Here is a 56,083-nt window from a genome sequence, read left to right as displayed (position 1 = left end):
CCGTCGAGAAACGCACATAGACCGGCGTCTCGGTGGCCGGGTCCTGCAGAAACGCGGCCTTGGTGTACTCGCGCATCGATTCGTAGACCTTGAAGACGCCATGCGCGGCCGAACCGCGCGCGTGCACGATCCGCTCGGGTATGCGCTCGTGATCGAAATGCGTGATCTTCTCACGCATGATGAAGTCTTCGAGCAGCGACGGGCCGCGTGGCCCCGCGCGCAACGTGTTCTGGTTGTCGGCGATCTTGACGCCCTGATTGGTTCTCAGCGCCTCGCCTTGCGGCTTCACGCGATTGCGTTCGAGATCGTCCGATTTCGCGTCGTTCGACTGCGCCGCCCCGTTTTCGTGAACCGCGGGCTTCTGGGTATTCGCTTTACCTGCCATGGGAATCGACTCCTTGTGTTCGGGCGCGCGGCGACGAAGGCGTCGCGGCGCGCGATTACGGAGTCAGCAAGGGCTATACCTACGAAGTCGCGGCGCAAGGGCTGCGCGGCGCGCTACGTCAGAAGCGGTAGTTGATCGACACGTCGGCGACACCGGTCGCGCGGCTGCGCGTGATCGGACTGTTGCCCGCGCTGCCGACGAGCTGCTCGAACGCGCCGTCGGCGGTCGCGAACCAGTGCTTGCTGAACAGCCAGATGGCGCTGACACCGAAACCCACCGACTTGAAGCCCGCGCTCGCGTGATACTGCGAATACTGCGAGTGAGCGGCCTGCTCCTGATTGACGCCGAACCAACTGTTCATGTACTTGGAGTCCGCGAGCACCACGTTCGGGCCGGCGAACCAGAAGAACTGCCTGGTGCTGCCGGGCATCGGCATATAGGCGCCGAGATCGCCGATCCAGCCGTTCGATCCGCCGAAATAGCGGCGGATATCGGCGCGCAGCACGAGCGGAAAATCCTTCGAAATGACGTACTCGCCCGAAAGCTTCAGACCGACCGCCGGGTTGATGTTGCCGAGCCCGTTGAGTTCCTGCGGATCGTCCTGGGCGCGTCGGCCGAGATCGTAGACCGCGGCGAGACTCATGCGCCAGTTCTCGCCCTGCGCGAAGTTCACGCCGAAGCCTTCGCCGCTCGACAGAAAGAACAGATCCTTGTAACGCACGTCGATGCTCGGACCGGCCACCAGGTGATAGCGGTCCGATCCCTCGAAGCGCGGCTGGAACGACGTGGCCACGCCGAAGCGCAATTGCCAGTCAGGAATGTTCGGCTGCCACATCTTCTGCAGCGGAACGCCCACCGAGTATTGCCATTCGCCGAGCGGCGACGGCGTCTGCGCGAAGACCACACCCGGCACGCAGGCCATCGCACTCAAGGTCGCGGCGACGAAGGAACTCGCCGCGATGCCGGTTTGTTTATGGCGGGGCGTGGCGCCCCGCTTCTTTCTACGGCTGTTGAACACCGGAAGCCTCCGATCCCGCTCGTCGCGAGGAGGTTAGGTTCTCGCCCGGGGTCCAGCGCGGACCCAAAAGCACGGACGACCGCCGCACTGCTACTTACGGCGTGTAATTTTTCCAATCGATGTCGCGGGCGGCGCGATGCGCACGAGGCGCGGCGAGCCCGCGCGACCCACGCGGTCATGTGGCCACTGCGCATGATGCTTGCGCGCCGCGGTGGCGCGGACAACGGCCCACGGAGCATCGCTTCGCAAGATATGCGCCAAGTCTGTGGAAGATTGATGACGAGCGCGACGCAACCGTTCGGCCGGGTCATTGCCCTGCTTCGACGAGCACCGGCTTGTCGCGATACAGGCTGGGGAACAGGCGCTTCAGGTTGGCGATTTTCGGCATGTCATTGAACACGATATAGGCCGAATCGGGATGCAAGGTCAGATAGTTCTGGTGATACGACTCGGCCGGATAGAAGCCCCTGTACGGCTCCGTCTTCGTGACGATCGGGGCGGGGAACACGTGCGACTTGTCGAGCTGCGCGATGTAGCTTTGCGCGACGCGCCGTTGCGCGTCGTTCAGCGGAAAGATCGCGGAGCGGTACTGCGTGCCGCTGTCGGGCCCCTGACGATTCAGCTCGGTCGGGTCCTGAACCACCGAGAAATACACCTGCAGCAACTGACCGTAGGTGACCTTGCCGGGATCGAAGGTGACCTGCACCGATTCCGCGTGCCCCGTGTCGCCGCCGCTGACGGTCTCGTACTGCGCAGTGTCGCGTGAGCCGCCCGAGTAGCCGGACACCGCCCGCGTCACACCACGCACATGCTGGAACACGCCCTGGACGCCCCAGAAGCAGCCACCCGCGAGCACTGCGGTTTCCTCGTGCGCGGTGCTGGCCGGGAGCGGTTCGTCGAGCGCGGGCGGTGCGATGACGACGGCGTTCTCCGCCGGGAACGCGACGCGCTGCGCGAGCGGCGACGCGAAGGCGGCGGCGCCTAGCAGCAACGACAGTGCGGCCGCACGCGAGCGTTTCGAGTTGCCGCCGGGCGATGTAAGGGATTGCGGTCTGTTGCCAGTCATGATGGTCGCTCCGAAAAAGTGCCGACGCGCGCCCCCGCTTTGCAACCGTGCAGTCACGCCGCACGCGGGTGCGCCGAAGCTTGGTCGCGCGGGCGCGGCGTTTATGACAGCATGCGCGTTTTTGCGGCCGGCTGCGCGGCCGGGTGGCCGAGCGCCTTACAGCGGAAATTTCGTGGTCGACAGGATTTCCTTCAGCACCATGAACGAGCGGATCTGCCGCACGCCCGGCAGATACAGCAACTGCTCCGCGTGGAGGCGATTGAAGCTGTCGCTGTCGCGCGTGCGGATCACCATGAAATAGTCGAACTCGCCGGTCACCACGTGGCACTCCATGCAGCCGGCCACCTTCTGCGCGGCCTTTTCGAATTCGGCGAACGACTCGGGCGTCGAGCGATCGAGCACCACGCCGATCATCACCAGCATGCCCGCGCCCGCCGCCTTCGGGTCGAGTAGCGCGACCACGCCGCGAATCAGCCCCGATTCCTTCAAGCGTTCGACGCGTCGCAAACACGCCGGCGCGCTCAGCTTCACTTTCGCGGCGAGCGCCACGTTCGAAATGGACGCGTCGATTTGCAGCTGCCGCAGGATCGCCCGATCGATGCGATCGAGCGCGCGGTGGGGATCGGATGGTTTCGACCCAGTACGAACTTTTGTTGCGCTGATGGCCATGTATACGAACTTTTATGGTGAAGAAGACATTCGCTAATTTTTAAAAGTACGTGCGCGCGATTTTTTTCGCAAGCTCATTTCCGATGGTTTTTTCTAACATGAACCCACGGAAATCACCACCACGGAGCCGCGATGAACCTGCAACGTTTCCCCCGCTACTCGCTCACCTTCGGGCCGACGCCGATCCAGCCGCTCAACCGTCTGAGCGAGCATCTCGGCGGCAAGGTCAAGCTTTATGCCAAGCGCGAGGACTGCAACAGCGGCCTCGCGTTCGGCGGCAACAAGACCCGCAAGCTCGAATATCTGATCCCCGACGCGCTCGCGCAGGGCTGCGACACGCTCGTGTCGATCGGCGGCATCCAGTCGAACCAGACGCGCCAGGTCGCGGCGGTTGCCGCGCATCTGGGCCTGAAATGCGTGCTGGTGCAGGAGAACTGGGTCAATTACTCGGATGCGGTGTACGACCGCGTCGGCAACATCCAGATGTCGCGCATGATGGGCGCCGACGTGCGGCTCGTGCCGGACGGCTTCGACATCGGCTTTCGCAAGAGTTGGGAGGACGCGCTCGACAGCGTGCGCGCGGCCGGCGGCAAGCCGTACGCGATTCCGGCCGGCTGCTCGGATCATCCGCTGGGCGGGCTCGGCTTCGTCGGCTTCGCCGAAGAGGTGCGCCAGCAAGAAGCCGAACTGGGCTTCAGGTTCGACTACATCGTCGTGTGCTCGGTGACGGGCAGCACCCAGGCAGGCATGGTGGTCGGTTTCGCCGCCGACGGCCGCGCCGATCGGGTGATCGGCATCGACGCCTCAGCGAAACCGGCGCAGACGCGCGAGCAGATCACCCGCATCGCGAAGCGGACCGCCGAGAGCGTCGAGCTGGGCCGCGACATCACCGCGAAGGACATCGTGCTCGACGAACGCTACGGCGGCCCGGAATACGGTCTGCCCAACGACGGCACGCTCGAGGCGATCCGTTTGTGCGCGCGGCTCGAAGGCATGCTGACCGATCCGGTGTACGAGGGAAAATCGATGCACGGCATGATCGACAAGGTCCGTAACGGCGAATTTCCGGCCGGCTCGCGTGTGCTGTATGCGCACCTGGGCGGCGTGCCGGCGTTGAGCGCGTACAGCTTCATCTTCCGCGACGGTTGATGGGGTTTAGAAGATTTAGCCGACGGGCGTCCGCGGTTCGGCCGCGAGCTTTTTCCTCAAATGCTTGCGCAGAAACTCGACGAATGCCCGGATCGTGACCGAGCTTTGCCGATGCTGCGGATACACGGCATAGACGCCCGTCGCCGACGGCAGGAACGCTTCGAGCACGGGCACGAGCTGTCCGCTGGCGAGCGCATCGGCGATGATGAAATCGGGCAGCCGGACGATTCCCAGTCCCGCGACGGCCGAATCACGAATCAGCTCGCCGTTATTGGCTCGCAACGGCCCGCGCACCTCGACGCTCCTGACCGCGCCGTCGACCCGAAAATCCCAGCTCACCGCGCCGCCGTGGCCGTACAGCAGGCAATCGTGATTCGCGAGATCGGCCGGCACGGCCGGGCTGCCACGCCGCCGCAGATAACCGGGGCTGCAGCACGCGATCATCCTCACATCGATCAGCTTTTGCGCGATCAGCGACGAATCCGCCAGCGTGCCGATACGGATCGCCATGTCGAAGCCCTCGCCGACCACATCGACGGCGCGATCGCTCAGTTCCATATCGAAGCGCACGTCGCGATGCTCGCGCAGAAACGCCGCGACGAGCGGCGACAGATGCGTCATGCCGAACGACATCGGCGCGCTCACGCGTAGCAGCCCGCGCGGCGCGGCACGGCGCAACGACATCGCCTGCTCGGCGTCCTCGACCTCGCCGAGGATGCGCCTCGCCCGCTCGTAGAACTCCTGGCCCAGATCGGTCACCGCCAGCTTGCGCGTATTGCGAATCAGCAGTTGCACGCCGAGCGCTTCCTCGAGCGCCATCACACGGCGGCTCACGAACTGTTTCGACAGCGACAGCCGGTTTGCCGCGGCGGTGAAATTGTGGGCGTCGACGGTCGCGACGAAGATCCGCATGTCATCGAGTTGCATTGTATTGTCCACTTAATTGCGACAGTGTTTCCGGTTTGACCATGATTATAACGATCTGGATTGACCTACACTGTCATTCATCGATCGCAGCCAATCATCTGGCCCGGATCACACGACAAAACTCAAGGAGAAAACAGCATGCTCGAAATCAGACACGCCAACCAACGTGGCCGCGCGGAACACGGCTGGCTCAGCTCGCGCCATACGTTTTCGTTCGCGCACTATCATGATCCGAAGCAGAACGGCTTCTCCGACCTGCTCGTGATCAACGACGACCGTGTGGCGCCGGCGCAAGGCTTCGGCAAGCATCCGCATCGCGACATGGAGATCTTTTCGTACGTGCTCGAAGGCGCGCTCGAACACAAGGACACGATGGGCACGGGCTCGGTGATCGTGCCGGGCGACATCCAGTTGATGAGCGCGGGCACCGGCGTGGCGCACAGCGAATACAACCATTCGAAGAGCGAGCCGGTGCATTTCCTGCAAATCTGGATCGCGCCGTCGCAGCAAGGCACGAAGCCGCGCTATCAGCAAAAGCACTTCGGCGCGGCCGACAAGCGCGGCGTGCTGCGGCTGGTGCTGTCGCCGGACGGTGCGAACGGTTCGCTGCAATTGCAACAGGACGCACGTGTGTATGCGGGTCTTTTCAACGGCGACGAAACCGCGCGGCTCGAACTCGCGAAGGACCGTTATGCGTATGTTCATGTGGCGCGCGGCAGCGTCACGGTGAATGGCGTCGAGCTTGGCGAGGGCGACGGGGCGCGGGTGCGTGGCGAAGAAGCGCTGACGTTCACGCAGGGCCGCGACGCGGAAGTGCTCGTGTTCGACCTGCGCAACATCGAGACCTCGGCACTGTGGGCATAAGCGCTCCGCTTGCGCCGTTAATGACTCAATCTTGAACGTGGCTCGCTGGACGACGATGTTCAGCGAGCTTCAACTCTCTACCCTAACGGGAAAAATCATGCGCTATACGGTGTTTGAAAACCAGAAAGACGCTGTGGTTCTCGTCGCTCGAATCCTGCTGATGGTGCTGTTCGTGATGTTCGGCTGGTCGAAGCTGACCGGCTTTTCCGGCACCGTCGCTTATATGACGTCGACCGGCGCGCCCGTGCCGGAGTTGTCCGCTGTTATCGCGGTGGTGATGGAACTGGTGGTGGGCGTCGCGCTGCTAGTGGGTTTCTTCACGCGACCGCTGGCGCTGCTGCTTGCGCTGTATACGCTCGGCACCGCGATCATCGGCCACCACTACTGGAATATGACGGGCGCGATGCAATACGACAACATGATTCATTTCTACAAGAACATCGGCATCATCGGTGGCTTGCTGTTGTTATGCGTGACCGGCCCTGGCAAGTATTCGTTCGACCGGCGTTGATATCGATTTCCGCGCTTTAACGAAAAAGGCCCGCTGCAGCGGGTCTTTTTTCGTGCGCAAACTGAAACGGCGGCCCGCGGGCCGCCGTTTGCGTCTCTCATCTGCCGGATCAAACCGCTGCTTCGGCTTCCGCTTCGCTGACTGCCGCGACTTCTTCGCTGGTGCGGATCAGGTGATCGAACGCGGACAGCGATGCCTTCGCGCCGTCGCCCACCGCGATCACGATCTGCTTGAACGGCACCGTGGTCACGTCGCCGGCGGCGAACACGCCCGGCACCGACGTCGCGCCGCGCGCATCGACGACGATCTCGCCATGCTTCGACAGCTCGACCGTGCCCTTCAGCCATTCGGTGTTCGGCACGAGACCGATCTGCACGAACACGCCTTCGAGTTCGACCTGCTTCACTTCGCCCGAAGCGAGGTTCTTATAGACCAGACCGTTGACCTTCTTGCCCTCGCCGGTGATTTCCGTGGTCTGAGCCTGCGTGACGATCGTCACGTTCGGCAGGCTGCGCAGCTTGCGTTGCAGCACTTCGTCAGCGCGCAGCGTCGCGCCGAATTCGAGCAGCGTTACTTCGCGCACGAGACCCGCGAGGTCGATCGCCGCTTCGACGCCCGAGTTGCCGCCGCCGATCACCGCGACGCGCTTGCCCTTGAACAGCGGGCCATCGCAGTGCGGGCAGTAGGCGACGCCGTGATTGCGGTATTCGCGCTCGCCCGGCACGTTGATTTCGCGCCAGCGTGCACCGGTCGCGAGGATGATCGTCTTCGCCTTCAGCACCGCGCCGTTTGCCAGACGCACTTCGTTGATGCGCCCCGGAATCAGCGCTTCGGCGCGCTGCACGTCCATGATGTCGACGTCATAGGCCTTCACGTGCTGTTCGAGCGCGGTCGCGAACTTCGGCCCTTCGGTTTCGGTCACCGACACGAAGTTTTCGATCGCCAGCGTATCGAGCACCTGGCCGCCGAAACGCTCGGCCACGACGCCAGTCGCGATGCCCTTGCGCGCCGAGTAGATCGCCGCCGCAGCGCCCGCCGGGCCGCCGCCGACGATCAGCGTATCGAACACCGGCTTCTTTTCCAGTTCCTTCGCGGCGCGCGCACCGGCGTTGGTGTCGAGCTTCGCGAGGATTTCCTTCACGCCGCTGCGGCCCTGGCCGAAGGTCTCGCCGTTCAGGAACATCGTCGGTACCGCCATGATCTGGCGCGCTTCGACTTCGTTCTGGAACAGCGCGCCGTCAATCGCGACGTGACGGATGCGCGGATTGATCAACGCCATCACGTTCAGCGCCTGCACGACTTCCGGGCAGTTCTGGCACGACAGCGAGAAATACGTTTCGAATTGATAGTCGCCGTCCAGGCTGCGGATCTGTTCGATCACCGCATCGTCGAGTTTGACCGGATGGCCGCCGACCTGCAGCAGTGCGAGGACGAGCGACGTGAATTCATGACCCATCGGAATGCCGGCGAAACGAATGCCCGCTTCCTTGCCCGCTTCGCCGATCGAAAACGACGGCTTGCGCTCGTCGTCACCGCGACGCTCGATCACCGTAACGCGCTCCGACAGAGTCGCGATGTCGTTCAGCAGGGCCAGCAGTTCCTGCGATTTCGCGCTGCCGTCAAGCGATGCGACGAGCTCGATAGGCCTGCTAACTTTTTCGAGGTACGACTTCAGTTGAGTCTTGAGATTGGCGTCAAGCATGGCGTTGCGATTCCGTGACGAGGGGTGTTGGTGTCCCGGCGCCGCGCACGTCCGGATAGGACATGCTGGGCCCGGGGAACGCGCGAAACGCCGTAGCAGGCGATTCGCGCGGTGATGCGCCGGGATGACCCCGGCAGATGCAGACTGCGAGTGCAGCGTGAGCTGCGCGGACCTTAGATCTTGCCGATCAGGTCGAGCGACGGGGTCAGCGTTTCTGCGCCCGGCGTCCACTTGGCGGGGCACACTTGACCCGGGTGAGCCGCGATGTATTGCGCAGCCTGAACCTTGCGCAGCAGTTCGCCAGCGTCACGGCCGATGCCGTTGTCGTGGATTTCGCACAGCTTGATCTCGCCTTCCGGGTTGATCACGAACGTACCGCGCAGCGCGAGGCCTTCTTCTTCGATCAGCACGTCGAAGTTGCGCGAGATAGCGAGCGTCGGGTCAGCCAGCATCGGGTACTTGATCTTCTGGATCGTGTCCGACGTGTCGTGCCATGCCTTGTGCGTGAAATGCGTATCGGTCGACACGCTGTAGATCTCAACGCCAATCTTCTTGAACTCTTCGTAACGATCGGCCAGGTCGCCCAGTTCGGTCGGGCACACGAAGGTGAAGTCCGCCGGGTAGAACACGAAAACCGACCACTTGCCCTTCAGGTCTTCTTCAGTGACGGTCGTGAAATCGCCGTTGTGGTAAGCCTGTGCTTTGAACGGTTTGACTTGACTGTTGATGATCGGCATTTGCTGAATCCTCTTTGGAGGGTGGTTGGAAAGTAGAGTCAGTATCTCAGACTACACTTAATAGGTAAAGTGGATTGTGTCAATGAGTTCGATAGTCCCGCCCTATTGGTTTTGTCGGTCGAGACTATTGGGTCGAATGGCGCGGCGTTTCAGCCCTTCAGAAGCCGCCACAGCGTGGTTCGGCCGATGCCGAGCGCGCGGCTGGCGGCGGCACGATTGCCGCCGGATTGTTCGAGGGCGCGCAGCGCATCCTCGCGGCTGGGGCTGGCGCGGGGCGCCGTGCTGCCAGGCCTCGCGTCCTGAGACGCTTCCGTGATTCGCTCGTCCCCGGCCAGCCTGATCCGGCCGAACTCGGGAAACACCGCCAACCAGTCTGGCAAGGCGTCGGCGGTCGAGTTCCCGGACATCTCGCTGGTCCCGGCGCCGATATAAATCGCCGCGCGCACCAGCAGATTTTCCAGTTCGCGGACGTTGCCGGGCCACGCGTAGTTCGCGAAAAGCGGGTCGAGAAACGCGAGCACCCGCCCGAGCGCCGCCGCCGACAAGCCGTACTGCAGCGCGCTGCGCTCCAGCAGATGCCGCGCCAGCGGCGCGATGTCGGCGCGGCGTTCGCGCAGCGGCGGCAATTTTATCTGAAGCAGGTTTAATCTGAAATACAGATCCGCGCGAAACGCGCCCTGCTCGACTAGCGCATGAAGATCGCGGTGCGTCGCGGCGATCACTCGCACGTCGACCGGCGTCGCGCGGCCCGCGCCGAGCTTCATCACCTCGCGTTCCTGCAGCACTCGTAATAACCGGCTTTGCAGCGCGGCCGGCATTTCGCCGATTTCATCGAGAAAGATGGTACCTGTGTGTGCGATTTCAAATAGCCCCGGCTTGCCGCCGCGTCGCGCGCCCGTGAACGCCCCTTCCTCGTGCCCGAACAGCTCGCTTTCGATCAGCCCCTCGGGCAGCGCCGCGCAGTTGAACGCGACGAACGGATTGCCGCGCCGCCGACTCGCGTTATGGATGCCCTGCGCGACCAGTTCCTTGCCGGTGCCGCTTTCGCCGCTCAGCAGCACGGTCGCGTCGTGCGCGGCGCCGGCGCGCGCGAGCCGACGCACGCGCTCGAGCGCCACCGACGCGCCGATCAGATCGTCGAGCCGATGCCGCGCGACCAGATGCCTCGGCCGCTGGCTGGTACGCAGCGAGCGGTCGATCCGTTGCGCAACGAGCGCGTCCTGCGCCGTCACGACGAAACCGGCCCGCGCGCCCTGCTCGATGATCGGCACACAGCTGACGATCAACGCGCGCCCGCCGATCTGCTCGATGCGTTCGTCGACCGGCTGGTCGGCGACGCGCGTCTCACGCAACAGCGGCGCGAGCGCGCGTCCGACCCGCGCGGGGGTGTCCTCGTCGTCCTGCGGGGCCGCCTGTGCGGAGCCTGAACCGAGCAGGTCGAGCATCGCCGGGTTGACGGCTTCGAGCTGGCCGGCTTCGTCGAACGCGGCGACGCCGTCGCGCAGGTGCGCGACGATCGTATTGAGGCGCACCCGCTTCGATTCCTTCTGGCGGCTCACGCGCGCCAGTTCGACCGAGCGCTCGAACGCTTCTTCGACCGCGGCGAGCGAGTACAGGAACACGCTTTCCATACCGGCCTGCTGGGCCAGATCGCAGGCCATGCCCGCGCCGACCACCACGCGGCAGCCCTGCGCGGCGAGTTCATCGACCGCGAGCCGCACTTCGTCGATCGACCTGTACGCGCGCTGCCGCAGATCGACGTTCAGCAGCGGGCTCAGGTCGGCCAGCTCCTGCGCGATCGCTTCATGCAGCACCAGCCCGATGCGCGCTTGCGGCCACGTGGCGGTGGCGCGCGTGATTGCGCTCAACACGTCGAAGCCGTTGACCTTGACCATCACGACCGGCACGCTGAGATTCTCTTGCAGATACGCGCCGTTCGAGCCGGCGGACAGTACGACATCGACGGAACCTGCGTCCACGTACGCCTGCAGCGCGGCGACGGCCGCGCCGTAACCCTCCCGCACCGTGAAGAATTTCGCGCGGCCCGCATAGCGCGGCGCTACCGCCTCGCAAAGCGATTGCAGTCGGCTGATACTGACGAGTGCGACGCCGGGGCGGCCGACATCGACCGCGGGGCTCGGGTTCGCGAGGAATGGGGTGAACGTGGACACCGCGGCTCTCCTTGATTGAAACGTTCCGCGAAACGTTTCATGAAACGTTCCACCGATTGTGCCACGAACGCCCAGGCCGAGCCCACTGCGCGCAAACCGTTGTTTCATCGGCACAACGCGTGGAATGCCCGCCAATGGCACGTTTCCTGCAGAATGTCGCCCGCCTTCCACTCCCCTTTCCTTCTGGAGACCCGCATCATGACCACCACTTCCGCCAGCCGCCGCGCCGCCTTCCGCGCCAAGGTCAACCAGCGTCAGGGCCTGCTCGTGCCCGGCGCGTTCAATGCGATGAGCGCGCGCGTGATCGAGGACGCCGGCTTCGAGGCGGTCTACATCACCGGCGCGGGCGTCACGAATATGTCGCTCGGTCTGCCCGATCTCGGCTTCATCGGCCTCGCCGAAGTCGCCGAGCACACCGCGCGCATCCGCGACGCGGTCGCGCTGCCGCTGATCGTCGATGCCGACACCGGCTTCGGCAACGCGTTGAACGTGCGCCAGACCGTGCGCGTGCTCGAGCGCAGCGGCGCCGACGTGATCCAGTTCGAAGACCAGGTGATGCCGAAGAAATGCGGCCACTTTTCGGGCAAGGAAGTCGTCGCGACGAGCGAGATGGTCGGCAAGATCCGCGCGGCCGTCGACGCGCGCGAAGACGCGAACCTGCAGATCATGGCGCGTACCGACGCGGCGGCGGTCCACGGCATCGAGGACGCGATCGAGCGCGGTCATCGCTTCATCGAGGCCGGCGCCGACATCCTGTTCATCGAGGCGACCGAATCGCTCGCCGACATCGAGCGTCTGCCCGGGCTGTTCGACGTGCCGCAGCTCATCAACATTGTGATCGGCGGCAAGACGCCGGTGCAGTCGCGCGATGCGCTCGCGAAGCTCGGCTACGGCATCGTGCTGTACGCGAACGCGGCGCTGCAGGGCGCGGTGCTCGGCATGCAGCGCGCGCTCGGCACGCTGCAAAGCAACGGCCGCCTCGACGAGGACGCGACCATCGTCGCGCCGTTCAGCGAGCGCCAGCGGCTCGTCAACAAGCCGCTGTATGACCGGCTGGACAAGGAATACGCGGCCAAGGACTGACGCAACGGCGGCGGCGCGGCGGCGCGCTGCACGCCTGCGTGAAAAGGGACCGTTTCTTGCGTTAGGATTCAGGGCTGGAAAGCGGGGCTGAAAATCAGGCAAGCTGATGTCACCGCCAGCCCGAAGCACAAAAACGCATACGACAGGTAATCTCAAGCACCATGAAGTCAAACCCTTCGCGCGCCGCGCGCCGGCCCGTCAATGGTCTTTGCGCGCCTAGCAGCGCGCCGCGGGAGCTCGCGCGATGAGCAGCAGCGGCACCCGCACCGCGCATGTCGGCTGGCTGCCGTACATCGTCGCGGCCACCTTCTTCATGGAGTACCTCGACACCACGGTGATCGCCACCGCGCTGCCGCAGATGGCGCGTTCGTTCGGCGTCGGTCCGAACAGCCTGAGCCTCGGCATGACCGCCTACATGCTCGCGCTCGCGATCTTCATCCCGGCGAGCGGCTGGGTCGCCGACCGCTGCGGCGCGCGCACGGTGTTCGTCAGCGCGATCGGCGTGTTCACGGTCGCGTCGGTGCTGTGCGGGCTGTCGCAGAACGTGCCCGAGTTCACGGCCGCGCGGCTGCTGCAAGGCATCGGCGGCGCGATGATGGTGCCGGTCGGCCGTCTGATCGTGGTCCGCAGCACCGAGAAAGCCCGCATGATGCAGGCGATCTCGACGATCACCTGGCCGGCCATCGCGGCGCCGGTGGTCGGCCCGCCGATCGGCGGCTTCATCACGACTTACGCGTCGTGGCGCTGGATCTTCCTGCTGAACGTGCCGTTCGGTCTCGCGGCGATCGCCGTCGCGCTCGCCATCGTGCCGAACCTGCGCGGCACCGAACGCAAGCCGCTCGACGTCGTCGGCCTGCTGCTGAGCGGCGTCGCGCTGACCGCGATCCTGTACGGCGCGGAGCTCGCGAGCCAGCCGGCCACCAATGCGTGGCTCGCGATCGCGGTCGTGGCGGGCGGTCTGCTGGTCGGCGCGATCGCGTTCCTGCACGCGAAGCGTCATCCGCATCCGCTCGTCGACGTGTCGACGCTGAAGGTGCCGACGTTCTCGGTGACCGTCGTTACCGGTTCATTCACGCGCATCGGCATCGGCGCGGTGCCCTATCTGATGCCGCTGCTGTTCCAGGTCGGCTTCGGGCTGTCGGCGTTCCGTTCGGGGCTGCTGCTGCTCGCGAGTGCGGTCGGCAACCTCGGCATGAAGGCGCTGACCACGCGCATCCTGCAGCGCTACGGCTTCCGGATGGTGGCGATCGTCGACGTGGTCGTGGCAGGCATTTTCATCACCTTGTGCGGACTGCTGACGCCGGACGTACCGCTCGTGTTCGTGCTGATCGTGGTGTTCGTGTACGGCGTCACGCGCTCGATGCAGTTCTCGACGCTGGCGACGCTCGCCTACGCCGATATCCAGCAGACGCAGATGAGTGCGGCGAGCACGCTGTGGAGCGCGGCCATGCAAATGACGATCGGCCTGGGCATCGCGTTCGGCGCGGTGTCGCTGCGCGTGGCGGCGCTGTTCAACGGCGAGACGACCGGCCACGTGTTCACGCTCGACGATTTCCGCCTCGCGTTCCTGTTCGCCGGCGTGCTGACGCTGCTGTCGGTGATCGGTTATATGGGGCTCGCGCGCAATGCCGGACAGAGCATTGGCGGGGGTTCGCGCGGTGGCGAGACTGCCGCAAAGGGCTAAGGCACACGCCGCCGCTACGCGAACCAGGAGACACCCCGTGCCAGAAAGCGAACTGACGATTTCCAGCCGCATCGACGATCTCGACCTCGACATGGTCTACGCGTTCCTGTCGCAGCAAACGCCGTGGGCCAAGGGCATGCCGCGCGCGACCTTCGAGCGGGCCGTCGCCGGTTCGCTGTGCTTTGGCGGTTTTGTCGACGGCGAGCAGATCGCGTTCGCGCGTCTGATCACCGACGAGGCGACCTTCGCTTACCTGTGCGACGTGTTCGTGCTGCCGGCCTATCGCGGCAAGGGGTATGCGTCGGCGCTGATGAAACATATGTTTGCGAGCCCGTCGCTCGCCAGTCTGCGCAGAGTCGTGCTGGTCACGACCGACGCGCATCACGTCTATGCGCCGCACGGGTTCACGTCGCTCGCGAACCCCGAGCGGTATATGGAGCTGCATCGGCCGGATGTTTACAAAGCGGCCGAATAGGCGCCGCCTCAGCCGTACGGGCGCTCGCGCATCCACTTCGTCATGATCCATTTGTCGCCAGCCAGCACCGGCGCGCCACCGTGCAGCGTCGACGGGTCGAGCTGGCGTTCACCGTTCATGTAGCGGAAATACACCGCGCCGCCCGCCCGCGCCGCAACCGATAGGCCCGCCGTGGGAAACACCGTCTCTCCGCCGTCCGCGACGTCGTTCAGATAGATGATCAGTGTCGCGACGCGTTGGCCGCCCTTGGCGGTATGGATCGCGCTGCCCGGCTGATCGGGCGCGAAGAAGTCGAAATGCGGGCTGTACTCGCCGCGCGTGTCGTAATGAAGCACCTGCAGGCCTTCGCCGTTTTCGAGCGGCCAGTTCGTCAGGCTCGCGATGCGTCGTTCGATTCGCGCGATCAACCGGTCTTCGCCGCGCCGATACCAGACGCCTTCGCTGGTCCGGCTGCGGATCACGTCTTCGTGGCCGGTGAGTGGATTGACCGTCGTCGAGCGCTTCAACCGATGTCGCGAGCGTTCGATCAGCTCGGCGCATTCCACGGCCGACAGCACGTCGGCGAACACGACCAGCTGCGGGCGCTCACAGCGCAGCAGCACGCATACGTCGCGGTCAGCGGCGCGGATCAGGTTGCCGCGCGCGAGTGGCGCAGCGTCGTATCGATAAGGATTGGTGGCGGGATCGGCCACTGTGGCGGGCGCTGGGGGGCCGCACGCGCGCCGGTCGAACGCATGGTGGACCGCCACACGGGCTTCGCCGTCGGCAAAGCCGGCCTGCACCATCGCGTCGATCATCGAGCCCGGCGTGCAGCCGCGCGCGACATTGCTGCTCAGCCATTCTTGCCAGGCGGCATCGACGACTCGCATAGCGTTTCCTGTGCGGCGGCCCGGCAAGGCGTGCGGGCACGCGCGTGCCTCGATGATAGCAAGCGCGATGCGCGCGCCGCCGCCCGCACGCGCCTAGCCGCGCTCGCGATTCAACTGCCCGCGATAGTGCAGCAGCCCCCGGCGCGCCTGCTGCCTGAGCATCCGCTGCACGAACGGCGACCAGCCGAACAGCATGCCGCGCACGCCCATCGCCTGGCGCATCCACAGCCACAGATCGAAGCGGTCGCGATGTTCGACGATGAGCCCGTCGCGGAACACGAAACGCGCTTCGATCCGGTTCACGACGTCGCGCCCGGTCTGGACGAAACGGTAGCGCGCCACCCACTGTGCGCGGCCGGTACGATCGTCCGCCTCGATGTCGCTGAAGCTCAGCGTGAAGTCCTGCGCATGCTTCACGAGCATGCGCCACATATCGCGCACTTCGTCGCCGACCAGCTCGCCGAAGGCGGGGTCGCTGAAGACGGCGTCGTCGGCATAACAGGCGACCATGGTCTCGGCGTCGCGATGCTGGAAGGCGGTGTAGAAGCGTTCGATCAGCTCGGTGTTGGGATGGCTCATTGATGTCGTGTGGTGTATTGCGGGAGCGCATCACGTGTCCTGCACGCGCAGAGTCGCGCCGCGCTCCGGAAAAACAGCCCGCGCGCGGCAGGCCGCGGGCATGGCGCACACGATATAGGAAAACGGTGTGAATGGGGGGCCGGCGCGAGCCGACGACGGCTTTAACCCTTCCGATACCGCCGCCTTGAAACGCGCCACTTCCGCCCGCCCGGCGACGGCTGAGCGCACCGATAGCGCCGACGCAATCGTGGCCCTTCACGAGCGGATCAGTTTCACCAGTTCGGCGATCTGCTTCGCGCAGCTTCGCCGCGCCTCTTCCTCGACGTCCCGGTACAGCCGGATGATGGTTTCGCCGACCGGCGTCAGCGTGCAGCCGCCGCCGCTCTGACCGCCCTGCTCCGATTGCGTGGCCGGCGACTTCAGCGAGCGATTCAGCTCGTCGATTAGCAGCCACGCGCGCCGGTATGACATGTCGAGACTCCGCGCCGCCGCCGAGATCGATCCATATTCGCGCACCGCTTCGAGCAGATCGACCTTGCCTGGCCCGAGTGCAACCGCATCGCCGTTGCGGATACGCATTCTGAAGCGCACCTCGGGACGCGCCCTGGTGGACTTCGTCGCCGGAGCGGCTCTGCTTTTAGCGGGTTTTGCGGTGTCGGCCATGCGCGCAAGCATACACGAACGGTTTCGCGCCGACCCCTCAGTGGCGCGCTTCAAAGCTGCCGTGGAAAGCAGTACCCGTAGTCTTCGCAGCCCGGGCAACCCGGTGCGGGTCCCGGTTGCAGACCCAACGAGATCGCGCATTGCGCGGCGAGGAATTTCTTCCAGCGCAGGTTATCGACGTTGCGCTCGACCAGCGTCGGGAAGTAGCGCGTGAGCATCCACGTCACTTCATCGCGACCCGCGAGGCCAAGGTCGCGCCATAGATGATCCGGACGCAAACACGCATGGGCGATGATCGTCGCGAGACAATGCGCGTCGTCGGGATGGACCGTGCTGCTCGCGCTCGCGACGAGCAGCGCGTGCAGTGCATGGACGAAGCTCGCGTGTTCGCTGGGGACCACCGGAAGCGGCAATGCCGGAATGCGCGCACGGACGAAGTGCCTCGCTAGCAGCGCGCGCCATGCATGCGCTTGCAGGCCGAGCAACGCGAGTTCGTTGCGAGCGTCGCGCGCGGCGATCAGTTTGGCGAACAGACGCGTATCGGCGTCCTCGGGTTCGCTGGCCTCGCGTAGCCACGCACGCATGCAGTCGGCCATCAACGGATCGTCAGGCATGGCTGGGTCAAACTTCCTCCGCATAGGCGCGGCCTCGAATCTCGGCCAGCGACGTATCGACCAGCAAGCGGCCCGTATCGAACACCGTCTCGAGCACTTCGTCCCACTCGCCCGCCACCGTGCGCTCGTCCCACACGATCGGCAACTTGACCGTCCGGTACTCGCCGCTGCTGCGATGGCGCAGCAACGTGAGCCGGCCTTTCTTCGAGCGCTTGCCGTGATCCGTGACCGGGTCCTTCGACACATCGTGCCACGTGTCGCCGAGCCGGATCGCGGAGCACTTCATCGCGAAGCGCTGCGTATCGCGGTTGATCTTCTGCAACAGCGCGCCGCCCATGCCGAACACGATGTTGTCGGCGGCGAAGCCGGCCTCGTCCATCGCGGCAAGAATCGCGGGGATCGAATCCGGATTCACCTCGTCACCCTGGATCACACGTACGTGGTCGAGCACGCGCCGCCCCTTGCTGTTCGTCTGCGAGCCGAACGACGCCTCCAGCGCACGCAGCGTGTACAGCACGATCGTGCACGGATCGCCGGAGTCCGGGCGAATCACCAGCGTGCCGCCTGAATCGAGCACGGCCTTCTTCAACTCGCCGCCCCATGCGTTCAGCGCGGCGAACAGGTCGTAAGAGTCGGACACCACAGAAACGATCGCGCCCGGCTTGCCGAAGCGGGCGATCATGTTGCGATACGCGTCGACTTCGCGCTCGCGGCCCCACGCCGTGATCGTGCTGTGCTCGGCCGCCGGCACCGAGAACGCGGCCATGCTGTCGTGGTAGTAGTGATTCGCCGCAACCACGCCAAGCACCGTATCCGAGCCCATGAAGCTGACGAGGTGCGCCGCGCCGCCGATCGCGGCCGACTCCGCGCTCGACACGCCGCGCGCACCGAAATCGTGCAGTTTGAACGGCAACTGCGAGAGATCGTCGCTGCTTTTCAGCAGAGCTGCGCGGATCGTCTGGCGCAGACGCCAGCTTTGTGTCGCGACCGTGATCGGATACCACACGCGCATCAGCATCGTCTCCAGATACGACGCAAGCCAGAACACGTGGGGATCGTCGCATTCGACAGTGACGAGCACGTTGTGCGTCGGCACGACCGAGCCTTCGGGCACCGCGCGAATCCGCACCGGCAGATGGCCGCCATATTGCTGCACGACGTAGCGCCAGCCCGCTTCGTTGAACGGCTCGCCGTGCGCGCTGAAGAACGCGCGCGCCTGGTCGATCATCGCGTCGGTGACCGGCCGGCATAGGTATTCCTTCAGCAGCATTTGCAAGCCGAAAAACAGCGTGCGCTCGTAACGTCCGCCGCGCGATTCGATATACGAGACCATTGCCGTCGCGTCGGGCGGATATTGTAGAAAGTGCGATGCCTTGTACGAATCCGTATTCAGAATCGGATTGGACAGGATCGACGCGAGGTCGCTGAAACCCTGCGCGTTTTGCATGGACGGTGCTGCGCTCACGTGATTTTCTCGCTCGAGTGACCGGACGGCGCGAGCCGCTCTACCTCTTCAGAATAGGCCGGGGGATGACCTTGTATCTCACCTTACTACGGTATGCGCGATAGCGCTCGTCGTCGGCTTAGACCCCTGGCTTCAATTGCGGCGGCAGATTCGGCCACGTCGCGAGCAGGCGGCCGAGCATGCTTCTGCGGCGCTCCGCACCCGCCGGCCACAGCATGTTCGCGAGCAGGACGATGCCTTGCGCGAGCCCGCTGTCGCGCGCGCACGCGACCAGTGGCACGCCGAGGCTCAGCGCCTCGTCGACGTGCCGATCGTCGCGCGGCAGTTGATGTGCGATCCTTGCGCCGAGCGTGCGTTCGAGCATCGGCAGATTGATCTGCGCGTCCTTGTCGTACTGATTGACGACGACCCGCACCTTGCTGGCCGGATGCCCGAGCTCGCGAAAGATATCGAGCATGCGGCGCGCGCCATGCAGGTACAGCGGGTTCTGCCGCACCACCATGCAGATCGCGTCGCTATGCGCGAGCGCGCGGATCGTCAACGGATTCAGGCTCGGGCCGACGTCGATCAGCACCGCGTCGTAGCGCTGGCGCACCAGCGTCAGAATCCGCTCGAGTTGGCCGGGCAGCAGTTCGGCGGCCTTCAGCGGATCGCCGGCGCCGGCGAGCAGATCGAGGTTCGGGCGCACGTGCATCGCGCATGCGTCGAACAGCGCCGCGTCGAGTTGCTCATTGCGCGAGCACAGATCGGCGAGCGTCATCGGCGGCGGGCGATTCGCCATCAGCAGGCTCGCGTCGGCGAATTGCTGGCTCAGGTCGATCAGCAGCACGCGCCGCTCACGCCGCGCGGCGAGCGCGCACGCGAGGTTGACCGCGATCAGCGTGGTGCCGCTGCCGCCCTTGCTCGACGCGAGGGTGATCACGCGCGCGCGGCGCCGCTGGGGCGCGCGACGCCGCGCTTCGATCTGCGCGAGCGCATCGGCGACGGCGTGAGCGTCGAGCGGCCACGACAGCACCTGCCGCACGCCGACGCGCAGCGCCGCGCCGACCAGCGCGCTGGACGGCGCCGGCGTCACCAGCATGCAATGGAGCGTCGGCGCGCAGGCGAGCGCTTCCTCGACGCCGGCGAGTCCGCGGACGTTCAGATGGGGGTCGTCGACGATCAGTAGGTCGGCTGTGCGGAGCATGCGCGCGTGGATCGGCAGTTGCCGGGCCGAACCGTACGCGGTGTGCAGCCGATAACGCACGCCGCTCTGTTCGAGCCGCACGACGATGCGCTGCGCGTTTTCAATGCTCGCGGCAATCAGGAAGATGTCGATCATGGCAGCTCTGCGGCGCTTGGCGCGTCATGCGCGGGTTTTTATTCAAGTCGTGTGTTCACGATCGACGACGCAGGCTTCGGCGCGAACTCCTTAGCGCGGCGCTCCTCCGTGAAAACCATGAGCCGGCAAACGGTGTTATCGAATTCCTGTACGGCCGTCGCGAGCCGGTATCGAGCAGCCAGAGTCAGACGTCGTCTTCATCGTCGTCGCGCCGATGCGCCGCGCTGCGTTCCGCGCGCACCGGCATCTCGTACAGCGCGTCGCGCAGCACGCCACGGCGGATCTCGGCCTGCGCGCGGCGCTGGAGCGCCTCGGCGACGACGAGCGCCAGCAGATCGACCGACGACCCCGCCGCCTGCGCGAAAAAGCGCGCGCGGGACGCCGCGACATAGCGCCGGTAAATGCGCCCCGTTCCCTCCGAAGCGGCCGGCCTGCGAATCAGTAGTGGTTTCATGACAGCCCCCGATGTCGATCGGATTTGCGCCAGGTTACGCCGCTTCGCTGCAGCGCCCCGGCCGTCGGGTCAGGATGCCGTGCCCGTGCCAACCCACGGACACGGCCCCTGGTTCACCTCGTACATTCGTCTCTCTGTGGAGACGATGGCCTCTCTCCCCGCTTCATCGCGCCGGCCGGTCCTGATCCGGCGCTGCCCCTTCCCTTTGCGGCGCGTCGCTCGCGAACGTCGCCAGCGCGTTGCCTGTCGTTATCGCCATCCTTTTCGCGTCGTCAGGACAAAAAGTCGAAAAGGAAAAACGGCGAAGTCGATGCCCTTTTTGTGGTCCGGTTTTGAATGGCCGTCATACCGGTCCGCCACTCAACCGTTTTTCTCACGTATTTAATAAGGCCCCGCCGCGCTCCCGCAGACACTTGATGGCTTCCCCGACCATGCCTGCGAGTGAGCTTTTTACCGCCAGTCTTTTTTAATCCGGTTTTCCCCGTACCGTCGACATGGCTGCAAACATTTTTCTGTGCAGACCTTATTGCAACGCTTATGCCAACTCGCTTAACAATCGGTAAGGCGCCCGTCAAAGCTTCATGCTGCCGTGAAATCGGTTTGCTTTCGACGCGGCGCGAGCCTGCCCGATTTTTGGCGCAGCGCGCATTGATTCGTTTCTGACACGCCAATTCGCCGCGCGTTGGCGGCAAAGCGCGCTCCCCGCTGCCTCTCGCCAGCCTCCAGGCTGGCCGCAAGGCCGGCTACACGCGGCTTCGCCGTTCCTCGAGGTTGCAAAAGCGTCCCGCCCGGCACGGCAAAGCGCAGTCGACTCGTGCTGTCCAATCTGTCGCAACTGTGAAACACGACTGCTTACGCTTCGTCAGTTTTAGTCACGCCTTAATACCAGGGCAATTGCTACGCAATGTGCGATTCCTCGCATAACCGATCTTGACCGTTTATTCATTAGTGATCCGTGTTAATCCGAAAGCCAACACGCATTCCTGATCCATGATTCTTTTATCTGGCGCTTTCAGGCGCTTTCGCTTATCGTTAGGCCATGCGCCAATCAGAGCGCTTGTATCAGGTCAACGAGGTAAGCCACGGTTCAAGTGGTTTTCACGATTCGGGGATAAAGTCGCCGGGCAGTTTCAGCAATGAACGACAAGGTCGCCGCCATTGCATGAATCGGTCCGCCATGCAGCGCGTTCCGGTTCGCGCCGCGCTTGCAGTGTCCCTTGTTCGTGTTCGCTGCTGCCGTGAATGCGTCGCAGCCGGAGTGCAGTAACTGGCCGCCTGAATCTCACAACGCCGCACAGCAGTCCTGAGGATCGAACGGGGGGAATCATGACTACGACTTGCACGCCGGCCGACACGGAACGCACCGTTCTGTACGTGGCGAACGCGCCCGACCAGAAACTCGCCGAGTTTCTGGGCGCGTCGGGATGGCAAGCCGTGCACGCAAAAAGCACGGCCGTGGCCGAACGCATGATCGAACGCGGCAACATCAAAGTTGGTCTCGTGCAGTTGCCCGAAGATTGCACGTCTCAGCAGCTATCCGCGTTCGCGCTGTGCATGCGCCGCGTCGAGACCAACTGGGTCGCGCAGATCGTGCCGGGCCAGGCCGACAACGAACTGGTCAGCCGTTTCATCCTCGATTACTGCTTCGACTTCGTCACGCAGCCGTGGCTCAACGAGCGGCTCGTGTTCGCGCTCGGCCACGCTCATGGGCTGTCGAACCTGCGTCAGCCGCGCGTCGCGCCGGAGCCGTCGGTCGGCCGTCACGGCATGGTCGGTCAATGCGAGCCGATGCAGCAGCTCTACCGGCGCATCGACAAATGCGGCGTGACCGACGCACCCGTGTTCATCGCAGGCGAATCGGGCACCGGCAAGGAGCTGACCGCTCGTGCTATTCATGATCGCTCGCCGCGCGCGGGCCGCACGTTCGTCGCGATCAATTGCGCGGCGATTCCGCCGAGCCTGTTGCAGGCCGAACTGTTCGGCCACGAGCGCGGCGCATTTACCGGCGCGCTGCAACGCAAGATCGGCCGCATCGAGAGTGCGCATGAAGGCACGCTGTTTCTCGACGAAATCGGCGACATGCCGCACGAATGTCAGGCGGTGCTGCTGCGCTTCCTGCAGGAAGGCACGATCGAGCGGCTTGGCGGCAACGGTCCGATCAGCGTCGACGTGCGGGTGATCTCGGCCACCCACGTCGACCTGGAGCGCGCCGTCGAGGACGGCCGTTTCCGCTCCGACCTCTATCACCGGCTGTGCGTGCTGCGACTCGTCGAGCCGCCGCTGCGCGAGCGCGGCGGCGACATCAAGCTGCTCGCCAATTACGCGCTCAGCATGTACAAGCAGGACGGCGCGCGCAAGCTGCGCGGGCTGTCGAGCGACGCTATCGTCGCCATGTCGAACTATCCGTGGCCCGGCAACGTGCGCGAGCTGATCAACTGCGTGCGCCGCGCAGTCGTGATGAGCGAGGGCCGCTTCATCACGGCGAGCGACCTGGGCCTGCCCGAGGCCGACAATGGCCCGGCGGTCACGCTCGCGGAAATCCGCAGCAAGGCTGAAAAGGATGCGATCGAGAACGCGCTGCTGCGACACGGCTACAAGCTGTCCGATGCGGCCGCCGAACTTGGCATTTCGCGCGCAACGCTGTACCGGCTGATGCACGCGAACCGGCTGCATCAGGAGCCACCCGGACGCGGCGCGAGCAGCGGTCCCGATGCCGGCGACGAAGCCGAGCGCCAGACCTCTTCGTTGGCATGAGCGCGGATTTAAGCGTTTTTTGCAGTGAACGCTTAGCAGCGTAGGGTGACAGCAATTGATCGATGAAGATTCACAAGCGCTCTGCTTGCAGCTAGCGTAGTCATACGGCGCGTCCCTGCGTCACCGCCAGCATTGCCACCCGGCAAGCGGCCTCCGACCCCTTGCGCCGCCTCGCCCACGGGGCCTTCCGGGCAGGCTTTCTGCCGACTTCACCAGGCCTGCCGGCCATCATCGGCTATGCTATCGGCTCAACGCCCCATCCGGCGAGCGCCGCCCTCGCGGCCCTTTCGCCCGTCCGGCGGGCCTCCGCCGCAGGAACTTCAGCGCCCGAACCCGTGTCCGTCCGGGGTCGCCCCGCTGAAACAGCCCTGCGTTCCGGCACAATCGTCCGCCCTGGCTTCGTCCCGCTCTACACCCCATGCAAAAATTTCTCCGTATCTGTTTTTTCATTTTTCTGGTCGCCGGCGCGGCGCCCGTGTTCGCCGCCGCGCCTGAGCCCGCCCATTCCACCCCCGCTTCCGCCGCCGTCACGCTGACACCTCAGCAGGCTCGCGACGCGCTCTCCGTCCTGAACGACCCCAAGCGCCGCGCGCAGGTCGCCGATACGCTGCAGGCGATCGCCGCGGCCGGCGCATTGAGCGCGCCGCCGGCTTCGGCACCGGCGGCCGCGTCGGCACCGGCCGCCGCCAGCGGCGCAGCCTCGCTCGTGCCGGCCGCGTTCAAAAGCAATGGCCTCGCGTCGCAGATCGCGCGTCAGGGCGCGCATTACGCCGGCTATCTCGCGACCTCGCTGCGCGGCTCGGTCGCCGCGCTGCTCGATGTCGCTTCGGTGCGCGCATGGTGGAACTGGCAGTTCGCCAACCCGCACGCGCGCGTGGTGCTGCTCAAGGTGCTGTCGTCGCTGCTCGCCGCGCTGATTCCCGCACTGTTGCTCGAATGGCTGACGCGCCGGCTGCTGCGGCGCATCTACCGGGCGATCGCTGCGCGCCGCGAAGCCGCGCAGCAGGATGACAACGGCAGCGCGCCTCCTTCCACGCGTGACGCAGGCGCCGCGCCGTACGCGACGCCATCCGAGAAAGGCCGCGCGATCGAAGCCGAAGGCAAGCGCAACGCGACGCACCACTGGACGCTGCTGCAACGTCTGCCGCGCGCGTTGCTTATCACGCTGGTCAGGCTGATTCCGCTTGCCGTGTTCGTCGCCGCGGCAAGCGCGGTGATTTCGATCATCACCGACAACGGCACGCCGCAGGACCGCGCGCTCGATTCGCTGATCGACGTCTATGTGGTGTGCCGCTGCGTCGTGATCGTCGGCGCGTTCTTCCTGCAGCCGAGCGCGCCGCGTCTGCGGCTGCTGCGCATGGGCGATGCGTGGGCCGCGTTCATCCTCGGCTGGATCGTGCGGATCGTCAGCGTGGTCGGCGCCGGCGTAGCGCTAGCCGAAGTCGCGCAGGCGCTCGGCATGAACGACGCCGCGCATCTCGCGCTGCTGAAGGTGGTCGCGCTGGTCGGTCACGTGATGATCTCGATCCTCGTGCTGCGCTGTGCGAAGCCGGTTGCCAACCGGATTCGCATTCGCTTTTCCGCGCACGAGTCGTTGCAGATGTTCGGCCACGCGCTCGCGGACGCGTGGGCCTGGGTTGCCGTGGTCATCGTGATGGGCCTGTGGTTCGTGTGGGCCTTCGACGTACAGAACGGCTATCACGCGCTCGTGAATATCGGCGGCATGACGCTCGCGATACTGATCGGCGCGCGGCTCGTGTCGATCGTGATCTTCGGTGCGCTCGCGCGCATCTTCCACGTGCAGGACGAAGCGTCGCGCTCGCTCGTGCATCAGCACGCGTACCGATACTATCCGGCGCTGCGGCGCGTGATCGGCTGGGTCATCGGCATTGTCACCGCGTTCGTGCTGTTGCAGGCGTGGGGCGTCGATGTCGTCGATCTGTTCCGCAGCGGCACGATCGGCCACCGCCTCGCCTCGGCGCTCGCGACGATCGCGGTCGCAGCGATCATCGCGCTGGTGGTGTGGGAGGTGGTCAACGTGTCGGCCGAGCGCCGCCTCGACGACTGGACGAGCAGCGGCGATCTGGTGCGCGCCGCGCGCCTGCGCACGCTGATGCCGATGCTGCGCAGCGCGCTGTTCTGCGTGATCGCGCTCGTCGTCGTGCTGACGGGACTGAGCGAACTCGGCGTGAACATCGGGCCGCTGCTCGCGGGCGCGAGCATCTTCGGCGTCGCGCTCGGCTTCGGCTCACAGAAGCTGGTGCAGGATTTCATCACCGGCATCTTCCTGCTGATGGAAAACGCGATGCAGGTCGGCGACTGGGTCACGCTCGCGGGCGTGTCGGGCACCGTCGAATATCTGTCGATTCGCACCGTGCGCCTGCGCGGCAGCGACGGCTCGCTGTTTACGGTGCCGTTCAGTTCGGTGTCGACCGTGAACAACACGAATCGCGGCATCGGCAACGCGGCGGTGCGCGTGAATATCGTGTTCGGCCAGGACGTCGAGCGCGCGATCGACACGCTGAAGGAAATCGGCGCATCGCTGCGCGCGGATGACAAGTTCAAGGACGGCATCCTGGCGGACTTCTCGTTCTGGGGCGTCGATGCGGTCGACGGTTCGGCGATCACGCTGGCCGGCCAGATGCAATGCCGCGATACGTCGCGCTGGGGCGTGCAACGCGAGTTCAACCGGCGCATCCTCGAGCGCTTCAGCGAGCTCGGCATCGAGATCGCGAATCCGCAGCGCCATCTGCTCACGTGGGACCCGGCGAGCAAGGCCAAGGTCGATGCGGGCGTGCCGCGCATCCTCCACGTTGGACAGCCTGATGGCGGCGAGCACACTCCGCACAAGGGCGACGCGCCGCTCGACGATCAGATCCCCGTCGATCCGAGCCCGGCCGGTGGCCCCGGTACGCCCGCCAATCCGGGCTCGACCTCGCCGCACGCGTGACGTGACACGCCGCGCGTCGCACGCGTAAAGGTTCGCTAGCGCCACACAGCGCTAGCGAACCTGCCACCAGCGCGGCAACAGGCGCCGCACTTCCGGCCTGCGAAAGCGGTCGTCGATCAGATGCACGACGCCGCGATCCTGTTCGGTGCGGATCACGCGCCCCGCCGCCTGCACGACTTTCTGCAATCCCGGGTACAGGTACATATAGTCGTAGCCATTGCCGAAGCGCGCATCGAGCGCGCGGCGCATCTGCTCGTTGACGTCGTTGACCTGCGGCAGACCGAGCGTCGCAACGAACGCGCCGATCAGTTGCTGTCCGGTCAGATCCACTCCCTCCGAAAACGCGCCGCCGAGCACCGCGAAGCCGATTCCCTGATTCATCGTCCTGAAGCGCGCGAGAAACGCATCACGCGCGGCTTCGTCCATGCCGGGCTCCTGCGTCCACACCGGCAAGCCGGGATGCCGCTCGCGCAGCAGCGCGACCACGCGTTGCAGATAATCGAAACTGCTCAGGAACCCGAGATAATTGCCGGGCTGCGTGTCGTACTGCTTCGCAATCAGTTCGACGATCGGCGCGAGCGAGCGCTCGCGATCGCGCCAGCGCGTCGATACATGAGCCGCTACGTGCACCTGCAACTGCTCCGCGCGAAACGGTCCTTCGACATCGAGCCATTGCGTATCGTCGGCGAGCCCAAGCGTGTCGCGATAGAAATGCTGCGGATTCAGCGTGCCGGAGAACATCACCGTGGTACGCGCGGCCGCATAGCGTGGCGCGAGAAACGGCGCGGGGATCACGTTGCGCACGCATAGCGTCGCACTGGTTTTGTCGCGCGGCGCGTAACGGTCGGCGCTCAATGTCACGTCGAACATCGAGTGCTCGCCGAACTGCTCGGCGAGCGCGACGAAGTGCATCGCATCGAAGAAAAAGCGCAGCGCGTGTTCGTCGATCGACAACGGCGCGTCGGCGAGCTGATCGGTCACTGCGCCAATCAGATTCTGCGCGGCGGATAGCAACTTTCCGGGTATCTCCGCGTACACCTGGTAGCTGGCCGTCTGCGCGCGCTTCAGCGCATTCCATTCGCGCTGCAAGCGTTCGAGCGGTTTCTTCAGCGCCGCGGGGGCGCTCTTGCGCACGAGCCGGAACGCGCTTTGATCGAGCGACGCGGTATACATGCGCCGCGCGCGTTCGAGCAGGTTGTGCGCTTCATCGACCAGCACGCCGATGCTCCACTGGTTGATCTGCGTGAGCGCATGCAGCATCGCGCTCGCGTCGTAGTAGTAGTTGTAATCGCCGACGATCACGTCGGCCCAGCGCGCGAGCTCCTGCGCCAGATAGTACGGACACACGTCGTGCGCGAGCGCGGCCTCGCGCACCGCCGCGCGATCGAGCCGCGGCGTCGCCAGCGCCGCGGCACGCGCCGCATCGAGACGATCGTAAAAGCCGCGCGCGAGCGGACATGACTCGCCGTTGCAGGCTTTATCCGGATGCTCGCAGGCCTTGTCGCGCGCGACGAGTTCGAGCGTTCTGAGCGGCAACGGCGCGCTCTGGTGCAGCGAGTCGATCGCATCGAGCGCAAGCGCGCGGCCCGGCGTCTTCGCGGTCAGAAAGAACACGCGATCGAGCCGGTCTTCGCCGCAGGCTTTGAGCAACGGAAAAATCGTCGCCAGCGTTTTGCCGATGCCGGTCGGCGCCTGCGCCATCAACGGCTTGCCGTCGCGCGCCGCACGATACACGGCCACCGCGAGCTCGCGCTGCCCACGGCGAAACTGCCCATACGGAAACTGCAACTCGACGAGCGCCGCATTGCGCGCAGCGCGATGCGCGTCTTCCTGCACGGCCCAATCGAGAAATCGTTCGCACTGGTCGACGAAGAAGATTTCGAGTTCGCCCGCGCTGTGCTGCTGTGTCAGCACGGTTTCCTTCTGACTGCCGATATCGAAGTACACCAGCGCAACCGTCAGTTCGCCGAGCCCGCGCGCCCGGCACAGCAGATGCCCATAGACGAGCGCTTGTGCCCAGTGCAGCACGCGATGATTGGCGGGCATGCGCGCGAGATCGCCGCGATAGGTCTTCACTTCTTCGAGCCGGTTCGCGATTGGATCGTAGCCGTCCGCGCGGCCACGCACGGTCAGACTGCGATGCGTGCCCGTCAGCGTGAGTTCGGTTTCGTAGCCGCCCGCGCGACGGCCGGCGACCATCTGATGACCGGCAATGCCTTCGAGCGAAGTCGGCGCGGGCGTGAAGCGCAGATCGAGATCGCCGCGCCGCGCGGTGAATTCGCACATCGCGCGGACAGCTACCACGTAGCTCATACGACGCGCTCCGCTTCGGCTCGCGTCGCGACGTCCGCTGCGCCCTGCGCCTCTTGCCCGGCCCAGCGCACGTCGACGACGCGCACCGGCATGCCGTGCTGCGCGCAGTACGCGAGCCAGCGGATCTGGTTGTCCTGCAGACGATCGCCGGGGCCTTTCACCTCGATCAATTCATAGCGACGCTCGGCCGGCCAGAACCGGATCAGGTCGGGCAAGCCGGAACGATTGCCGCGAATGTCGCGCAGCAAGCGCTCGAACCACCGCTTCAGATGTTCGGCGGGCAGACAGTCGAGCGCAAGCGCGACGAGTTCGGGCGTCAACAGTCCCCAGAATACGAACGGCGACTGCATACCGGTCTTCTGATGCAGATGCCGCAGAATCGTGTCGCGATACACACCGCTATCGAGTTGCGCGAAGCACGCCGCGAACTGCGTGGCGCGACGCGCGTGAAAATCGGGCGCGTGCAGATCGGCCGGTTCGCGCTGGAACGGATGAAAAAACGCGCCGGGCAGCGCCGCGAACACCGGCTCCCAGCACAGCAGGCCGAACAGCGAATTGATCAGCGCGTTCTCGACGTAGTGCACCGGCGCGGCGTCGCTGCTCAGATGATCGCGCACCACGTATTCGACGGGCACCGGCGTGTCAGGCTTCGGCAGCACCAGCGTGCCGCGCTCCACCCGTCGCGCCGCCGCCGCGCGCGGCACTGGCACGCTGCATTTGCGCCGCAAGCGCGGCAACATCCGGGCGACACGCTGCGCCTCTTCTTCGCTCTCGGGCGCTGCATCGGCCTGCAAAGCCAGCGCGAGCGCTTCGCCGTCACGCCCGCTGCGCTCGAGCACGCGCATGCGTCGATGACGCGCACCCGGCCACGCGCATGCGTCGTACACCTCGAGTGCGGTGCTCCACTGTTCGCGCCGCTCGCACTCCTGGCCGATCCGGAACAGCAGTTTCGCGCGACGCGTTTCCAGCCACGGATTCGCAGTATCGATCGCGCGGACGGTCGTGATCAGTTCTTCAAGCGTGGCGGCGCCGGTGTCGACCGGTAGCCATTCGAGCGCTTCGCGGCACGCGTGCAGCGCGAGATAAACGTCGATGTCCGCGCGTTTCTGGAACGCGCGCGACGACGGGCCGAACGCGACCTTCTCGTACTGGAACACGCCCAGGTCGGCGAGCACGAACTCCGACCAGTCCTGATATAGATTGCCGAAGAACATCAGCCGCAAGCGATCGCACAACGGCGCGATCGCAACGTGCAGCACGCGGTCCGTAGTGGCGTCGTGCCACGCGGCGAGCGGACGTGATGGACATGCTTGCGCTTCGCCGCTTTCAGTTTCGTAAAGCGCGCGCAGCGTTTCGAGCAGATCCGGTTTGCGCAATGCCTTTGCGCCGGGAATTCGCGCGAACGCGTCCGCGAACATCTCCAGCAATTGCGCACGCGTGCTGAGGGCAAACAGATCGTCGAGTGATAGAGCCGGCTCGGTGTCGATCCAGCGATGCACCGTCATCGGCATCGCCGCCTGCAACGGACAGCCGATTTCCTCATAAACGAGGCGGCTCGCGCGAAACAACATGCCCTTGCGCATCAGCATGCGCACCAGCAACGCACGCGATGCCTGCGGCAATGTCGCGAAAGTGCTCAGAAAAGCGTGCTCTTCGTCGTCGAGCAGGTCGTCGTAACGCGCGGCGAGCCACGCCAACGCGCGCTCGAAATTCAGCAGATAGTAAGGGGCCTCAGAGCGGATCTCTGAGCGAGCATCGGTTGCCACGGACTTTGTGCAGGACCTGTATGTTTATACAGTGATGATAGCAAAGTCCGGCGCGGTATCTGCCGCGCGTCAGGCTGCGAGCCACACGACCGTCAACGAGCGCACGCCCTGCGCGCCGCGAATCAGTACGCCCTCGATATCGGCGGTGGCTGAAGGGCCGGTAACCAGCGCCGCGTAGCGCGCGCTGCGAAAATCGTCGCGACGATAGACGTCTTGCAGTCCATCGAGCAATTGCGCCGGATCGAGCAACACGACCAGATGCTGGACGATGTAGCCCAAGGCATTGACCACATATTCGCGCTCGCTGAACCACACGGAGCCGGTTTCGGCAACGCCAAAGCGCGCCCGCACCACACCGACGTCGACGTCCTGCAGCGACGCGGGGTCCGTATCGGCGCCGATCACGCGCGTGCCCGGCACTTGCGCGCTCGCCGATGCAATCGATACCGCCGCGCCAAAACGCTCGCGAATCAGTTCGCTAACGTCGCTCGCGCTTGCTGCCTCGACGCAAGTGCCGCCCATCGTTTGCAGCGCCGCCGTGAAACGCGCTCGCAGATCGCCGCCAACCGCATCGAACAGCGGCACGTCGGGACGCGGCCGCGCGGCCGGTTGCGCGGCGCGTACTTTGGCAAGAAAAGCCTCACGCGTTGTCATTGCCGCCTCCGCGATTCTTTTTGTACCAGGCATGGAAAGTCATCTTCGGCGCTTCCGGCAATTCGCGCTGCCGGCCCCAGATATTCAGCGGGTTGTACAGCACGAAATTCGGCAGCCGCCGTAACGCGCTGCCCATCGACGCCAGCGTCGCGCGATACAAGGTCGGACTCGATAGCAGACGCCCCGCCATCTTCAGCACTTCCTGCTTCACGAAGGGCACTTCGTGCTGCTCGGCGATCACCGCGCGCCATTTATAGATCTGCTCGTGAATGTTGATCTTCACCGGACACACGTTCGTGCAACTGCCGTTGAGTGTCGATGCGAACGGCAGCGCGCTATAGCGCTTCAGATCGAAAGTCGGATTGATGATCGCGCCGATCGGCCCCGAATAGGTGCCGCCATACGACAGGCCGCCGCTGCGGCGATACACCGGACAGGTATTCATGCACGCTCCGCAGCGGATGCATTTGAGCGAGTACCAGAAGTCCTCCATCGCGAGCCGTTCGGAACGGCCATGATCGACGAGGATGAAATGCATCTCGGTGCCCGGCCGCGGCGCACGAAAATGCGATGTGTACTGCGTGATCGGCGAACCCAACGCACTGCGCGACAGCATGCGCACGAACACGCCGAGGTCCGACACCTTCGGTATCAGCTTCTCGATTCCGATCGATGCGATATGCAACGGCGGCACGTTCGCTGAAAGATCGGCATTGCCTTCGTTCGTGCAGACGACGACCGTGCCCGTCTCCGCCACCGCGAAATTGCAGCCGGTCATGCCAGCCGTCTTCTCGCGCACGAAATACGGCCTGGTATTCATGCGCTGGCTTTCGGCCAGATAATGGATGTCGCTATTCTTCGGATCGGTGCCGATGGTACGGCCGAACAGTTCGGCCACGTCCGCGCGCAGCTTGTGCACGGCCGGCACGACCATATGACTCGGGTCCTGATGATCGAGCTGCTGGATGCGCTCGCCGAGGTCCGTCTCCATCACGGTAATGCCGCGCGGTTCGAGGTACTCGCGCATCCGGCATTCGTCGGTCAGCATCGACTTGCTCTTCACGAGCGTCGTCATGCCGCGCTCGGACATCAGCTGGTGGACGATCGCGTTGTGCTCTTCCGCGTTCGCCGCCCAATGCACGACCACGCCATTGGCCGCGGCGGCCGCCGCGAACTGCTCCAGATAGTCGGCCAGATGCGACAGCGTGTGTTCCTTGATGCCCGACGCCAGCGAGCGCAACGTTTCCCATTCGGCAATGCCGTGCGCCTGCGCATCGCGCTTCTCGCGCAGGTCCCACAGACGCTTGTCGTGAAACGCGACATGCTCGGTTTTGCCGATAAAAGAACCCGCGGCTTTGGCGTGATCGATGCGGTGATGATCGCCGCTCATGCGCGTGCTCCATTGAGAACCTGCGCGATATGAATGAAGCGCGCGTCGGCCTTCATGCGTTCGGCGCAACCCTGTTGGTGCATCAGGCAGGACATATCACCCGAAACGATGTACTCGGCACCCGCATTCAGATGGTCGCGCACCTTGTCCTGCCCCATGCGCACCGACACCGCCTCTTCGGTGACCGAGAACGTGCCGCCAAAACCGCAGCATTCGTCGGGCCTCGCCGGCTTAACGAACTCGATGCCTCTCACGCCTTCGAGCAATGCGCGCGGCTTTGAAAACGGCGTGCCGGCAATTTCCGACGCCGACGCCTGCCTCAGATGACGCAGCGCGCTGCAACTGGTGTGCAGACCGACGCGATGCGGAAACTCGGCCCACGGAAATTCGCGCGCGCCGATCACGTCGTGCAGAAACTCGACCAACTCATAAGCGCTTGCGCGCACTTTCTTCACTTCATCGGTCTGCTCGAGCGCGGTCAGATGCTCTCGCACGTGATGAATGCAACTCGCGGACGGCCCGACGATGTAGTCGTAGCCGGCGAAGTTGCGCGCGAATAGTCGCTCGGTGGCGGCGGCGTCCGCATGCGCGCCGCTATTGGCCATCGGCTGGCCGCAGCAGGTCTGCTGTTGCGGATAGTCGACCTCGATGCCGAAACGTTCGAGCAGTTCGAGCGTCGCGATGCCGACCTCGGGATAGAACGCGTCGATAAAGCACGGGATGAACAGCGCGACTTTCATAGGGCCTTCAGGAAATGCGGCGGGGATGATGTCGATTGACTGGTGCGGTTCCGTCGGGCCGTCTTGGTCATGTTGGTCTGACCAAGACTATAAGAAAGTCAGTAGGCGGTGTCAATTCGCGCCGCCGATGCCACGCCAGCGTAAGCGGGACCGCCGTCAGCGGGAGCGAGCCGACTCGTTTGTTCTCCAACACGACCGCTCAAACCGACTCCCGCAGCACCAGCCGATGCTGCAAGATGCGCGGCGCGGGGCGTCGGCCGTCCAGCAGCGCGAGCAGCATTTCGGCGGCCGCGGCGCCCAGTTCGACCATCGGCTGGGCCACGGTCGTCAGCCCCGGCTCGAAGATGTCGGCGATGGGCACATCGTCGAAGCCCATTACCGCCACGTCGTGCGGCACCCGCCGGCCGGCCTTGCTAAAGCACTTGATCGCGCCGATCGCCAACGTGTCCGACACGGCGAACACCGCGCTCGGCGGGTCGACCACCGCCAGCAGATTTGCCGCCGCCTGGCTTCCGGCGGCGTAGCTGTTGTCGCCAGTCACACACACAAGCTCGGGCGCAGGCGCGAGGCCGGCGCGCAACAGTGCCGCGTCATAGCCCTCGCGGCGCTGACGCGCATACAGGAAGCGCTCATCGCTGGTGATGAAGCCGATGCGCCGGTGGCCCTTGTTGATCAGGTACTGCACTGCGTCCGTAGCGGCCTGGCGGTGATCGATGCTGACATAAGGCACATCACTACCGGGCATGAACTCCGAGCAATTGACCCACGGCTTGCCATTCGCCGCCTCGCGCCGGGCTGCCTGGTCGGACATCGGCACGAGATTGATGACGCCGTCGCTCAGACTGCCGAGCAGCGTCGGCAGCGACGCGTCCGCTGTGCCCGCCCAGGCTTCCAGGTCCGCCGGAAGCAGCGTGTAACCGGCCTGGCGACTGACCGCGGCGGCCCCGCGCACGATCTCGGCGTAATAGGGGTTCGCGAAGTCCGGCATCAGCATCAGCAGAATGCGACTCTGCCCGGTACTCAGGCTGCGGCCGAACGGATTGACGCGGTAGTCCAGTGCGCTCACAGCCGCCTCGACCCGCTCACGCGTGGCCGCCGACACGGGCTTCGTCCCGTTGAGCACACGCGACACCGTGGCAATCGATACGCCAGCTTCGCGGGCGACGGCTTCGATAGAGGGTTTGCTTCGCATAGGTAACAATTGTAGCACCGCTGGGAAAATTTTTTCCCGATATGCGTTACCCATAAGCAAAATTTAGTGGAGATGCAGACGTAGATTGCCGGGTGCGTGGCTATACCTACCTACGTAGGGGTAAAGCCCATGTTCCTGAGAAGCAGGAAAGCGCTTACCCTCTGACCTGCACTGCCTCACTGCAATCGCTGCTCCAATTCGTGCCGCATCCCTTGACTCCTTGGACTGACGACCATGAATCAAGCCTTGCCCATTTCCATCCAGATTTACAGCCTGCGTAATGCGGGCGGCCTCGACCGGCAGTTCGACATTGCAGCCCAAGCCGGATTTCGCCGGGTCGAGCTGATCGGGTCCTTGCTGGAAGATGCGGCCGACACCCGGAACAAGCTTCGGGCCCGCGGCCTGAGCGCCTCGTCCAGCCACCTCAGCATGGCCATGCTGCGTGAGCGTTTGCAAGATGTCATCGCGGCGTGCGAGACCATCGGTTTCACCCAGTTGGTCATGCCCGCCGTGCCGCCGGCCGAGCGCGACAGTGATGCCGCATATTGGCGGGCGCTCGGCAGCGAGCTGGGCGAGCTCGCTCATCGGCTCGCCGATCAGGGCATCGGTCTCGCTTACCACAACCATGATTGGGAACTGAGAGCGAAAGAGAACGGCGCCACGGCGCTGGAACTGCTGTTCGAGTCCTCCGGGGCAAGCCCGCTCGGCTGGCAGGTGGATGTAGCCTGGCTCGTTCGCGGCGGCGCCGATCCGCTGCCGTGGCTGCGTCGTTATACGGGCCGTGTGGTCTCGGCCCATGCGAAAGACCTCGCGCCCGCAGGTGAAAAACTGGACGAAGACGGCTGGGCCGACGTGGGTCACGGCGTCATGGATTGGCCCACGCTCTCGGCGGCCTGCCGCGAAGCGGGTGCGCGTTTCCTCGCCGCCGAGCACGACAATCCCAGCGACGGCGAACGCTTCGCCCGCAATGCCTTTGCCTATCTGCACCAGCTCGGAGCCTGATCGATGAAACCTGTCCTCATCGGCATCATCGGTTGCGGCAACATCAGCGATGCCTATTTCACCGGCGCGGCGAATTCGGAGTTCGCGCGCGTCAAGGCTTGCGCCGACTTGCGTCCGGAAGCCGCCCGGGCCAAGGCCGCGCAGCACGGCGTTGCCGCGATGACGGTGGACGCGCTGCTGGCCGACCCCGACATCGAAATCGTCATCAACCTGACGGTGCCGCACGCGCATGTGCCGGTAAGCCTGCAGATTCTCGAGGCGGGCAAGCACGTCTACCTCGAAAAGCCTTTGGCTACCGACTTCGCGTCCGCACGCGCGATGCTGGCGCGAGCCGAGGCGTCGGGATTACGGGTGGGCTGCGCACCTGACACTTTCTTCGGCGCTGCCCATCAGGCCTGCCGCGAGGCGCTCGATGCCGGCCGCATCGGGCGCGCCATTGGCGGGGCCGTGGCCGTGTTGTCCCGCGGCATGGAATCCTGGCACCCCAATCCAGAGTTTTTTTTCAAGCCGGGCGGCGGTCCCATTCACGACATGGGCCCGTATTACGTGACCCAGCTCGTCAACCTGCTGGGACCGGTAGCACGCGTGACCGCGTGCGCGAGCATCGGTTTTCCCCAGCGCATCATCTCCAGTGAGCCGCTCCGCGGCCAGATCATCGATGTCGAGGTGCCCACGACGGTCAACGGCATCCTGCATTTTGCGAGCGGAGCCAACGTGTCGATGAGTGCCTCGTGGGACGTGTGGGCCCATCAGCGTGCGCCCATCGAAATCTATGGCACCGAAGGCACCCTGTTGGGCGTCGACCCGAATTTCTTTGGCGGAAGTCCGCGCGTGGCCGAATGTGATAGTGGCTTCAAGCCGCTCGACACACAGCATCATCCCTTTGGTGCCGACAACTTCACGTTGAGGAGCGGCGCGCATGTGGCCAACTACCGCGCTGTGGGTGTGCTGGACATGGCGGTGGCGTTGCGTCGGGATCGGCCGCATCGCGCGAGCGGCGCACTGGCGTTGCATGTGCTGGAGGTGCTGGATGCCTTCGAACGCTCTTCGCGCGAGGGACGGCACATCGATATCGACACCGCCGTGCAGCGACCCGTGGTCGTGCCATTGGGACGAGGCGAAGAGGTATTTCTCGCCGACTGACCCGCCTCGCCTCCGTCGCCAGAGGTTTGGCGTGGCCGGGCTACTCAGGAAATTACGGCAGCCGACAGCTTCGTCGCATCGTCCTCGTAGATCTCGCGCACGAAGGCCAGATGCCGCTCGGCGGCCTTGCGTGCTTTGGGCGCATCGCGTGCGACGACCGCGTCGTAAATCGCCTGGTGCTGGCTCATCAACTGCTTTTCCATCGCATCGTCGTAATCGATCAAGCGATGATACTGGCGCATGCCCTCGCGAATCAGCGTGTGAATGCCGTGCATCACGTGCGCCAGCGCGACGTTGTGCGTGGAGTCGGCGATCGCCAGATGAAACGCGGCATCGAGTTCGGCGAGATTCGCGCGATCGCGCGACAAGGACGCAGCCTTCAAGGCCTCGAACGCCGCGCGGATTTTCCTCAGGTCGGTGGCGGTTGCGCGCTGCGCGGCATAGACCGTCGAAATCGCTTCGAGCCCCTGGCGCAACTCCAGAATGTCGGCACTGGTACGCGGATTCTGCAGCAGCAGTTCGGCAAGCGGCTTCGAGATGATCGGCGCGGTCACGTCGACCACCGTGAAACCGCCGCGCCCCGACGTTTCGATGTAACCGTCCGCTTCCAGCCTGATCAGAGCCTCGCGCAGCGACGGACGCGACACCCCGAGCTGCGCCGCGAGATCGCGCTCGGCCGGCAGCCGGTCACCGGGCATCAGCGAGCCCTCCGAGATCAGTTGCTTGATCTGGTCGGAAACCACGTCGGAAATGCGCTTGCGCGCGAAGGACGGAATCGGGGTGAATGGCATAAGCGGCAAACGATGAAGCGCGGTTGACGGAGCGCGCGGCTACTGCACGGTGCGTGGAATTATACCGTTCGACATCGTGCGCCGATTCGCCGATCTCAACGCGGCTGAGCCGTATAAAAGCTCACGAGATCACGCTTCATCGCGTGCATCGCGGCATCGTCGAGGTACACCATGTGGCCGGTCGGATAGTAGGCAATTCGCACGTTCTCGCGCAGCGACCGGTCGAGGCCGAGATGCGCGAGCGCATATTCGGTCGCGTAGAACGGCGTGGCGAGATCGAAGTAGCCGTTCAGCGACAGCACCCGCAACTGCGGATTCTGCCGCATCGCTTCGGCTAGATCGCCGCCCGCGTACGGCAGCTCCAGCCGTTCGCCCCACCATTCACGGTGTTTCCAGTCCCACTGCTTCAACGCGTCGTCGCTGAACACCATATAACGGTCGGTCGGCGTGTAATGCAGGTCTTCCGACAGATGCTGATGAAGCGCCGCATTGAACGCATTCGACACGCTGTTCACCGACGCATCGAAATCGGGATCTTCCGCTGCATCGTCGTAATTCCGGCCTTCGACTCGCGCATCGTAGCGCCCTACGCTGCGCGACTCGTTGCGCAGCAACTCGTTTCGAAAGCGCGACGGATAAAGACGCAGACGGTTGCGCTTCACGAAGCCCACGTCGAGACCGGTGAAGTACGCGACGCGCGCGGCGATCGCGTCGCGCTGATCGTCGGGCAGCGCATCGCCCAGATCGAGCGCCTGCGCATACGGTCCACGTGCGAACGCGCGCGCTTCGTCGAGAAAGGCCGTCAAGTTCGCGGGCTTCGGCGTGACCTTGTCGTGATACCACGCGATCGCTGCGAAACTCGGCAGATAACTCACGCTCTTGAAATCGGTGCCGGGCGTGAACGCCGCGGAATTGAGCACCGACGACAGCAGGATCACGCCGTTCAGCGCGATATTGTTCTGCCCCAGCCGATAAGCGAGCATCGCGGCGCGCGCGGTGCCGTACGATTCGCCGAACAGGTACTTCGGCGAATTCCAGCGCTGATTCACCGTCAGATAGCGGTCGATGAATTGCGCAAAAGCACTGACGTCCTGATCGACGCCCCAAAAGTCCTTGCCCGTGCCATGCCCGACCGGTCTCGACAGGCCCGCGCCGACCGCGTCGACGAACACGAGGTCCGAGACCTCGAGCAGGCTGTCGGGGTTGTCTTCGAGCGTGTACGGCGCGGGCGGCGTGCTCGCGTGGCTCGCGGTGCGCACCCGCTTCGGGCCGACCGAGCCCATCATCAGGAATACGCTGCCAGCGCCTGGGCCGCCGTTGAACAGAAAGGTGATCGGACGCGTCGCCGGCGTTTTGGTCGGCACCGTGTACGCGACATAGAACACGCTCGCGGTGGGCGCGCCGGACTTATCGTGCAGCAACAGATTGCCGGCGCTGGCCGTGTAGTCGAGCTTGCGACCGTTCAAGCGAAGCGAATGCGTGGTCACGCTGGTGGTTTCGGGCGGCACCGGAATCGCCGGCGCCGACGCCCGGTCGTTGTGAGGCCTCGCCGTCGCGTCGGCCGAGTCCGGTGCACTCGATGCAGCCGCCGTCCGCTTGCGCGGCTCGTCGTTCGGGCGCGCTGTCATCGGGTGCGGCTCGCCCGATTCGCCGACCTGCGGCGCGGTCGGCGCGGATGCGGCGGGGTCCGTGCCTCCCCTCGCATCGGTCTGTCCGGCTGCCATGCACCGTTCGCCGAACGACACCACAGCGGCGACGCAAAGCGCCACCATCAGCGCGGCGCCCGGCAATGCCACTGTCAGCAAGCGGCGCAATGAGGAAGAGAAGCGAAGAATCATGAAGTCGTCCGCGACGAGTCGAAGTGCGCTGGAATTCCGTCTAGCCGGATTCCGGGGCAAACCCGGCGTTCGATTCTTGACGCAAGTCTGCGCGGCGTCAACCGTCGATGTCACGGCACGCGCCAACATTACATTGCGCTTTTTCCTCCACGTGGCGCACACCTGCGCAGTCATGGCAGAATCGACAGCGCCTTCGTCGCCTTGCCGAGAATACCCAATGGACCAACTGGTACTGGATGCATTCGACGCCGCCGCGCTGATCCCCGGCTTTCGCGCGCCGCACTTGCCGCAGGAACAGCCGGACGCCTCGGCCCTCGACGCCGCCGAGCACGCGATGCGGCACTGGACGAGCACCGTCAGCGGCCCGCTGACGCCCGGCTCGGACGTGCACCGGCACGAAATGTGCCGCATGTTTCGCGAAACCTTCAATCCGTATCGCCCGTCCGTGCTCGCATGGCCGCCGCTCGAAGCCGCGACGCTCAAGCGCATCGTCGATCTGCCGATCTGGGACATCGCCGTGCAAACCGAAGGCAGGGCGCGTCTGCGCATGGCCGCCTACGCGGCGACGCTCGACACCCCGGACCTGCGCGACGCGCTCGCTCTTAACGCGTGGGAAGAAAACCGCCATAAGGAAGTGTTGTCGCGCATGGTGCATGCGTATGGCATCGAGCTCGCGAGCGAGCCGCCGTACATCTATCCGAAAGACACGGAACGGGCTTACCTCGTGACCGGCTATAGCGAATGTATCGACAGCTTCTTCGCGTTCGGCCTGTTCGAGGTGGCGCGGCGCTCGGGCCTGTTTCCGCCGGAACTGACCGAAACGTTCGAGCCGGTGATGCAGGAAGAGTGCCGCCACATTCTGCTGTTCGCGAACTGGGTCGCCTGGCATCGCGCGCAGCTTTCGTGGTGGCAGCGTATCCGCTTCGAGCTCAAGGTGGCGGGCGTGTGGGCGTTTCTGATTTGGGAGCGTATCGGGCTCGCGCGTGCGATGGATGCCGATGGCAACGTCCACGAGCACGATAACAACTTCACGGTCAACGGCGCGCAGTCAGTGACGGATGTCGATATCAGCGTGCCCGAATTGATGCAACTGTGTCTTCAGGAAAACGAACGTCGCTTCGCGGGGTATGACCCACGGCTGTTGCGACCCGAAACGATGCCGCGGCTGGTGCGCTTCGGCTTGAAGTTCGTGCGCAAGAAAAGATAAACCGCGAGTAAGCCACGCCGAACGCATACGCGTTCTGCCGGCGCGCGCCCCACATTCGAGAATTGCGAATCGCTGCTTGACGGAAGAAGTCACTCGCCATCGAAGCGAATGGCGCGGCAGTCATGCCCGCGTCAGGCTGACGCCATACGGCTTGCGTAAGCTAGGAACCCGGACGAACGACAAGGAGCGCGCAATGGAGTCTTTCCCGCTGTTCATCGTCGGCTCGCCCAGGTCCGGAACGACCTTTCTTTGTTCCGTGCTGAACGCGCATCCTCTGATCCAGCTGACCAACGAATGCCGCGTCTTTGCATTGCTGAAGGACTTCCTCGAAGTCGGCTGCCATCGCGCCGATCTGCTCGGCGAGAGTTCACGCGACCGCCTGCTCGCATTCGGCCGTCGTACGCTGGGCGGGTGGGTCGAACGCTTCTATCGCGAAGAGTTGAAGTTCGGCGCGCCGATCTGGGGCGACAAGCATCCGTCGTACGCCGACCCTACGGTACTGTCGGGCCGAACGGGTTCGATCGAACGCCTGCCGCGCTCCGGTTCCTGCTTGCGTCTGATACGCGAACTGCTGCCGCAGGCGCGCTTCATTCATATCCACCGCGATCCTCGCCACGTGGCCAATTCCCTCTTGCACAAGCATTGGACCGGATCGATCGAAGACGGCATCCGCGTGTGGGGGCAATACGTCGGCGAGATCAACGCATTCTTCGAAGAGATCCCGGCGCCTCACGCATTGACCGTGTCGTACCGGAAGGTCATCGAAGAACCGTGTGAGACGGCGGCCAGCATCGGGCAGTTTCTCGGCCTCGCGGACGCATCGCCGATCAGCGACTTCCTGATCTCGCAACACCACTCGCCGACGCCGTTCAGCGATCCGGTGACCGATATCGGCGATCTATATCTGATTCCCGATACGGCCGCGAGCGACGACACCCTGCTCGCTCTCGCGGGAATCCAGGCGCGCCGGCTGGGTTATGCGGCGGCCTGAGGTGGCCTCTCAGCCGCGCACCCCTTCCACGAATCGCGCGATCCTGTCGCACGCCTCGATCAATCGATCCTCGCCCACCACCAGCCCCAACCTGACGAAGCCGTTCGCCGTTTCCCCGAACGCGCTGGCGTCGAGCACGGCCACGCCTCGCGCGCGAAACAGCTGCCACGTGAACTCGGTCGTATCGAGCCCGGTCCCGCTGACATCGACCATCACGAACATGCCCGCTTCGGGCAACAGGCATCGCAAGCCCGGCACGCGACGCAAGCGCTCGAACACGACGTCGCGCCGCCGCCGGTAGATCTCGCGGATCTCGGCGACGAACTCGGCCCTGTTCTCCAATGCCGTCAATGCGGCCTGCTGGATGAAGCCCGGCAGGCCGTACAGCATTGCGAGCGCGAGCCGCGTCATGTGCTCGATCAGCGTCGCCGGCCCGATTGCCCAGCCGACGCGCCATCCCGCCATCGCGTGCGACTTCGACAAGCTGCCGATCGTGACCGTGCGCTCCGCCATGCCGGGCAGCGACGCAATGCTCACATGGTCGCGTTCGAACGTCAGTTCCGCATAGACCTCGTCGGACAGCACCCACAGATCGTGCTCGCACGCAAGCCGCGCGATGCGCTCGAGATCCGCGCGCTGCATCACGACGCCGGTCGGATTGCATGGCGTCGCGAAGAAGATCGCCCTCGTGCGCGGCGTGATCGCCGCGGCGAGCGCGTCGCAATCGACGTGAAACGCGCGCACCGGATCGACCGGCACCGCGACCAGCGTCGCGCCCGCCGCGCGCACGCAGGCCTCGTAGGTCAGATACATCGGCTCGGGAACGATCACTTCGTCGCCGGCTTCGAGCAGGCACAGCGACACCGCGAACACGCCGTTTTGCGCGCCGGCGGTCAGCACCACGTTGGCCGCGCTCACGTCACGGCCCGTGGTACGCGCGTGCTCGGCGGCGATCGCGGCGCGCAGCGGCTCGCGACCGGCCATCGCCGTATAGTGCGTATCGCCGGCGCGCAGCGCATCGATCGCGCGCTCGACGATCGGCGCGGGCGTCGAGAATTCGGGGTCTCCTACGCTCAGCACGATCACGTCTTCGCCCCTCGCTGCCGCCTGCTGCGCGACCCGATGAATTTCCCACGCCGACGTGCGACGCCCTTGCAGCCGCTCGACCAGATTCGAATACTTCATTGCGCTCACCCGTTCCATTCGACCCGCCAATGTAAAGGCACGCCGGCGAAACGTCCAGATACGAAAAAGGGTCATGCGAGCGGACAACCCCGCATGACCCTGTGCGCAATGTACTGCTGTTTGAACGACTGCTTTGCTTCAAACCCCCGTTAAAACTTCGGTGCGTCAAAGCTGCCGGCGCAGTTCCGCCGGCGGCACCTTCATCAGATGCCGGTATTTCGCCACCGTGCGCCGCGCGACCAGCACGCCCTGATCCGCGAGCATCTTCGCGAGCGTCACGTCCGACAGCGGATCGCGCGTGTTCTCCGCGGCGATCATCTCCTTGAGCAGCGCGCGCACCGCCGCGGCCGAGCAGGTGCCGCCGCTTTCGGTGCCGAGCTCGCGCGGGAAGAAATGCTTGAACTCGAAGATGCCGCGCGGCGTCGCCATATATTTGTTGCCCGTCGCCCGCGAGATCGTCGATTCGTGCAGACCCAGCTCGTCAGCGACGTCGCGCAACACCATCGGCTTCAGCGCGATCTCGCCGTACTGGAAGAAGGCCTTCTGATGCGCGACGATGCATTCGGCCACCCGCTGGATCGTGTCGAAGCGCTGCTGCGCGTTGCGGATGAGCCAGCGCGCTTCCTGCAGCTGCTGTGCGAGCGGCGAGCGGCTCGCGCCGGCCGACTGCGCGAACAGCTGTGCATACATGCGATGGATTCGCGCCCGCGGCTGCACTGCCGGATTGATCGACACGACCCACTTGTTGCGTACCTGACGCACGAGCACGTCGGGCACCACATAGTTATCCTCGGCGCGGCCGTAGCAATTGCCCGGCTTCGGATCGAGCTTGCGCACCAGCGCGCAGGCAACGCGCAGTTCCTCCGCGCTGCAGCCGATCTGCTTTTGCAACTCGGCCTGTTCGCGGCGCGCGAGACGTTCCAGATGATGCTCGGCGATCTGCCGCGCGACGTCGCGCCCCGGCGTATTGGCGGGCAGCGCATTGATCTGCAGCGCGAGGCATTCCGACAGCGAACGCGCGCCGAGCCCCGGACGATCGAGCGATTGCACGAGGCGCAACGCGACCAGCAGTTCTTCCTCGGTCAGCGTGGGCTCGAGATCGACGCTGTCGGCGAGGTCGGCGAGCGACTGCCGCATATACCCGTCTTCGTCGAGTGCCTCGATGATGAAACGGGCCACCGCGCGATCGCGGTCGTCGAGCCGGTATAGGCGCAACGCGTCGTGCAACTGCTCGCGCAGCGTGGGTTGCGAGCGAGCCCATTCGGCCGGGTCGCTGCCGTCTGCGTCGCCGTTCTGGCGCGCCGAACTGCGCGAACCGTAGTCGCCGGAAAAATCGGCGGGCATGTCGTCCTGGCCCGCGCTTTCGAGCGTATCGCTAGCGGAGTTTTCCGCCGGCAGTCCGTCCGGCTCGGCGACGGCTAGCGTATCGGCGGCGGGCACGTTGGCGTCTTCGCCGTCAGCCGGCGTCGTGCCGGCGAGCGCGACGTCCTCTGCTTCGGATGAGTCGTATTCGAGGAACGGATTGGTATCGAGCGCCGTGCGCAATTCCTGCTGGAACTCGAGAGCCGACAATTGCAAGAGACGCACCGACTGCTGAAGACGAGGCGTCAGTGCAAGAGACTGCCTTGTGCGTAGTTCGATTGAAGGCATTGGAGTAGATCCCGTTCGTTGGTAGTCAAAGACTCAATGGGCCGAGTGCACTCTTCAACGCAACGTCCGTACCAGGTCGCGCAAGACGCTGTTTTGATTACGCTTTGTTTATTCAGACGGAGGAATTGACGGGACCGCGAGCGCCGGTTTTTACAAACGGCTGGCAATTTCCGGTCCCTTTTCTTCACACCTCGGACGGCCTCGGGCACGGTCGCAACGCAGCCCGATTCATCAGTCGAAAAAGCCAATGGATACGGCTTTCGCGAGCGGTGTCACCGGGACCGCAGCGGCCGGGCACGATCCATGCGGAGCAGCGTGGTGTGGACGGACGCCGCCCTTCGTAAACATGCCAGTCATGCGTGGATGCGAGTACGGCGCACGGTGTCGAGAAACGGGCCCCTGACGGTACCGTAGCGGCGACGATCCCACGTGTGTCATCAGCGGCTCGCGCCGCGATCGGCCACCGGCAACAAGACCGCCATTTTCATCACCACCTGAAGGAGAAAACCATGAAGACGATCCAGCTTCTGAAGACCGCGGGCAGTATCGCTGTCGTCGCGTTCGCGCTGAACGCGAACGCCCAGACCAGCGCTTCGGCTCCGCCCGCGGCGTCGGAAAGCGTCGGCCAGCATATCGACGACGGCACCATTACGACCAAGGTTAAGGCCGATCTGCTTGCCGCGAAGAACGTCAAATCGACGCATATCCACGTGAAGACCCGCAAGGGCGTCGTGTGGCTCACGGGTTCGGTGCCATCGGCCGAAGACAAGACCGCCGCCGAGGATGTCGTGCAGAACGTGAAGGGTGTCGAGAGCGTGAAGAACCATCTGAAGGTGGCCGCTGACTGATATCCGCATGATCGGTTCACGCCGATTCGACTGAGCGGAACGAAAAGAGCCGGCTGCGGAGCCGGCTCTTTCTATTGCATCGATGCGTCGATCAACGCTTCATCGCCGCATACCGGTCGCGCAGATCGCGCACGCGATCATGATTCTGCAGTACGCCCTGGTATTGCCGCTCGACAATCGCACGCACATCGGCCGGCAAATCCTTTTCGAGCGCATCGTGATAGCGCTTCTTCGCGACGTCCTCGCCCTTTTCGCACTCGGCGAGAATCGCATGGTCGCTGCGATCCGAAACCGCCGATCTGACGTCGACCCAGCCGCGATGCAGCGCACCGGTCATGCTGCCGCCGGTTTCCGGCTTGCCGCCCAGGGTCTGAACGACATCCTGCAACTCACGCGCGCCGCGCGAGCACTCGTCTGCTGTCGAGCGAAACAGCATCTTCAACTCTTCGTCGTGCGCATCCTCGGCTGCCTTCATAAAGCCCTTTTCGCCATCCTTCGACGTTTCGACCAGGTCATTCAATACGGAAACAACGTTGGTAGCCATTCAATACCTCCAAGGGTTTCGTTCATCGCGGAATCCGCCGCGCGCAGCTTTTTATGTGCGTCGCGATGAATCGGTTCGACGCGCGGCGGGCTGCATGGGATAGCTCGCATCACGCGTGCCCGGCATACACGCCTGGCGCCGCGTTTCGACCTTCGCTGGGTTGGCACAGCAGTTGCTGATTCAATCGATTCGGCAATCTATAACGACAGGGGAATCGCGATGAAAAAATCCGGCAGCATCAAATTGCTGGCGGCGGTCGCAATCGTCAGTTCGGCCACCGTGATGCAGATTCGCGCGCACATCGCGTCGCCGGACGCGGCGGCGCCTCAGCCGCATGCAACGATGTCGACGTGCGGCCGCTTGCATGACGGCCTCACGCCGGCCTCATGCTGGCCGACGAATAGCGAAAGGCAGCTCGAACGATTTCAGCCGCCGCACGACACGCGGCAACCGTGGGTGTAGCGCGACGTCGAAATCGCGCGGTAAACCGAAAACGGCCCGATCATCGTCATCGGGCCGTTTTCCGTTGGCATACCGCATCGCTTACATCACTCGCGCTTCTCCGCGAATTCCTTGATCGGTTCGGGCGTCTTCAGCGGATCGAAATCGGCCCAGTGTCCCTGCTGCCAGCGGCCGGTCGCCTTCTCGATCGACACGCCGCCCGCGTCACGCAGCACGCGTGCGGCATCGAGCTGATTGTCGGGCGACACGTGCACGGCGACGAGCACGCCCGATTTGCGGGCCTCCTCGTGATACGGCACGCGATAGTCCGATTTGCCATGCTCCTTGGTGCGCAACATCGCGCCGATCAGCGAACCGACATACGCGCCGACGCCCGCCGCGATCGGCGACACCAGCAGCGGTGCGGAAAACGCCGCGAAAATCGCCACGCCGATCACCGCGCCGATGACCGCACCGATCGTCACGCCCATGCCTACGCCTTTAGGCGCCTCTCGCGCGCCGGGGTCTGTATCCGTGTCGCCGCCGATCGGGAAACGTGCGTGCTGGCCGCGCGGATTGACGAAAAACAGCGTGACGTCCTCTTCGACGAAACCCGCCTCGAAAAGCTTTTGCGCCGCGCCTTCCGCGGCCGGAAACGTCGTGAAGCGTGCTGCGACGATGAGTGACATTACGCCTCCTTTATCGTTGACTAGCGTTCACGGACCATACCGCCACCGGGGTGGCGCGCGTCACGAGCAGCGCGCCCAGTCAGTGCGACACGCGGCACCCCTACGCCGCGGTGCCGCGATCCGGTTCCATGCCTTCCACTCTGAACAGTCCGCTATGCAACACCACGCCTTCTCCGTTGTTCTGGTCGAGCGCTTCCGCGCAGACCGAGCGGATGCGCTGACGACCTCTGTCGAACGCGGCCATCAACGCAGGTTCGAGCGCGGATTCCGCGCCGAAATGATCTTCCAGAGCCTCGGCGGTGATCGAGCAGACCACCGGCTCGCCATCGACGCGCGCAAGAAACCGCACGGTCAGATTGGCGCCGTCGAAGACCGGGTCGTCGTCGGGGAAAGTGATCTGCATCAGAGAGTCCTCATAAGCGGGCCGTGGCAGGATCGCGTTCATGACGAGCCCTTCAATTTGCCGGCCAGTTGCTGCGCCATCTCGAGGTGATGCTTGATGGTTGGCAGCGCTTGCATGGCCGCGGCCTTCAGTTGCGCGTCGGTGCCGCTTTCGCTTTGCTGCTGGAACAGATCCACCGCACGCTGATGCGCTTCCACGCCGACCTGCTCGACGTAGGCCGCATCGAACCCGGAGCCCTTCAACGTCTGCAGTTTGCCGACCAGCGCGGAATCCGCGGACGGCGTCGGCTTGAAGCCCTTCTTCTCGACCAGCGCGGCCATCGCATGCGAGAGCTTCGTGTGGTCGGCGATCATCTGTTGCGCGAACTTCTTGACCTGCGGATCGTTCGAGTTCTTCAGCGCGATCTTGCTGGCGGCGATTTCGGTGGCGTCCGACTTTGACGCTTCGAGCACGAACTGCTGATCCGCGGGCGACAGCGTCGTTTTACCGGCCGGCGCGGCACTCGCGGGCGCATCGCTCGCCTGCGCGCTGGCCGTGTCGATCGTTGCCGCGCTCGCGCCCAACGCAGCCAGCGCGGCGGTCAACACTTGTAGGGAATACCGGAATTTCATGCACTTTCTCCCTGTCGAATCGCCGATGCGCAGTATCGAATCACAACGCGCCGGCGTCGAAGCCAGCGCGCCGCCCTTCGATCAAGCCGCCTTGCGCTTCGTCAGTTGCCCGATCAGCGTCTTGTTGAATGCGGGCAGGTCGGCGGGTTTGCGGCTCGAAATCAGATTGCCGTCCTCGACCACTTCCTGATCGACCCACGTGCCGCCCGCGTTACGAATATCGTCCTGCAGGCTAGGCCAGCTCGTCACCGTGCGCCCCTTGATGATCCCCGCCGATACCGGCAGCCACGTGCCGTGGCAGATCACCGCGATCGGCTTCTTCGCGCTGTCGACCGCTTTGACGAAAGCCTGCGCCTGCGGCAGCAGTCGCAACGCATCGCCGTTCACGACGCCGCCCGGCAACACCAGCGCGTCGTAGTCTTCGGGACGGGCCTTGTCGAACGTCGCATCGACATCGACGGTGTCGCCCTTGTCGACGTGCTTGAAGCCCTGGATCTTGCCCGGCTTCGCCGAAATCACGTGGACCGTCGCGCCCGCCTCGGTGAGCGCGCGTTTCGGCTCCACGAGTTCCGCCTGCTCGAAGCCGTCTACGGCGAGTACCGCTACCTTGTAGCCATTCAGTGCATCACTCATGCGTCCTCTCCTTCCAGTGGCCCCGCGCTCGCTCGCTTGCTCGTTATGCAGGTGCATAGCGCGGCGCCTTCACAAAAACGTTGTTCCGCAAGACCCGTGCCCGGTTGCGCCGGTCGGCGCGAGCCGCTTCGTGCGCGAAACGCAACCTCCTCAGACATCGGTTTCCTCTTCACCGGATCGCTCCGCGCCCGGAGGCACTCGCGGATCGACGACGTGGTCGGTGTCGATATCGCGATCCGCTTCCAATGTCGAATCGCCGTCCGCCGACGCGCGCTCGCCCGTACCCGAGCGATCGGTATCGCTGCCGAGTTCCGCGTCGCCGGTTTCGAGCGCGTGATTGTCGAGCTCCGTATCGACGTCGAAATCGTGACGCTTCGCGCCCGCCACGTCGCTGCCGCTATCGGACGAGTCGCTGGGACCCAGCGCGCCCGTCGTGCCGGAGGTTTGCTTGACAGTCCGCTGCGGCTCTTCATCGGGATTGAGTGTGCTGGTCATGAAAGCCCCCTTTCCAGTTGGTCACATCGACTTTCCGCAAGGACCGTTCCGCTCAAGCGCCCCGGTTCAGTGTGAATGGCATTCCCCTTGCTTCAGCCGCTTGAAACTTCTACTTGCGACCATGACTACCGCCACTCATTCCACGACCGCATCACGCAACCCGGCGAGCGCGACCGACCACACCGCACCGCAGCCGATGCCGCCGGGCCTGCGCCACGCCGACGACACGCAACCCGGCTACACACGCAAGCGCGAGCGGAACGGCTTCATCTATTTCGACCTGAACGGCAGGCGCATCGTCGATGAGAACGAGATCCAGCGCATCAACTCGCTCGCGATTCCCCCCGCCTATGAAAACGTGTGGATCTGCCCCGATCCGCGAGGTCATCTTCAAGCGACCGGCCGCGACGCGCGCGGCCGTAAGCAGTACCGCTATCACCCGCGCTGGCGCGAAACACGCGACGCCGACAAGTACGAACGGATGGCCGAGTTCGGCCGTGCATTGCCGAAAATCCGCGCGCGTGTCGCGCGTGACCTGAAGCTGACCGGCATGCCGCTCGACAAGGTCGTCGCGGCCATCGTGCAGTTGCTCGACACGACGCTGATTCGCGTCGGCAGCGCCGAATACGCGCGCGACAATCAGTCATTCGGATTAACGACGTTGCGCAAGCGGCACGTGAAGATAAAGGCCGGTCAATTGCGCTTGCAGTTTCGCGGTAAGAGCGGCATCGAGCACGACGTGACCGTGGACAATCCAACCGTCAAGCGCATCGTGCGACGTTGCGCGGAGCTGCCCGGCCACGACCTGTTCCAGTATCTCGACGAAGACGGGACGCGCCACGGCGTCGGCTCGACCGATATCAATGACTACCTGCGCCGCGTGAGCGGCGCCGACTTCACCGCGAAGGACTACCGCACATGGGCCGGCAGCGTATACGCGCTGGCGGCATTGCGCCGTTTGATGTGCAGCAGCGCAGCCGAAGCGCGCGGTCATATCGTCGCAACCGTGAAAGACGTGGCGAGCCTGTTGCGCAATACGCCCGCTGTCTGCCGGCGCTGTTATATCCACCCGGCGATCATCAGCGCGTTCGAGGCCGACGAATTGCGGAGCCTCGCGCCAGGTCAAGCGCGCCGCGGACTCAAGGTGGATGAAGTGGCCTTCGCGGTGCTGCTGGCGCAAGCGGAAAAACGCGCGGCGCAACTCGCGCGCGCGACCAGTGGGAAAGGACGCAAGACGCGGGAGTCGCCGGCCGACGACACCATCAACGGTTCCCTGACGAGTCTGCTGAAAAAATCGCGCGTGGTGCGCAAGAAATCCCCCGCCGCCAAACACCAAAGCGCCGCGGCCCAAATGCACACTGGGCTGGAACTGCCATCTGAATCGAAACCGGCGGCCCAGTGACGGGCTCGGCGATGAATCGGCGAAGGCTCAAACGTCTTCCTCGAATGCCGCCATCACGAGCCAGACATCGCGCTCGCCGTCGCGTATCTCGGCCGCCAGCGCATACGCGTCGCCAGGCGAACAAACGCTCGCGAGCGTGTTATGCGCGACTTCGCCGTTGTCGAACACGCGCTCCGACAACGGCCGCACTTCCTGCTTGCCTTCGAACATCGGCTGTTGCCTACGATACACGAGCGTCTCGGATTTCCAGTTGCTGAAGCACTCGCGAACGTGCGCGAAGTCCCCCCCGCAGATGTTCGCCTGAAAATGAATGTTCCTGGTCACGATATTCTCCCCCCCGATGCGAAGCGGCATCGTCCGTGCGTCACGAGGAACGCAACGGCGCATTGCCGCTTGCGCATCGATCCAGCGTTACTGTCCCTTTGTATCGCTGCTGGCATCGGCGCCGGGCGTGTTCGTCGTGTCGTTCATTGGCTTCATTGCCTTCGACTTCTTGTGATGGTGTTTCATCGACGAAGTCGAGCCCCCGGTGCTGCCCATCGCATTCGGTGCGGGCTCGTTGCCCGCCGTCGGCGCGGCGGTCGCCGCGCCATGCGCATTGCCGCCGCCGGCGCCGCTATTGCCGTTGCCGCCGCCCGTCTGCGCGAACGCGGCGCCCGACGCGACGGCGCCCAACGCGGCCACACATGCCGCGACCAGCCATGCCTTCGGATACTTGCTCATCTGGCTTCTCTCCATGAAGTAAAAAGGACGGATGTGATCCTTAGTTCCTGCCGCCATCACTGAAAGTCGAGCAAGGCCTATGCCGCGCGATGCATGCGTCGCATGCGCGCATCGCGCTTCGATGGGCAGCGCTTGCGTCGGCATGGACGCAAAAATTGCAAACGCACTCGCATCCTTTACGCGCGCTGCGCCTCGTCGGGAGAATGCGGCGCCGGGTGCCATAGAGTAATGGCGCAACACGGCTCGATGGAACGGCCGTTGCTAAATGCCTCGGTACATTCACCCCATCAAAGGAGCCCATCATGGTGATGCAGACCCAGACGCAAGGCGCGAACATCGTCGGCAAAGGCGCCGCGACCGCGGAAGGCCCAGGCCCGGACGTAATGGCTGCGGCTACGCTCGACGGCAACAAGGTCATCAGCAGCGACGGCGAGCACATCGGCAAGATCAAGGACATCATGCTCGACGTGCGGTCGGGCCGCATCGCGTACGCAGTGCTGTCGAGCGGCGGTTTTCTCGGCATCGGCGACAAGCTGCTTGCGATTCCGTGGAGTGCGCTGACGCTCGATACGCAGGAAAAATGCTTCGTATTGAACATGGTGGCCGAGCGCGTGAAGAACGCCCCGGGATTCGATAAGGATCACTGGCCATCGATGGCGGATCAGACGTGGGCCACCACTGTGCATCAGTACTACGGCAGCGAACCGTACTGGGGCGGCGACGTCTATACGAACCGCAACGACGTGGGCGTCGGTGACATTCCCCCGGGTTCGTCGGATGCACCCGAGGCCGGCGGCGTGAAGCTCTGATCGCCGAACCGACCATTTCCGATGCGTGGCCAGTCCCGCATTCCGCTTCAGGAGCAAACACAATGGCGACCCGAAAGACCAGCAGCAGATCGAAACGCCCTGTGTCGCGTGGCAAGTCGGGACGGCCACCGCGCCAGCGCCATGCGCAGGCGCAGGCCGCGCATCGCGCCAAAACCGCGAAGTCGAGCGGCGCATCCGGCGCGAAGAAATGGTCGCATCACGTGATGGAAACGAGCGACGCGATGGACATCCAGAAGGATATTTTCAAAACCGGCAGCGCGGAGTCCATCGCGCAATCGTTGAAGCACTCGTCGACGGTGAGCCGACGACGCAAGGGCACGCCGTTTCAATCCGCGATGTCGATGCTCAATTTCTACGTCAATCGGGCGGGCCGAAACCTGCCGAAGGAGCGGCGCGATACGTTGCAACAGGCCAAGCGCAAGCTGCGCGAAGCGTTTGGACGCGAGCCGCGGTGAGCTGCCGGGATCGCGGCGGCATTACGCGGCCAGACGCTTCAGTCGTCGCCAGGCTGAATGCCGAAGGCACTCTGCACGGCCTCGAATCGCGAATTGACGTTGAGTTTCTCGAACACATTCTTCATATGCCATTTGACCGTCTCGGGCGCCAGATTCAGCGATCGCCCGATTTCCTTGTTGGACAGCCCGCGAGCGACGTAGCCCAGTATTTCGAGTTCTCGCGCGCTCAGTGTGCCCGGCGTTACCTTGGTGTCGGCATGACCCGGCGAAGACGATGGCGGGTGATCCGCTTCGTCGAAAGCCGACAGCACCGTGTCGATATACGTCGCGTGCCCGCTCGCGATTTCCGATGGCGCGCGGCGAAAGCGTTCCAGTAACGCACGCATCGGCGGTCCCTCGTCCACGAAGCTATTGATCATCCCCATCGCGCCGCCGATCCGCAGCGCGTTTCCCAGCGCGCCGAAAGCCTGGTCCGAAGCGCCGTTCTGCTCGTGCGCGAGAGCGAGCAGCAACGAAACGACGGCCTCGGTGTAGCGCCAGCCCAGTGCAACCAGATTGTCGAGTAAGCGCGAAAGAAAACCGACGGCGTCCGCGGCGGCATTTTCGGCGAGCAGAACACGGGCTTGCAGCACACAGTAGCTCGCCCACGTTTCCATTGCCGAGCCCCGTCGGCCTTCGCACATCATCGGTACGCTCGCGCTCAGCTCGTCGGCGACCTGACGCGCCTCGACCACCCTACCGTCGGCAAGCAGCTGCCGGACGGATTCCGCATCGCACGCGAGCTTCAGACGCAACCATCGACGGGTAATCGCGAGCTGTCGGCCGTCCTCGAGAACGGCCAGCGCCGGCCCCTTTTTGCCGTCGCGCCACAGCAGGCGCGCCGAGGTGAGCATATAGCGCATCAACGCGGCGAGCGGTGAGGTCTCCAGCGCGATGGTCATGCGAGCGTCGATCAACTTCCGCGCCTGGGACAATTGGTTGCACTCGTAGTAAATCGACGCAAGGCAACCGGAAACCGCGGCCGCGGCCGCCGACCACTCCCCCAGCTTGTCTTCGGAGTAGCGCATCGCGACCTCCATCACCCGCCTCGCATCGGGAAGATCGCCGTGTATCAGCGCGGCGACGCCGTACACCGCGTCGCGCAGCATATCCGCGCTGTTCGGCTTCTGGCTGAGTCCCACCTGATCGACCCGCGCTCTCCAGACGCGCGAGATATAGGCGAACTGCCCTCTATACATCAAGCCGAAAATCTCCGCGCTTTGCCCGTATTGGCGCACCCAGGGTTCCGCAGGCGCCGTCGATGCCTCGACGGCACGCCCGAGTTCCAGCGCATGCTCGCTGTCGTCGTTCACACAAGCGATCACCGCGCGGATCGCGTTGATCTCCGCCCACGCGACCTCGTTGGCTGCGGTCCGATCATCACGAGCCATACGCTCGAACTCGTCAGCAATCTCGCCGATCTCCGTCGACGCGCGCGCGGTTTCGAGCGACATTGCGAGTGCCCACGCTTTCGCCAGACGCAAGCGCAGTCGACTCGCGATCACGTCCGGCGGAAGTTTGCGAATCCAGCCCGGCAGCATGAACGGGTCGCCGCGTTGAAGCATCTCCATCGCACAGTTTTCGGCCCACTGCGCCGCCTGCCCGATGTCGCCCGCGGCCAGCGCATGTCGCACGGCTTCGGGCCACAGACGCGCCCGCGCGAACCATAGGCTGGCCCGACGATGCAGCAACGGAACCTGTCGTGGCGCCTGACGCATCAGTCGGCGGCGCAGCGCATCGCTCAGCAACGCGTGATAGCGATACCAGCTTTGCGCTTCATCGAGCGGCCGGATGAACACGTTATGACGCTCGAGCCAGTCGAGCTTCTCACCGCTGTCGCCTTCACCACCCATGACGTCGTCGCACAGCGTCGCGGTAAGCCGTTCGAGAATCGACGTGTACAGCAGAAACGTCTGCATGTGCGGCGGCAAATGCGCAAGCACCGTATCGTTCAGGTAGCGATCGATGCCGAATCGGGAACCGGCGAGATGACTGGCGAGCGCGACCACGTCATCGACCCGGTTCAGTCCGAGGGAAGCCAGCTGTAAGCCGGCAACCCATCCCTCGGTCGCGCTGTTCAATAACTCGACGCTGTTGCGGTTGAGCAGCGCATTACTGGTGTGGTGGAAAAACGCTTGAGCATCGTCGAGCGAAAAGCGCAGGTCGTCGACGGTCACACGCGAAAGTTTGTCGGGGGAGCGCAGCGCGCTCAGCGACAACGCCGGTTCGCCGCGCGCGCCGAGCAGCACGTGCAGGTTATCGGGCGCGTAGCGCAGCAGGCGCGACACGATCGCGAGAACGGGTTTCGCGCTCAGGCGGTCGACGTCGTCGAGCACGAGGAAAACCCCGCGGCCGTATGCGGCGATGTCATTGAGCAGCACTGAAATGACCGTTCTGACCGGCGTGTGTGCATCGTTATCGAGAAGTTGCTGCGCCCGCCATGCGATCTCCTTCGACGCCCGACAAAGCGTCGCCACCAGATAGGCGCCGAGTTGCTGCGGGTCGTCGTCTTCTCCATCGAGACTGAGCCACGCAACGGGACGCTTCTTTCTCGCTTGCGCTTCGCTCCATGCGGCAAGCAAAGTCGTTTTGCCGAAGCCCGCGGGCGCGGTCACGAGCGTAATGTGACGCGGACGTCGTTCATCGAGTCGCCGGAGCAAGCCCGGCCGTTGCACGCAACCCGCGGGAAGACGCGGCGGCATCATCTTGGTCTGGATCAGCGACACGATCCATTCACGCTCGAAACTATCAGCGGGTGTATTCATGGGTGGTCCTCTCACCGGCTATCCGTGAGAGGCATGGAGGGGTCGTTGTGAATTCGTCTCGAAGATACGCCGAACCGTGTGACGACTCAATGCAGAGCTGCGCAACGAGCCGCGAGGACCGGTATCCGCTTCGGGTCGCATAGGGTCTCGGGTCGAATCGCTAGCGCAGATTGCTTTGTGCGCGCTGCGCGGGCGTGTCGATCTCCGCGACGGGATCGTCCGGCTCGGAAACCTCGGACGCCTGCGCATACGCACTGCCGGTAGCGACCTCGTCGAGCCTGTAGCCGTGGGTATAGACGGTCGTCAATCGCACGCCGTTGTCCGGCCGCAGCGCCAGCTTGCGTCGAAGCCGGTAGATGTGCGTGTCGATCGTGCGCGAGGTACTGTCCAGTTCGCGGCCCCAGGCAAGCTTTGCCAGAAGCCGTTTGGAAACGACCCGTCCGACGTGCGCGAAGAAATAGGCGGCCACGTCGAATTCCTTTTCCGTCAACAGGATCGATTCGCCGTGCAGAAAAACACCGCGCTGCGTGACGTCGAAGATATACGGCCCAACGGCGATGGCGCTTTCCACTTTTATGCTGCGCCGTGTGCGACGCAACAGCGCGCCAACCCTTGCCCCCAGTTCTTTGGCCCGGAACGGCTTGACGACGTAGTCATCCGCGCCGGCGTCCAGCGCCTGCACGATCTCCGCTTCCAGAAGCCGTCTGGTCACGAACAGCACCGCGGGTTCGCGGCCCAGATGACGGCGTATCCAGTACAGCACCTCGAAGCCGCTCATGCCCGGTAGTTCCCAATCGAGCACCACGAGATCGACCTCGTTGGCCTGCAGAAAACTGATTGCGTCCTTGCCCCGCTCGACCTTGCTGATTCGATGTCCGGACTGTCCGATTTCCCTTTCGATCGAATCAGCTTGTGCGGGATCGTTTTCGACCAACAGGATAATCATCTATCACCTTTTTCCTTCTCGCTGCCGACTGGAAGACCGGCCTCCCACAAATGCGGCGGCAGGTAGGCGTGAGCGGCCAGTTGAGCCGGTCCGGTAGGCCTTGTTGAATTTCGAGAAGAAAGATAGAGCCAGTCGCTTTTCAAATCCCCCCCTTCGGGGACTGAGCTTTACCCACAAGTCCGCTTGTAAACTGGTTCGGACGGTGTTAACTTTCGCGCATTCAATTGATGTAGCGGCTGCGGATTGGCGATCGGAGACGACACGGCAGACTGGGCGAGCGAGGAATT

Annotated in this window: 51 protein-coding genes and 1 pseudogene (1 of these 52 cut by a window edge); 17 read left to right on the top strand and 35 right to left on the bottom strand. The window is 64.4% G+C overall.

Annotated elements, in window-relative coordinates:
* The 4 genes and pseudogenes from katE to AB4Y34_RS29755 all read right to left on the bottom strand — a co-directional run.
* Positions 1-397 (bottom strand): annotated as a pseudogene (gene katE, locus AB4Y34_RS29770) (catalase HPII); its annotated part reaches 1,736 nt to the left of the window's first position; the annotation flags it as partial.
* A 106-nt stretch (positions 398-503) separates the two neighbouring features.
* Positions 504-1,403, bottom strand: a complete 900-nt coding sequence (locus AB4Y34_RS29765) for a MipA/OmpV family protein (RefSeq protein ID WP_176384699.1) — start codon at positions 1,401-1,403, stop codon at positions 504-506.
* A 307-nt stretch (positions 1,404-1,710) separates the two neighbouring features.
* On the bottom strand, positions 1,711-2,469 hold the full coding sequence (gene msrA / locus AB4Y34_RS29760; RefSeq protein ID WP_368718025.1) for a peptide-methionine (S)-S-oxide reductase MsrA: 759 nt from the start codon (positions 2,467-2,469) through the stop codon (positions 1,711-1,713).
* Between the two features lie 156 nt (positions 2,470-2,625).
* A complete protein-coding gene (locus AB4Y34_RS29755; RefSeq protein WP_176384701.1) occupies positions 2,626-3,138 on the bottom strand; it encodes an Lrp/AsnC family transcriptional regulator in 513 nt (170 codons plus the stop codon).
* Positions 3,139-3,270: 132 nt separating this feature from the next.
* Here AB4Y34_RS29755 and AB4Y34_RS29750 point away from each other — a divergent pair, with 132 nt between their 5' ends.
* A complete protein-coding gene (locus AB4Y34_RS29750) occupies positions 3,271-4,287 on the top strand; it encodes a 1-aminocyclopropane-1-carboxylate deaminase (RefSeq protein WP_176123770.1) in 1,017 nt (338 codons plus the stop codon).
* Positions 4,288-4,302: 15 nt separating this feature from the next.
* Here the strand turns inward: AB4Y34_RS29750 and AB4Y34_RS29745 are convergent, their stop codons facing one another.
* Positions 4,303-5,214, bottom strand: a complete 912-nt coding sequence (locus tag AB4Y34_RS29745) for a LysR family transcriptional regulator (protein WP_368718024.1) — start codon at positions 5,212-5,214, stop codon at positions 4,303-4,305.
* A 138-nt stretch (positions 5,215-5,352) separates the two neighbouring features.
* Between AB4Y34_RS29745 and AB4Y34_RS29740 the strand changes: the two genes are divergently transcribed.
* A complete protein-coding gene (locus AB4Y34_RS29740) occupies positions 5,353-6,078 on the top strand; it encodes a pirin family protein (RefSeq protein ID WP_176382993.1) in 726 nt (241 codons plus the stop codon).
* A 97-nt stretch (positions 6,079-6,175) separates the two neighbouring features.
* Complete coding sequence (locus AB4Y34_RS29735; protein WP_368718023.1) at positions 6,176-6,589, top strand: DoxX family protein; 414 nt, start codon at positions 6,176-6,178, stop codon at positions 6,587-6,589.
* Between the two features lie 109 nt (positions 6,590-6,698).
* On the opposite strand, the gene ahpF is transcribed toward AB4Y34_RS29735, so the two are convergent.
* The 3 genes from ahpF to prpR form a co-directional block, all read right to left on the bottom strand.
* The gene (ahpF, locus tag AB4Y34_RS29730) at positions 6,699-8,291 is read right to left on the bottom strand and encodes an alkyl hydroperoxide reductase subunit F (RefSeq protein WP_368718022.1); all 1,593 of its coding nucleotides are present in this window, start codon (positions 8,289-8,291) and stop codon (positions 6,699-6,701) included.
* Positions 8,292-8,464: 173 nt separating this feature from the next.
* Positions 8,465-9,028, bottom strand: a complete 564-nt coding sequence (ahpC, locus tag AB4Y34_RS29725) for an alkyl hydroperoxide reductase subunit C (protein ID WP_176382996.1) — start codon at positions 9,026-9,028, stop codon at positions 8,465-8,467.
* Between the two features lie 149 nt (positions 9,029-9,177).
* Positions 9,178-11,199, bottom strand: coding sequence for a propionate catabolism operon regulatory protein PrpR (gene prpR / locus AB4Y34_RS29720; protein WP_368718021.1), 2,022 nt, complete (start codon positions 11,197-11,199; stop codon positions 9,178-9,180).
* Positions 11,200-11,397: 198 nt separating this feature from the next.
* On the opposite strand from prpR, the gene AB4Y34_RS29715 reads away from it, so the two are divergent.
* The 3 genes from AB4Y34_RS29715 (at position 11,398) to AB4Y34_RS29705 (ending at position 14,441) form a co-directional block, all read left to right on the top strand.
* Complete coding sequence (locus tag AB4Y34_RS29715; RefSeq protein WP_176383000.1) at positions 11,398-12,282, top strand: oxaloacetate decarboxylase; 885 nt, start codon at positions 11,398-11,400, stop codon at positions 12,280-12,282.
* A gap of 244 nt (positions 12,283-12,526) precedes the next feature.
* On the top strand, positions 12,527-13,966 hold the full coding sequence (locus tag AB4Y34_RS29710) for an MFS transporter (RefSeq protein ID WP_176383002.1): 1,440 nt from the start codon (positions 12,527-12,529) through the stop codon (positions 13,964-13,966).
* A 37-nt stretch (positions 13,967-14,003) separates the two neighbouring features.
* On the top strand, positions 14,004-14,441 hold the full coding sequence (locus AB4Y34_RS29705) for a GNAT family N-acetyltransferase (RefSeq protein ID WP_176383004.1): 438 nt from the start codon (positions 14,004-14,006) through the stop codon (positions 14,439-14,441).
* Positions 14,442-14,449: 8 nt separating this feature from the next.
* Here AB4Y34_RS29705 and AB4Y34_RS29700 read toward each other — a convergent pair whose 3' ends face one another.
* From AB4Y34_RS29700 to AB4Y34_RS29670, 7 genes are all read right to left on the bottom strand, one after another.
* On the bottom strand, positions 14,450-15,310 hold the full coding sequence (locus AB4Y34_RS29700; protein ID WP_176383006.1) for a 2OG-Fe(II) oxygenase: 861 nt from the start codon (positions 15,308-15,310) through the stop codon (positions 14,450-14,452).
* Positions 15,311-15,403: 93 nt separating this feature from the next.
* The gene (locus AB4Y34_RS29695; protein WP_176383008.1) at positions 15,404-15,889 is read right to left on the bottom strand and encodes a nuclear transport factor 2 family protein; all 486 of its coding nucleotides are present in this window, start codon (positions 15,887-15,889) and stop codon (positions 15,404-15,406) included.
* Between the two features lie 255 nt (positions 15,890-16,144).
* Complete coding sequence (locus AB4Y34_RS29690) at positions 16,145-16,564, bottom strand: winged helix-turn-helix domain-containing protein (protein WP_254905988.1); 420 nt, start codon at positions 16,562-16,564, stop codon at positions 16,145-16,147.
* Positions 16,565-16,602: 38 nt separating this feature from the next.
* Entirely contained in the window at positions 16,603-17,148 is a 546-nt protein-coding gene (locus AB4Y34_RS29685; protein ID WP_368718067.1) for a nitrogen fixation protein NifQ, read from the bottom strand.
* 25 nt (positions 17,149-17,173) lie between these two features.
* Positions 17,174-18,613 (bottom strand): nicotinate phosphoribosyltransferase, encoded by a 1,440-nt coding sequence (locus AB4Y34_RS29680; RefSeq protein ID WP_368718020.1) that lies wholly within the window; start codon positions 18,611-18,613, stop codon positions 17,174-17,176.
* Positions 18,614-18,749: 136 nt separating this feature from the next.
* Positions 18,750-19,952, bottom strand: coding sequence for a CpaE family protein (locus tag AB4Y34_RS29675; protein WP_368718019.1), 1,203 nt, complete (start codon positions 19,950-19,952; stop codon positions 18,750-18,752).
* Between the two features lie 184 nt (positions 19,953-20,136).
* Positions 20,137-20,406 carry a hypothetical protein gene (locus AB4Y34_RS29670; protein WP_368718018.1) on the bottom strand — a complete coding sequence of 90 codons (270 nt, stop codon included), beginning with the start codon at positions 20,404-20,406 and terminating at the stop codon, positions 20,137-20,139.
* Between the two features lie 1,326 nt (positions 20,407-21,732).
* On the opposite strand from AB4Y34_RS29670, the gene AB4Y34_RS29665 reads away from it, so the two are divergent.
* Together AB4Y34_RS29665 and AB4Y34_RS29660 are read left to right on the top strand one after the other, a co-directional pair.
* Positions 21,733-23,160 carry a sigma-54 dependent transcriptional regulator gene (locus AB4Y34_RS29665; protein WP_176383018.1) on the top strand — a complete coding sequence of 476 codons (1,428 nt, stop codon included), beginning with the start codon at positions 21,733-21,735 and terminating at the stop codon, positions 23,158-23,160.
* A 418-nt stretch (positions 23,161-23,578) separates the two neighbouring features.
* Complete coding sequence (locus AB4Y34_RS29660) at positions 23,579-26,110, top strand: mechanosensitive ion channel domain-containing protein (protein ID WP_368718017.1); 2,532 nt, start codon at positions 23,579-23,581, stop codon at positions 26,108-26,110.
* Between the two features lie 51 nt (positions 26,111-26,161).
* Here AB4Y34_RS29660 and AB4Y34_RS29655 read toward each other — a convergent pair whose 3' ends face one another.
* The 6 genes from AB4Y34_RS29655 to AB4Y34_RS29630 all read right to left on the bottom strand — a co-directional run bounded on the left by AB4Y34_RS29655 (position 26,162) and on the right by AB4Y34_RS29630 (position 34,165).
* On the bottom strand, positions 26,162-28,423 hold the full coding sequence (locus tag AB4Y34_RS29655) for an ATP-dependent DNA helicase (protein ID WP_368718016.1): 2,262 nt from the start codon (positions 28,421-28,423) through the stop codon (positions 26,162-26,164).
* Positions 28,420-30,189: a VRR-NUC domain-containing protein gene (locus tag AB4Y34_RS29650; protein WP_368718015.1), complete on the bottom strand. Its 1,770-nt coding sequence runs from the start codon at positions 30,187-30,189 to the stop codon at positions 28,420-28,422. The genes AB4Y34_RS29655 and AB4Y34_RS29650 overlap by 4 nt, the downstream gene beginning before the upstream one ends.
* Positions 30,190-30,258: 69 nt before the next feature.
* Complete coding sequence (locus AB4Y34_RS29645) at positions 30,259-30,843, bottom strand: LUD domain-containing protein (RefSeq protein WP_176123751.1); 585 nt, start codon at positions 30,841-30,843, stop codon at positions 30,259-30,261.
* A complete protein-coding gene (locus AB4Y34_RS29640; protein ID WP_368718014.1) occupies positions 30,830-32,233 on the bottom strand; it encodes a lactate utilization protein B in 1,404 nt (467 codons plus the stop codon). Before AB4Y34_RS29640 ends, AB4Y34_RS29645 begins: the two co-directional genes overlap by 14 nt.
* Positions 32,230-32,973, bottom strand: coding sequence for a (Fe-S)-binding protein (locus AB4Y34_RS29635; protein ID WP_176383028.1), 744 nt, complete (start codon positions 32,971-32,973; stop codon positions 32,230-32,232). The genes AB4Y34_RS29640 and AB4Y34_RS29635 overlap by 4 nt, the downstream gene beginning before the upstream one ends.
* Positions 32,974-33,172: 199 nt before the next feature.
* Complete coding sequence (locus AB4Y34_RS29630; protein WP_176383030.1) at positions 33,173-34,165, bottom strand: LacI family DNA-binding transcriptional regulator; 993 nt, start codon at positions 34,163-34,165, stop codon at positions 33,173-33,175.
* A gap of 234 nt (positions 34,166-34,399) precedes the next feature.
* Between AB4Y34_RS29630 and AB4Y34_RS29625 the strand changes: the two genes are divergently transcribed.
* Together AB4Y34_RS29625 and AB4Y34_RS29620 are read left to right on the top strand one after the other, a co-directional pair.
* Entirely contained in the window at positions 34,400-35,167 is a 768-nt protein-coding gene (locus AB4Y34_RS29625; RefSeq protein ID WP_368718013.1) for a sugar phosphate isomerase/epimerase family protein, read from the top strand.
* A 3-nt stretch (positions 35,168-35,170) separates the two neighbouring features.
* Positions 35,171-36,310, top strand: coding sequence for a Gfo/Idh/MocA family protein (locus tag AB4Y34_RS29620; RefSeq protein WP_368718012.1), 1,140 nt, complete (start codon positions 35,171-35,173; stop codon positions 36,308-36,310).
* A 44-nt stretch (positions 36,311-36,354) separates the two neighbouring features.
* Here the strand turns inward: AB4Y34_RS29620 and AB4Y34_RS29615 are convergent, their stop codons facing one another.
* Positions 36,355-37,101 (bottom strand): FadR/GntR family transcriptional regulator, encoded by a 747-nt coding sequence (locus tag AB4Y34_RS29615; RefSeq protein ID WP_176383036.1) that lies wholly within the window; start codon positions 37,099-37,101, stop codon positions 36,355-36,357.
* Positions 37,102-37,196: 95 nt separating this feature from the next.
* A complete protein-coding gene (locus AB4Y34_RS29610; protein WP_368718011.1) occupies positions 37,197-38,939 on the bottom strand; it encodes a S10 family peptidase in 1,743 nt (580 codons plus the stop codon).
* 217 nt (positions 38,940-39,156) lie between these two features.
* On the opposite strand from AB4Y34_RS29610, the gene AB4Y34_RS29605 reads away from it, so the two are divergent.
* Entirely contained in the window at positions 39,157-40,146 is a 990-nt protein-coding gene (locus AB4Y34_RS29605; protein ID WP_176383041.1) for a ferritin-like domain-containing protein, read from the top strand.
* 193 nt (positions 40,147-40,339) lie between these two features.
* Complete coding sequence (locus AB4Y34_RS29600) at positions 40,340-41,137, top strand: sulfotransferase (RefSeq protein WP_368718010.1); 798 nt, start codon at positions 40,340-40,342, stop codon at positions 41,135-41,137.
* Positions 41,138-41,146: 9 nt separating this feature from the next.
* Here AB4Y34_RS29600 and AB4Y34_RS29595 read toward each other — a convergent pair whose 3' ends face one another.
* Together AB4Y34_RS29595 and AB4Y34_RS29590 are read right to left on the bottom strand one after the other, a co-directional pair.
* A complete protein-coding gene (locus tag AB4Y34_RS29595) occupies positions 41,147-42,322 on the bottom strand; it encodes a pyridoxal phosphate-dependent aminotransferase (protein ID WP_176383045.1) in 1,176 nt (391 codons plus the stop codon).
* Positions 42,323-42,487: 165 nt separating this feature from the next.
* On the bottom strand, positions 42,488-43,972 hold the full coding sequence (locus AB4Y34_RS29590) for an RNA polymerase factor sigma-54 (protein ID WP_176383047.1): 1,485 nt from the start codon (positions 43,970-43,972) through the stop codon (positions 42,488-42,490).
* Between the two features lie 509 nt (positions 43,973-44,481).
* Here AB4Y34_RS29590 and AB4Y34_RS29585 point away from each other — a divergent pair.
* Entirely contained in the window at positions 44,482-44,820 is a 339-nt protein-coding gene (locus tag AB4Y34_RS29585; RefSeq protein ID WP_176106060.1) for a BON domain-containing protein, read from the top strand.
* A gap of 91 nt (positions 44,821-44,911) precedes the next feature.
* On the opposite strand, the gene AB4Y34_RS29580 is transcribed toward AB4Y34_RS29585, so the two are convergent.
* On the bottom strand, positions 44,912-45,364 hold the full coding sequence (locus tag AB4Y34_RS29580) for a PA2169 family four-helix-bundle protein (RefSeq protein ID WP_176106061.1): 453 nt from the start codon (positions 45,362-45,364) through the stop codon (positions 44,912-44,914).
* Positions 45,365-45,583: 219 nt separating this feature from the next.
* On the opposite strand from AB4Y34_RS29580, the gene AB4Y34_RS29575 reads away from it, so the two are divergent.
* On the top strand, positions 45,584-45,826 hold the full coding sequence (locus AB4Y34_RS29575) for a hypothetical protein (protein ID WP_368718009.1): 243 nt from the start codon (positions 45,584-45,586) through the stop codon (positions 45,824-45,826).
* 86 nt (positions 45,827-45,912) lie between these two features.
* Here the strand turns inward: AB4Y34_RS29575 and AB4Y34_RS29570 are convergent, their stop codons facing one another.
* From AB4Y34_RS29570 to AB4Y34_RS29550, 5 genes are all read right to left on the bottom strand, one after another.
* Positions 45,913-46,494, bottom strand: a complete 582-nt coding sequence (locus tag AB4Y34_RS29570; RefSeq protein WP_368718008.1) for a hypothetical protein — start codon at positions 46,492-46,494, stop codon at positions 45,913-45,915.
* A gap of 100 nt (positions 46,495-46,594) precedes the next feature.
* A complete protein-coding gene (locus AB4Y34_RS29565) occupies positions 46,595-46,939 on the bottom strand; it encodes a DUF1488 domain-containing protein (RefSeq protein ID WP_176383054.1) in 345 nt (114 codons plus the stop codon).
* Positions 46,936-47,508 carry a DUF4142 domain-containing protein gene (locus AB4Y34_RS29560; RefSeq protein ID WP_176383056.1) on the bottom strand — a complete coding sequence of 191 codons (573 nt, stop codon included), beginning with the start codon at positions 47,506-47,508 and terminating at the stop codon, positions 46,936-46,938. Before AB4Y34_RS29560 ends, AB4Y34_RS29565 begins: the two co-directional genes overlap by 4 nt.
* Positions 47,509-47,589: 81 nt before the next feature.
* The gene (locus tag AB4Y34_RS29555; protein WP_368718007.1) at positions 47,590-48,141 is read right to left on the bottom strand and encodes a type 1 glutamine amidotransferase domain-containing protein; all 552 of its coding nucleotides are present in this window, start codon (positions 48,139-48,141) and stop codon (positions 47,590-47,592) included.
* A 150-nt stretch (positions 48,142-48,291) separates the two neighbouring features.
* Positions 48,292-48,636 carry a chemotaxis protein gene (locus AB4Y34_RS29550; protein ID WP_176106065.1) on the bottom strand — a complete coding sequence of 115 codons (345 nt, stop codon included), beginning with the start codon at positions 48,634-48,636 and terminating at the stop codon, positions 48,292-48,294.
* 121 nt (positions 48,637-48,757) lie between these two features.
* Here AB4Y34_RS29550 and AB4Y34_RS29545 point away from each other — a divergent pair, with 121 nt between their 5' ends.
* Entirely contained in the window at positions 48,758-50,038 is a 1,281-nt protein-coding gene (locus tag AB4Y34_RS29545; protein ID WP_368718006.1) for a DNA topoisomerase IB, read from the top strand.
* Positions 50,039-50,065: 27 nt separating this feature from the next.
* On the opposite strand, the gene AB4Y34_RS29540 is transcribed toward AB4Y34_RS29545, so the two are convergent.
* A complete protein-coding gene (locus tag AB4Y34_RS29540; RefSeq protein WP_176383063.1) occupies positions 50,066-50,362 on the bottom strand; it encodes a hypothetical protein in 297 nt (98 codons plus the stop codon).
* Positions 50,363-50,449: 87 nt separating this feature from the next.
* The gene (locus tag AB4Y34_RS29535) at positions 50,450-50,761 is read right to left on the bottom strand and encodes a hypothetical protein (protein ID WP_176383065.1); all 312 of its coding nucleotides are present in this window, start codon (positions 50,759-50,761) and stop codon (positions 50,450-50,452) included.
* A 302-nt stretch (positions 50,762-51,063) separates the two neighbouring features.
* On the opposite strand from AB4Y34_RS29535, the gene AB4Y34_RS29530 reads away from it, so the two are divergent.
* A complete protein-coding gene (locus AB4Y34_RS29530; RefSeq protein ID WP_176383067.1) occupies positions 51,064-51,570 on the top strand; it encodes a PRC-barrel domain-containing protein in 507 nt (168 codons plus the stop codon).
* A 62-nt stretch (positions 51,571-51,632) separates the two neighbouring features.
* Positions 51,633-52,046 carry a DUF3175 domain-containing protein gene (locus AB4Y34_RS29525; RefSeq protein WP_368596134.1) on the top strand — a complete coding sequence of 138 codons (414 nt, stop codon included), beginning with the start codon at positions 51,633-51,635 and terminating at the stop codon, positions 52,044-52,046.
* Positions 52,047-52,084: 38 nt separating this feature from the next.
* Here the strand turns inward: AB4Y34_RS29525 and AB4Y34_RS29520 are convergent, their stop codons facing one another.
* Entirely contained in the window at positions 52,085-54,850 is a 2,766-nt protein-coding gene (locus tag AB4Y34_RS29520; protein ID WP_368718005.1) for a LuxR C-terminal-related transcriptional regulator, read from the bottom strand.
* A 160-nt stretch (positions 54,851-55,010) separates the two neighbouring features.
* Positions 55,011-55,796 (bottom strand): response regulator transcription factor, encoded by a 786-nt coding sequence (locus AB4Y34_RS29515; protein WP_368718004.1) that lies wholly within the window; start codon positions 55,794-55,796, stop codon positions 55,011-55,013.
* Positions 55,797-56,083 lie beyond the last annotated feature (287 nt).

The organism is Paraburkholderia sp. BR10954, from assembly GCF_040965775.1.
Lineage (GTDB): Bacteria > Pseudomonadota > Gammaproteobacteria > Burkholderiales > Burkholderiaceae > Paraburkholderia > Paraburkholderia youngii.
Note: the sequence above shows the minus strand (reverse complement) of the source record. Positions and strands in the feature narration are given on the sequence as shown.

Excerpts from the sequence above, each read along its gene's own strand:
- msrA (WP_368718025.1), bottom strand. The coding sequence starts at position 2,469 with ATGACTGGCAACAGACCGCAATCCCTTACATCGCCCGGCGGCAACTCG.
- AB4Y34_RS29755 (WP_176384701.1), bottom strand. The coding sequence starts at position 3,138 with ATGGCCATCAGCGCAACAAAAGTTCGTACTGGGTCGAAACCATCCGAT.
- AB4Y34_RS29750 (WP_176123770.1), top strand. The coding sequence starts at position 3,271 with ATGAACCTGCAACGTTTCCCCCGCTACTCGCTCACCTTCGGGCCGACG.
- AB4Y34_RS29745 (WP_368718024.1), bottom strand. The coding sequence starts at position 5,214 with ATGCAACTCGATGACATGCGGATCTTCGTCGCGACCGTCGACGCCCAC.
- AB4Y34_RS29740 (WP_176382993.1), top strand. The coding sequence starts at position 5,353 with ATGCTCGAAATCAGACACGCCAACCAACGTGGCCGCGCGGAACACGGC.
- AB4Y34_RS29735 (WP_368718023.1), top strand. The coding sequence starts at position 6,176 with ATGCGCTATACGGTGTTTGAAAACCAGAAAGACGCTGTGGTTCTCGTC.
- ahpF (WP_368718022.1), bottom strand. The coding sequence starts at position 8,291 with ATGCTTGACGCCAATCTCAAGACTCAACTGAAGTCGTACCTCGAAAAA.
- ahpC (WP_176382996.1), bottom strand. The coding sequence starts at position 9,028 with ATGCCGATCATCAACAGTCAAGTCAAACCGTTCAAAGCACAGGCTTAC.
- AB4Y34_RS29715 (WP_176383000.1), top strand. The coding sequence starts at position 11,398 with ATGACCACCACTTCCGCCAGCCGCCGCGCCGCCTTCCGCGCCAAGGTC.
- AB4Y34_RS29710 (WP_176383002.1), top strand. The coding sequence starts at position 12,527 with ATGAGCAGCAGCGGCACCCGCACCGCGCATGTCGGCTGGCTGCCGTAC.
- AB4Y34_RS29700 (WP_176383006.1), bottom strand. The coding sequence starts at position 15,310 with ATGCGAGTCGTCGATGCCGCCTGGCAAGAATGGCTGAGCAGCAATGTC.
- AB4Y34_RS29695 (WP_176383008.1), bottom strand. The coding sequence starts at position 15,889 with ATGAGCCATCCCAACACCGAGCTGATCGAACGCTTCTACACCGCCTTC.
- AB4Y34_RS29690 (WP_254905988.1), bottom strand. The coding sequence starts at position 16,564 with ATGCTTGCGCGCATGGCCGACACCGCAAAACCCGCTAAAAGCAGAGCC.
- AB4Y34_RS29685 (WP_368718067.1), bottom strand. The coding sequence starts at position 17,148 with ATGGCCGACTGCATGCGTGCGTGGCTACGCGAGGCCAGCGAACCCGAG.
- AB4Y34_RS29680 (WP_368718020.1), bottom strand. The coding sequence starts at position 18,613 with ATGCAAAACGCGCAGGGTTTCAGCGACCTCGCGTCGATCCTGTCCAAT.
- AB4Y34_RS29675 (WP_368718019.1), bottom strand. The coding sequence starts at position 19,952 with ATGATCGACATCTTCCTGATTGCCGCGAGCATTGAAAACGCGCAGCGC.
- AB4Y34_RS29670 (WP_368718018.1), bottom strand. The coding sequence starts at position 20,406 with ATGAAACCACTACTGATTCGCAGGCCGGCCGCTTCGGAGGGAACGGGG.
- AB4Y34_RS29665 (WP_176383018.1), top strand. The coding sequence starts at position 21,733 with ATGACTACGACTTGCACGCCGGCCGACACGGAACGCACCGTTCTGTAC.
- AB4Y34_RS29660 (WP_368718017.1), top strand. The coding sequence starts at position 23,579 with ATGCAAAAATTTCTCCGTATCTGTTTTTTCATTTTTCTGGTCGCCGGC.
- AB4Y34_RS29655 (WP_368718016.1), bottom strand. The coding sequence starts at position 28,423 with ATGAGCTACGTGGTAGCTGTCCGCGCGATGTGCGAATTCACCGCGCGG.
- AB4Y34_RS29645 (WP_176123751.1), bottom strand. The coding sequence starts at position 30,843 with ATGACAACGCGTGAGGCTTTTCTTGCCAAAGTACGCGCCGCGCAACCG.
- AB4Y34_RS29640 (WP_368718014.1), bottom strand. The coding sequence starts at position 32,233 with ATGAGCGGCGATCATCACCGCATCGATCACGCCAAAGCCGCGGGTTCT.
- AB4Y34_RS29635 (WP_176383028.1), bottom strand. The coding sequence starts at position 32,973 with ATGAAAGTCGCGCTGTTCATCCCGTGCTTTATCGACGCGTTCTATCCC.
- AB4Y34_RS29630 (WP_176383030.1), bottom strand. The coding sequence starts at position 34,165 with ATGCGAAGCAAACCCTCTATCGAAGCCGTCGCCCGCGAAGCTGGCGTA.
- AB4Y34_RS29625 (WP_368718013.1), top strand. The coding sequence starts at position 34,400 with ATGAATCAAGCCTTGCCCATTTCCATCCAGATTTACAGCCTGCGTAAT.
- AB4Y34_RS29620 (WP_368718012.1), top strand. The coding sequence starts at position 35,171 with ATGAAACCTGTCCTCATCGGCATCATCGGTTGCGGCAACATCAGCGAT.
- AB4Y34_RS29615 (WP_176383036.1), bottom strand. The coding sequence starts at position 37,101 with ATGCCATTCACCCCGATTCCGTCCTTCGCGCGCAAGCGCATTTCCGAC.
- AB4Y34_RS29610 (WP_368718011.1), bottom strand. The coding sequence starts at position 38,939 with ATGATTCTTCGCTTCTCTTCCTCATTGCGCCGCTTGCTGACAGTGGCA.
- AB4Y34_RS29605 (WP_176383041.1), top strand. The coding sequence starts at position 39,157 with ATGGACCAACTGGTACTGGATGCATTCGACGCCGCCGCGCTGATCCCC.
- AB4Y34_RS29600 (WP_368718010.1), top strand. The coding sequence starts at position 40,340 with ATGGAGTCTTTCCCGCTGTTCATCGTCGGCTCGCCCAGGTCCGGAACG.
- AB4Y34_RS29595 (WP_176383045.1), bottom strand. The coding sequence starts at position 42,322 with ATGAAGTATTCGAATCTGGTCGAGCGGCTGCAAGGGCGTCGCACGTCG.
- AB4Y34_RS29590 (WP_176383047.1), bottom strand. The coding sequence starts at position 43,972 with ATGCCTTCAATCGAACTACGCACAAGGCAGTCTCTTGCACTGACGCCT.
- AB4Y34_RS29585 (WP_176106060.1), top strand. The coding sequence starts at position 44,482 with ATGAAGACGATCCAGCTTCTGAAGACCGCGGGCAGTATCGCTGTCGTC.
- AB4Y34_RS29580 (WP_176106061.1), bottom strand. The coding sequence starts at position 45,364 with ATGGCTACCAACGTTGTTTCCGTATTGAATGACCTGGTCGAAACGTCG.
- AB4Y34_RS29575 (WP_368718009.1), top strand. The coding sequence starts at position 45,584 with ATGAAAAAATCCGGCAGCATCAAATTGCTGGCGGCGGTCGCAATCGTC.
- AB4Y34_RS29570 (WP_368718008.1), bottom strand. The coding sequence starts at position 46,494 with ATGTCACTCATCGTCGCAGCACGCTTCACGACGTTTCCGGCCGCGGAA.
- AB4Y34_RS29565 (WP_176383054.1), bottom strand. The coding sequence starts at position 46,939 with ATGAACGCGATCCTGCCACGGCCCGCTTATGAGGACTCTCTGATGCAG.
- AB4Y34_RS29560 (WP_176383056.1), bottom strand. The coding sequence starts at position 47,508 with ATGAAATTCCGGTATTCCCTACAAGTGTTGACCGCCGCGCTGGCTGCG.
- AB4Y34_RS29555 (WP_368718007.1), bottom strand. The coding sequence starts at position 48,141 with ATGAGTGATGCACTGAATGGCTACAAGGTAGCGGTACTCGCCGTAGAC.
- AB4Y34_RS29550 (WP_176106065.1), bottom strand. The coding sequence starts at position 48,636 with ATGACCAGCACACTCAATCCCGATGAAGAGCCGCAGCGGACTGTCAAG.
- AB4Y34_RS29545 (WP_368718006.1), top strand. The coding sequence starts at position 48,758 with ATGACTACCGCCACTCATTCCACGACCGCATCACGCAACCCGGCGAGC.
- AB4Y34_RS29535 (WP_176383065.1), bottom strand. The coding sequence starts at position 50,761 with ATGAGCAAGTATCCGAAGGCATGGCTGGTCGCGGCATGTGTGGCCGCG.
- AB4Y34_RS29530 (WP_176383067.1), top strand. The coding sequence starts at position 51,064 with ATGGTGATGCAGACCCAGACGCAAGGCGCGAACATCGTCGGCAAAGGC.
- AB4Y34_RS29525 (WP_368596134.1), top strand. The coding sequence starts at position 51,633 with ATGGCGACCCGAAAGACCAGCAGCAGATCGAAACGCCCTGTGTCGCGT.
- AB4Y34_RS29520 (WP_368718005.1), bottom strand. The coding sequence starts at position 54,850 with ATGAATACACCCGCTGATAGTTTCGAGCGTGAATGGATCGTGTCGCTG.
- AB4Y34_RS29515 (WP_368718004.1), bottom strand. The coding sequence starts at position 55,796 with ATGATTATCCTGTTGGTCGAAAACGATCCCGCACAAGCTGATTCGATC.